Below are 57671 nucleotides of genomic sequence, written 5' to 3' on the forward strand. Positions count from 1 at the left end.
TTCCGGTGTGATGGGTTCCGAGGTTTCGGGCTTGGGTGATGACCAGGTGCGTAGTGAGTTCTCTTCGGGTCGTCTTGCAGTCATGCCTTCCGGATATTGGGATGTGAACACGTTCAAGCAGGCCAAGATCAACTTCGGGTTCGGCCGTATCCCCATGCTGCATGAAGGTGATACTCCGTTTGCGCCGGGTTCTGCCGATTCTGGCTATGCCATCAATGCAAAACTCACCGGCAAGAAGCTTGAGAACGCTGAAAAGTTCCTGACTTATCTTTCTTCCAAAGACGGCCTGCAGGCAGTGCAGGGTGGTCTCGGCCTCATTCCTTCAACCAAGAACTACACACCCAAGATCGATGAGACATTCTCCGAGCCGTACGACATGTATATTAAGTCCGGCAACGTGTATCTGAATTCGTTGGGCTGGCCTGCCTCCGGTCGTTCCGTGCTGCGTGCCGAGACCTATGCGCAGTTGCAGCAGGTCGCATCCGGCGCGCAGACCACCGATCAGGCGGCTGAGAACCTCGATGCCAAGATTGCGACGCTGAAGTAGCAATACCGCCCAGCAGTGTGGTCACGTTAGGAAAGGATAGCCATGGAATCGTTGTCTGACGTTGAGGTAAGGCACAGTAAGGAGCGTCGGCACCGCAACTTCTTGGAGAATATGACTTCGTTCGAATTTCTTCTCCCGGTCCTTGCAGTGTTCGTTGTCATCGTGCTTGTGCCGTTTGCGCAGAGCATCGTCTACAGTTTCACCGATTATTCGGGTTACGACTTCTCCTCAGCCAAGTTTGTGGGTTGGGGCAACTATAAGACGGTGTTCACCGATCAGACGCTGCTTGCCGGCCTCGGGTTCACGCTGTTCTACACCATTGTGACCACAGTGCTGATTACGGCGCTCGCTTTGCCTCTGGCAGTGGTGCTCAATCGCAAGTTCTTCGGTCGGAACTTCGCCCGGTCCATGTTCTTCTTCTTCTCGGTGCCGTCGATGGCGGTATTGGGGCTGGTCTGGCAGTATATCGTCTCTCCGTTGGATTCCGGTGCGCTCAATCGTCTGCTTTCCGTATTCGGCGCTGCCCCGGTGCCGTGGCTCTCCAACGCAAACCTTGCGCGGGCTTGCGTCATCGTCATCGCCGTATGGTCGCAGGTGGGCTGGCATGCCACGCTGTATCTGGCATATCTGCAAGGTATACCAACGGATATGTATGAGCAGGCATCGGTGGACGGCGCCAACCCACGCCAGCAGTTCATCCACATCACCATGCCGCAGATGGTTCCGGCCATCAGTATCAGTGTGTTCATGCTGCTCACCGGAGGCCTCAAGGTCTACGATCTTCCGTTCACCCTATCTGGCGGCGGTCCTGGCCATGCCACCTACACAGTCACCCAGTCGATTATTGCCACAGGCATCGGTTCCAGCAGATATGGACTGGGTTCGGCGCTCGGTGTGATTTTCTTCCTGTGCTGCTTGGTACTGGTGCTGTTGCAACAGGTGGTCACCACCCAAATTGGAAAGAGGCTGTCATGAGCATGCAAATGAGAAAGCGTTTGGGCTCTGCCACCAGGTCGATTGTGATGATTGTGATCACGCTGATCTGTGCATTGCCGTTGTACGTCATTGTCGTCAATACGTTCAAATCCTCCGGTGAAATGATGGCTAATCCCTTCGGATTGCCGAAGAGTCTGTCGTTCGCCAACTATCAGTATGCCTGGGAGAATCTTCCGCTGCTCTCATCCTTCAAGAACACACTGATCGTCACTGTGGTCGGTGTGGGTCTGGAAGTGTTCTTCGGTTCGCTTGCGGCATATGGCATGATTCTCAAAAAGAGCAAGTTCACCGCGGCCATCGGTGTGTTTTTGATGCTTTCGTTCATCATTCCCGGTCAGACGTTGCTCATTCCCCAGTACAAGATGGAAGCCCAGCTTGGATTGGTTGACACGCTCCTGGGCCTTATTGTGCTCTACACCAGTGGCGCCACATTTAGCTATTTCCTCATCGTGCAATACATGGCGAGTCTGCCCATGGAAGTGTTCGAGGCGGCACGTCTGGATGGTGCCAGCCCCTTGAGGATTTATTGGACGATTGTGCTTCCGCTGATTCGCCCGATTCTCATCACTGTCGTCGTTTTCCAGACCATGTCCACATGGAATGATTTCATGACGCCGAATATCTATATCTCTTCGGTCGATAAGCAGACCATCGTACTCCAGGTCTTCAATGCCATGGGGCAGTTCACTACGAACTGGCCGCTGTTCATGTGTGTGACGACCATAGCTCTTATTCCTGTACTCGTCTTCTTCCTGTTCTGCCAAAAGTGGATTGTCTCCGGTTTGGTGGCTGGGTCAGTGAAAGGCTGATATGCAATCGCTTGATTTAACTGGTTTCAAAGCCGAGCAGGCAGCTCCGTTCCCGATTGTGAATGGCGATTGGGCGAGCGGCCCTGATGGCGGGACCATCGATTTCACGAATTATTACATGACCGTTTCAGGTAAGCCATACTATGGTGTGTGCGGCGAATGCCACTATTCCCGACTCGATCCCTCCAGATGGGATGAGCAGCTGGCTAAAATCGCTTCAGGCGGAGTGAACGTGGTGTCGACCTACGTGTTTTGGAACCATCATGAGGAACGCGAAGGCATATGGGATTTCACGGGGCGCCGTAATTTGCGTCGTTTCGTCCAGCTCTGCAAGCGGCATGGTCTCAAGGTCATCGTCCGCATCGGCCCGTTCGACCATGGTGAGGTGCGCAATGGCGGCATGCCCGATTGGCTGTATGGAAAGCCGTACGAGGTGCGTTCGTGCGATCAGGGTTTTCTCGATCAGGTGCGTGATCTGTACCATCACATTGCCCAGCAACTTGACGGATTGTATTTCAAGGATGGTGGGCCCATCATTGCCGTCCAACTCGACAATGAGTACATGCATTCTTCCGCGCCGTGGGCCATCACGGAGGGAACCACCGCCGAGTGGATGCCTGGCGGACATGACGGACAGAAGTATCTGGATGCCTTGCGCTCCATAGCCGAGGACGAGGGTATTTCGGCTCCCTTTTATACCGCTACAGGTTGGGGCAATTCGCCTGTGCCCGATGACGTGCTCCCGCTTTGGGGTGGCTATGCCTATCGTCCGTGGCTGTTCTACGGGGGAAGGGGCGAGCATCCAGTCACGGACGAATACATCTATAGGAACTATCACGCCGACGACTGCCCGCGCGGTGAGGAATTCTCCCCTTCGTATGCACCGCACGTCAAGCCCTATGCTTGTTGCGAGTTGGGCGGTGGCATGTTCAATTCGTATAATTACCGCTTCTCGCTGCCGCTCAAGTCGGTGGATGCCATGGCGAATGTGAAGATGGGTTCGGGCTGCAACGTGCTTGGATACTATATGTACCAAGGTGGATCGAATCCAATCGGCGACGGTGTGTATCTCAACGAGGGTGAGACACCGAAAATCTCCTATGATTTTCAGGCGGCTCTTGGCGAGTTCGGGCAGATGCGCGAATCCTATAGGCGTTTGAAGGTGCTGCATTATTTCTCTGCTGCCTTTGGCGATGACTTCACGCCGTTCGGGGTGGCCCTGCCTCCGCATCAGGCGGCCATCGATCCCTCTGATGTCTCGACACTGCGTTGGAGCGTGAGGACCGACGGTGTCCGAGGGTTCGTGTTCATCAATAATTTCCAGGACCATATGGCCTTGCGCGACCAGCATGGTCAATCCATCGAGATCAAGCTTTCGGACGGTTCCGGCGTTCGGTTTGATGGCCTGGGCCTTGCTGCAGGGGAGAACTGCATTCTTCCGTTCAATATGGACATGGACGGGGTGCTGCTCAAAGCGGCCACTGTCCAGCCGGTCACGGTGTTGCAACGGCCTGGTGCCTCTTACCGCACGTTTGTGTTCATGCGTCCTGAAGGCATGGATGATTGTTGGATGGAATTTGCGGATGGCTCGGTGCGCCATATATCTGCTGAGTCGAGTTTTGAGCATTTCAATCGGACTTCGAAGCTCGGCAAGGTGGAGATCGTCATAATGAGCAGGGCGTTGGCCGATTCTATGACGCAGGTGAATGGGGAAGCGTTGGTGTTCGCCCATTCCAATCCAACGCAGACGGACGTTGGGGTGCGCATGGATGACATTTCACTGTCCGGCGACGCTCCTGCGGCCTATGTCAATTGCGGGATGGTGGCAGTGGAGTCCACGGGCAACGAAATAGGCCTCACGACGTATCCTGAGGGTTTTGTCGATCGGCAGAGCGTTGTGTATCCGCAGGCGCATCTTGATGCTGTTGTGACGAAGATGTCGAGCACTCGATATTGCATCGATCTGCCTGACGATTGCTTCGATCATGAAGGTGTGAAGGATGTGCGTCTCAAGATTCGCTATCAGGGGGATGTGGGCTGGCTTTGGGTCGGCTCCACACTGATTGACGACAACTTCGTCAATGGCGATACTTGGGAGGTCGGGCTCAAGGAATACGTCGCATTGCTGCATGACAACCGAAACAGGCTCGTGCTGACCATAAGCCCGATACGTAAGGGGGCGAGCGTGCAGGTCGACTCCGCAATGGCGGCTCGTATGGAAAGTTCGGAGAGCGAAATGGCTGCGTTGTATAGTGTCGATGTCCAACCTGTGTATGAGGCTGATTTCAAAATCGCGCAGTAGGCCTGATGCACGGTTGATTGTTGTTCTCGTTGCACACAATTGCGCGTGCAACGAGAATGGGGCACAGTATGGGTGTCCTTCGTCAAAGGAGGAATGACGATGTCAATGAGGAATGTGCCGCGGACGATTATTGCAGCATGCGCTGCCATGGTGTTGATGGCTTGTGGCGGAGGCGTGGCGGCTGCCGATGATGAGGGTCCAGAGCACTCCGGCGTTGCGGTCGAGAGGATTGATGGACTCGATGATGATTTCATCTCGGGAATGGATGTCTCGTCCATGCTGTCGTTGGAGGAGAGTGGCGTCACCTTCAAAGACCGTGATGGCAATGTTCGCGATCTGTTCGATCTTCTGAAGAGCTCCGGGGTGAACTACATTCGGCTGCGGGTCTGGAACGATCCATTCAATGCCTCAGGGCAGGGATATGGCGGCGGGAACGTGGATATCGCTCGAGCCGCCATCATGGGCAAAAGGGCCACTGATGCCGGTATGAAGGTCATGATTGACTTTCAATATTCGGATTTTTGGACCGACCCTGGCAAACAACAGGCTCCGAAGGCATGGAAAGGGCTGAATGGCGATGCAGACAAGACGGCGGATGCTGTGTATCAGTACACCAAGGACAGCCTTGGCCTTCTCAAACAGGATGGTGTTGATGTCGGCATGGTGCAGGTTGGCAATGAAATCAATGGAAACGTTGCGGGTGTCAGCGGATGGCCTGGCGTTTCGAAAGTGCTGAATGCAGGAAGCCGCGCTGTTCGTGAGAGCGAGATGGGTGCGAAAGTCGTTTTGCATTTTGCCAATCCCGAACGAGAGGGTCTGTATGCATGGTTTGCTCAGCAGCTCGACAAATACCATGTTGATTATGATGTTTTTGCAAGTTCCTACTATCCCTATTGGCATGGCAGCACGGCTAATCTGACTGCGGTGTTGAAGCAGGTTGCCGCGATGTACAAGAAGGATGTCATGGTCGCCGAAACGTCTTGGCTGTACACTTTTGATGAAGGTGACGGTCACCCTAATTCCGTGTCCTCGCAGACTGCCGGTGCTGATCTTGCCAAGTACCCCATCAGCCCGCAGGGGCAGGCCGATGCTGTGCGCGATGTCGCTTCGGCGGTTCATAACGTGGGCGACAACGATGGCGATGGGCACGATGATGGGCTGGGACTGTTTTACTGGGAGCCGGCATGGGTTCCGGTGGGGATTGGCGGAAAATCGAATCCAGATCTCGTGCAGAAGTGGAACCAATTCGGAAGTGGTTGGGCGAGCGAGGCCTCTGGGGAATACGACCCCGATGATGCTGGAAAGTATTGGGGAGGTACGGCGGTGGACAATCAAACGTTGTTCGATTTTGATGGGCGAGCATTGCCTTCATTGCCGATTTTCTCATATCTCCATACTGGCTCAAGGCTATGAATGAAATGCATCCGTGGCTCGAGCTTGTGTGGCCTCGGAATGGTCAGAGAACGGTTTTCAATTTTAAGTAGGGAGATTTTCTGGGCAAAACGAGGTTTGTGATTTTGAGAATGGCGGAATTCCGCCATTCTCGTTTTGCTATCAAAGGATTCCAGAACAATCTCCCTATGTAAAGCAGGAGGATAATGTTTTGTCGACGTTGCTGTCTCTGATTAGTTTTGTTTGTCTCTAGAATGTACTTGCTGAACGAAGAATGGGCCTGAGATGGGGTGAAAACCGCTCTTCGACACGCCGCCTTGCATGCAGGGCTGCGTTTTCATATACTGATTATCTGTTGCCTTTAATGAGGCAACAGATAATTGAATGCCCCCGTCGTCTAGCGGTCTAGGACTACGCCCTCTCACGGCGCCAACACCGGTCCAAATCCGGTCGGGGGTACGAAGTGCTATAGTGTGTAACAGCACTACGGTGCGAGTCAATTGGGGTATGGTGTAATTGGCAACACGGGTGATTCTGGTTCATCTGTTCTTGGTTCGAGTCCAGGTACCCCAGCGAAAATGATTGAGACCGCGGATTTTCGTGGCTTTTATATTTCTGATCCGATGTCGGAGATTGCATATGCTCGTGTTCGCTATCATCTTGTGCTTTGGTTCCGTCAGTGTTGCATTCGCATTGTAATGTTGAAGAGAAACTAGTGGTGTGTCCAAGCGCCAGGAGGTATCTTATAGTGAAGGTTCGGAACTTGGCAAAGCGCTCGATGGTGCTCGCGACGGTTGGCGCGGGTGCGGCCTTGTGGGCAATGATGCCCCGTAATGTGGAACATCGAAGAATTGCTCGCGCCTGTGATGTGCCGGATGTGTTTTACGCGCATCGCGGTCTGCACGATGCCGGCTCAGGGCTGACGAAGGGATATGAACGGACCAGTGGCGAGTATGTGGCTTTAGTCCGCTCCATGGCAGCAAAAGCGGGCTACGGATCCGCTGACAGCCCACGGCCGATTGCTCCGGAGAACTCGATGGCCGCCTTCGCCGCCGCTTGCGAGGCTGGCTATGGCATTGAGCTTGACATCCAGCTCACCAAAGACGGGCAAGTGGTTGTGGTTCATGATGCTGGTCTCAAGCGCGTGGCCGGCGACCCGCGTCTTGTTGAAGACCTCACATATGAAGAGTTGACTCATATTCCGCTGTTCCCAGCACCGGCGAAGCCTGGTGATTCGAAGGTCAAGGTCAATGCCGACGCTGCCGGTCAGGGCGGCGACTTCCAGCATGTGCCGTTGTTTTCAGACGTGCTGAATCTGGTGGCAGGCCGTGTGCCCATCATTGTGGAATATAAGATAAACCACAAGGATTGGTGGACGTATGAGGAGGAGCTCATGTCCAAGGGTGATGAGTTGCTCAGAGCCTATAGTGGCCCTTACGTCATTGAGTCGTTCAATCCGCTGGTGCTTTGTTGGTACAGGCAGCACAGACCTGAGGTCTGCCGCGGCCAGCTGGCTGCTGGTAGCGATTTCAAGACCCAGTTGAAGAAGCATAAGCTGATACCGTGGATGAGCGGCGAACTGCTCCTCAACTTCATCGGCCGCCCGGATTTCATTGCCTACGATTGGCATACCGGTTCCAAACTGCCTGTCGCCATTGTCCGAAAGTCCGGTGCGATTCCTGTGGCTTGGACCGTTCGCAGCGCTGACGAACTGACGAAGGCTGAGCCTATGTTCACGCGTCATATCTTTGAATCGTTCCTGCCGCCGGCTCAGTGGTGACTGAGAGCTGTTCCACCGGTGGCGGCGAGCGGCGTCCCGTGTATACGATTCTGCACAGCCAGTTGGCGATGTTTCTGGAGTCTCCACCTCAATACGGGGCAACAGCACGCTCATCGCATGCGTTGAAACTAAATCAGTGGTTTCGTTGTGCTGCCGCGTGGTATCAGTGTGGTTTTAAAGAGTATGGACGGGTCGTCGATTTCGGTTCCGTTCATGAGGGCGATGAGACGTTGAGCTGCCATGCGTGCCATGCTGACAGGGTCTTGGCGGATTGTGGTGAGGTTTGCCAGCTCGGCACGGTCGTCGTCGTCGAAACCGATGATTGAGATATCTTCAGGCACGTGCACTCCTAATGATTCAAGGCTTTTCATGAGTGCAATGGCCGCCTCGTCCGTTTCGACGCACAGTGCGGTCGGATGGGTGGGTGAGGATACGATTCGTCCTGCAACTTCTGCTGTGGCGGTTTCAAACGTCATTGTCCGCGTCGTCGGATTTCTATCAGCCTCGAATAGAACGATGTCTTTATTGGCGTACCCTAGCTCTTTAGTGGCGGTTTTGAAATACGATTCCCGCAGCTCTGAGTTTGAGGGAAACAGGTTCGGATGTGGGTGCTGCACATACCCGATCGTCTTGTGACCAAGACCTTTGAGGAATCTGACCGCGGTGAGCATCGAATACTCATTGTCTACGGATACGCTGGCGTCGAGAAGCTCGGAATTCATGGCATCAAGTCCGACTGTGGGTATGCCAAATGAGTCGAGGCTGATGTCAGCATAGTCGTCGAACTTGATTGATGTAATGATTAATCCGTCCATATTGCGTTTGTTGGTCGGTAAGTTTGCGAGGAAGGTATGCAGGTCGTTCTCGGTCCGCACAATGTTAGGAATTGGGTCATAACCTTGGTTGACCAGCACCTCGTACGCTCCCTCCAGGCAGTTGGCGCTGAACCAGGTGTTGAGTGGGGTGCCCAGCAGGATGGTGACTCTCATCGTCTTTCCAGTTGCGAGCGATGAGGCGTTCCTGGAAAGTGTGAAATTGAGCATCTGCGCCGTTTCGATGACTTTGAGCCTCGTTTTGGTTTTGACTTTGCCAACACCTCGTAACGCTCGTGATGCGGTGGCGTCTGATACGCCTGCGCTAAGTGCGACATCGTGAAGTGTTGTCATTCAAACTCCCTGATATTAATCGGCCTTGTTTGTGAACCCGAATATACTCATAACCAAGTCAAAGAAAGCGCTTGCGTTCCATATATAGCATTTTATCGCAAAAATAAACGTTAAAAAATGTGCGTGTTTCCTATTGATGCGATTTTTTAAAATAAAACACGCCGATTTTGTGTTTAAAAATGCAAGCGCTATCATTCAGAATAAGAAAGTAACCGATGCTTGATTAGTTCTTTGCGTATTGAAGTGTCACTGCGGCGCTAAATTACGTGGAATATTGAAGATGTAACAAGGAGGTAGTCAATGAAGAGAAAAGGGAAAGCGCTTGCTAAACGTGTTATCTGTTTTCTTTCGGCCATTGCCATGGGATTGGGTCTGGCGGCGTGCGGAGGCAGCTCTGCACAGCGGCCGGTGACGTTGCAATTCTGGAGCTTCCAAACAGGCTCTGAGGCTGAGTACCTTGATAAGGCGGTCAAGAAGTACAATGCCGAGCATAAGGATGTGTTCATCGATCACAAAGTGGTGAACCAGAGCGATTACAGCACCACTGCAATTACCATCGCATTCGCCAATGGTGATTCGCCGGATATCTTTTACGTTGAGCCCGCTACATTCACCAAGTTTGCTGGAGCAGGCATGCTTGCAGATCTGGATTCCTATTACAGTCCGGCGCTCACCAAGGACATTCTGCCGTCGATGATTGATTCGGTGACATATGGAGGTAAAAAGCTCGCCCTTCCGTTCGAAATGGACTTGCTGGGTCTGTATTACGACAAGGATGTGCTGGCCAAGTCCGGAATCGAGCCGCCCAGCACATGGTCTGAACTCAGCCAGGATGCCAAGAAGTTGACGACGGATAAGCAATATGGTTTGGTGCTTCCCGTTGAAAAATCAGGTTACACGCTGTATGATTTTTGGCCGTTTATGTGGATGCAGCATGCCAGTGTGACGGATAGATCAGGAAAAGTCACGGTGGACACCCCTCAGATGGCGAAGGCCCTTGATTTTTGGGGCTCGTTCTTCAAAGACAGAACCGCTCCAGGGTCGTTGCAGATAGGCCCATGGGACAGCAGCAGCCTTGCGACCCATACCTCCGCCATGCAGGTTTCAGGCTCGTTTGCCATCAACGATCTGGAGAGCAAATACAGCAATATCAATATCGGTGTCGTTCCCCTTCCTTCTCCCGACGGCAAGAACCACATCACGGTTTCCGGCGGGCAGAAACTTGCGGTCAGCTCGAAGTCCAAGCACATCAAGCAGGCCGCTGACTTCATCTTCAGTTTGTACGGCAACCCGAAGAACGAGGACTTTGCATCGGCTTGGGTGACAAAAGCCAAATTCGCCTACCCAGCGCGTAGGTCGATCATCCGCAGGAACTCCAAGCTGTACAACAAGGGCCTGAGGGCCACGTTTACGAAGATGTATAGCACTTCACGGCCTGAAGTCAGTCTTCCCGCCGATGTCACCGATGCGATGGGCGATGCCTTGCAGGGCGTCATGTTCGGTGGAGAGTCGGGCAAGACGGCCGCATCCAAGGCGCAGACGGCAATAGAAAAATCGGTAGGCGACAGGATTCAACAATGAGAATGCATGTAGTGCGATTCTCCATGAATTTGAGAAAGAAGGATACGTTATGAGTGCTGATTCATCTACGCAAATGACGCGGAAGCAAAATTCCGAATCCGACAAGAAACGGCATGATGCCAGAGCCGGGATTCTTTTTGTGCTTCCTGATGTCATTGGATTGACCGTATTTGTGGTCGTTCCGATTTTCTTTGCCCTGTATTATTCGTTCTTTGATTGGAATATGGTGCAGCCGCCGAAGTTCGCCGGGTTCTCCAATTATGTGAGGATGTTCGGCGATCAGAAGTGGTGGGCGTCCCTGCTGCGCACGCTGATACTCGCCTTGGAGTATGTGCCGCTGGTGTTCGTCTTTTCGTTGGTGCTTGCCGCAGTGGTCAACTATCTGCCCAAGCACCTCGGAAGCTTTGTAAAGACGGCCTTTCTGCTCCCGTTCTCGGTCACTTCCGTGGTCGCCGCCACACTGTGGATGTTTCTGTACAGCGAGAAGAACGGATACCTCAATAGCCTGTTGAACATGCTGGGCATTCCTGACCAGCAATTCATCGGTTCATCGAAGCAGGCGCTGATCTCGGTCGTGGTCGTTATGGTCTGGATCAATCTTGGCTACGTCACCATATTGTTCAACTCGGCGATTAAAAACATTCCGACCGAATGCTATGAGGCGGCCGAGCTTGACGGAGCCTCGAAGGTCCAGCAATTCTTCAAGATTACGATTCCACTGGTCAAGAGAACCAGTGTGTTTGTTTTGGTGACGACGACGATCACGGCATTCCAGATCATGGATATCATCATGGTCATGACGCAGGGCGGCCCGAACGAGTCGACACAGGTCGGAGTGCTCTATATCTTCAACCAGTCGTTCGGAATGCTCAAGATGGGCTATGGCTCGGCAATGTCCGTCATGATCTTCCTGGTGTTGCTGGTTATCTCGATTATTCAGATGAAGTTGACGGAAAACAAGGAAGAGGCCTGAAATGCATGCAAAAATAGCGAAAACCTTGGTATATGCCCTGCTGATTATAATGTCGATTGGCTTCATCTTCCCGATCATCATTCTGTTCATCAGCGGGTTCAAGACCAGCGGAGACGTATTCACCATCTCGCTGATTCCCCATCCCTTCACTTGGGATTCCTACAAGGATTCCCTCACGCCAGGTTTCCTGAGGGCGATGGGCAATTCGCTGCTGATTTCGATCGTCGTTACATTTGTGGCTATGATCTTCCACTCGATGTGTGGCTATGCGTTGGCCAGACTCGAATTTCCCGGTCGAAAACTGGTGTTCGGACTCATTGTGGCGACGTTGATGGTTCCGCTTTCCGCCATCCTCATTCCGCAGTTCATGGTCACGAAAATGCTTGGGATGACCAATTCCTATTGGGGTCTGATTATTCCGCAGATCTTCAACGCCTATGGAATATTCCTCTTCCGGCAGTTCTATATGGACTTTCCAAAGGAGCTGGAGGAGGCCGCCGAGCTCGACGGATGCGGCGTGCTGAGGAGGTTCTTCACCATCGTGCTTCCGCTTTCCAGACCCATGATCGTCCCCCTCATCATCTCGTTCTTCCTGGCATCCTGGAACAACTACCTGTGGCCGCTGGTTGTCAATAAGAACGATAAGCTCAATACGCTTCAGGTCTATCTGGCGAATATGGTTTCCGGGTACTCAGTGAATTGGAATATCCTGCTAGCCACCGCTGCGCTCTCCGTGTTGCCGGTGTTCGTGCTGTTCTTCTTCGTCCAGCGTCAGCTCAAGGAGGGGATAGCGACTGTAGGAATCAAGTAATGAAACAACGAAAGATCTCTATTCATATAGGTAATACGCGTAGTGCGTATCATGAAACAGTATGGTCGGCAATAAGGAGTTTGCAGCAATGAAGTCATACGATATCGCAAATCTGTGCAGCGTTCCCGAGCGTGTGGAAACGCGTTGGGCCACCCATGAGAATCCATTGGGCGAGAAGGGCAAAGGAGGAATTAAGCGGAACGGAAGAAAGGGCTCCGCTTGGTTCACCCTGCATGATGGGGAGGAATCCGTTCTGGCCGAGGCGTCTCGGACTTCAGGCGTGGTCCGTCGCATCTGGATCACCACGGACCCGCTGGATCCGCAGGTGCAGCGTGGAACTGTCGTGCGGATGTATTGGGATGGAGCCGATACCCCTGCGGTGACTGCGCCTTTGGGCGATTTCTTCTGCCATGGTCCCAAGCACATGGCCACGTTCGACAATGCCTTGTTCTCGAGTCCAGAAGGCCGTAGCTTCGTCACGATGATTCCCATGCCGTTCAAGACGGGAATGAAAATCACAGTGCAGAATCGTTCGGGAGAAGACATCAAGCATTTCTATTATGCGGTTGATTACACCATTGGCGATCAGGTCGAAGACGACACCTTGTATTTCCACTCCTTCTTCAATCGGCAGAATCCCACGCAGTACCGTCAGGATTTTGAGATTCTTCCTAACGTCACCGGCAAAGGGCGTTTCCTGGGTGTGAACCTTGGCATCGTGTGCGACACCGATCGCTATTTCCAAGCGTGGTGGGGCGAAGGAGAGGTCAAGGGCTACATTGACGGGGATGAGGATTATCCCACATTGTGCGGCACCGGTGTGGAGGATTATGTTTCCACCGCCTGGGGGCAGGATCAATTCCATTCCCAGTATCATGGGAGCCAGTATTACGACAGCAAGAACATGGTGGTCGGCTGCTATCGACTGCATATTCCCGATCCGGTGTACTTCCACAGGAACATCAGGATCACCATTCAGCAGATTGGCGGTTTCGACACCAATGACGAGCTGAACAAGGCCCTGTTCCATTGGCATCAGCTCCAGACTGGATTCGAGTATCCTTCGGTGAACGGCAACATGATCGACATTCCGAATATCAACCCTAAGATCGTGCAGCCTGAGTTGTTCGAGCGGCAGGACGATTGGTCGTCTTGCGCATACTTCTACACCGATGTGCCTGACGAGCAGCTTAAGCCGTTGCCGGTGGAACAATGGCTTGAGTAGCCATACATGGATTTCCGATTAATGAGGGCTTGTCGTCTGGTTGCAGAGGATTTGCAAACAGAGGCAAGCCTTTGCATGTTGCATTGACGAATATCGGTAATAGACAATGTTGTATTCGATGATTATGGGCTGGTACAGTAGAAGACATGTCCGAACAAATAACTGGCAGTGCGTCGTCGCGGCCGCGCATTCAGCCCGCCCAACCATGGGACAGGCGTCCGGTTTCCATTTCCGCCAGGCTTGGACGGTTGCAGTTCCACGATTCAGGTAAGTTCCGTGTGCTCCTCTTCGCCGACGTGCAGGATGGTCCCAAGCTCAACGCCGACACCACACGCCTGATGGAGGCCTCGCTGGATGCGGCCCGTCCGGACGTGGTGATTTTCACAGGCAATCAGATCGCCGGTTACGACGAGGCCTATGCCGCCACCTTTCGCAAGCGCACGTGGACTTCGCAGCGTTGGGCCATGAGTCCTGCCGCCGTCCGCAAACGGGCTGAGGACCACGATAAATTACGTGAGACAGTGCGTGGCTTCATCTCCCAGCTCGTCGCGCCCTTGGTCCAGCGCGGCATTCCTTGGGCCGTTACCTACGGTAACCATGACTTTCAGTGTGGTTTGAGTCCGACGGAGCAGGATGGCATCTATCGTGAGTTTCCCGGCTGTCTCAACCCAGAACCCGACACCGCAGGCACACGGGGGATGGCGGGTTTGGATACCCGCGGAAGTCAACACGGACCCGGCGATAAGGCCGGCGGCGAGACTGGTGGTTCAGGTCTTGCAAGCCAACATGGCAGTGACGGTAGCGGCAACAGTGCTCGCACCTCTCACAGTGCTTCTGCCGAAGCCAACGTCTTTGGACATCCGCGCCGCCAGCCAGGTTCCGGCTTGCCGGACGAACTGGTCTACCCCTGCGAACCGGGTACGTTCGCTCTGCCGGTAAGCGATACCGATCATTCCCGCACTGTGCTTGGTCTGGTGATGCTCAATTCCGGCGATTACGGCAAGCTCGGGGGTTATGCGGCTCCAAGCCAGCGTTCCATGGACTTCTTGAAGGCGGTGCCCCAAACGCTCGGCGCACAGTCCATGGTGTTCCAGCACATCCCGTTGCCCCAGTATTACGATTTGCTCAAAGAAGTGCCGCCCACTACTGATCATGCTGTGGAAGGCTACCGCACATTCGCGGGCCGCACATTCATCATCGATGAGTCCAAAACCCTTCCAGGCAGCTTTCTGGGGGAAGGCGTGAGTTGCCCCGACATGGACATGGGGGAGTTCGCCCAGCTCACCGGCACTCATGGTTACTTCGCCGTGCTCGCCGGCCATGACCACCGCAACCGGTTCGTAGGCAAGAGCGAAGGCCTGACCATGATGGCCACACCCACCTGTGGATTCGGCTCCTATGGCCCGGCCCCGGCCCAGCGCGCCTCGCGCCTTCTGGAGTTCGACATCCGTCATCCATACGAGCCGCGCACCCAGCTGCTCGAATTCGGTGAGTTGGTGGGCAAGCCCAAGGCCCACGGCGCCTACACGTTCGATCTCAATGGTGCCCGTGACACCGAGCGCGAGGGCACGGACCTGCTGCGCCGGCCCCGTCCTCTCGCTCAATTCCTGCGCAAGCTCCATTTGAAAAAGTAGGTTGTCGACGGGCTCGGGAATGGCTGCCGCTACCTTTTGCGTCGTTTGGTGACTGAATTGGTAGAGGAATATAGCTCGCGCTACTGATTGCGACGTTTGATGTCGCAATCAGTAGTAGCGCAGTGTCATAAACAATCGATATGGGGTTTACCGCCCGGCGCTCGCCTTGCGCAGGGCTTGGCTTAGGTAGCGGCCGCCGGCCATGACGTAGGGGGCGTACCTCTTGCCGGGGGTCAGCCCCATGCGCCCGGATGGTCCGGAGATGGAGATGGCGGCGATCACCTGGTTCGAGGCGTTGCGGATGGGTGCCGAGACGGAGCAGATACCTTGCTCGCGTTCGTTGGCCGAGTCGCTCCAGCCGCGCCGGCGCACCGCTGCCAGCGTGGACGCGGTGAATTTGGCGTGGCGCAGCCCCTCGTGCATACGCTCGGACTCCTCCCAAGCGAGCAGAATCTGCGCCGCCGAGCCGGCTCGCATGGAGAGTAGGGCACCTACGGGGATGGAGTCATGCAGGCCGCTGCTCCGTTCCACGGCGGCGATGCACACGCGCTGGTCGCCTTGGCGTCGAAAGATCTGGGCGGACTCGCCGGTGCGCTCCAGCAGCGTCTGCAAGACGGGGTTGGCTGCGGTCAGTAGGCGGTCCTCACCGGCTGCGGTGGCCAGCTCGGCGAAGCGTGAGCCAAGCACAAAGCGGCCGTGGGTGTCGCGGAGCACGAAGCGGTGTTTTTCCAGGGCGATGGCGAGTCTGTGGGCCGTGGGGCGTGCCAAACCGGTCAGTTCCACCAATTGGCCGAGTGTGGCCGGGCCGGATTCCAGGGCGTCGATGATTTTGATGGTCTTGTCGAGCACTCCTACGCCGGAGTGCACTTCAGGCTTGGCAGGGTTCAGGGATTCGGGGTGGATGTGATATGTGGCGTTCTCCAAATCCGGCGATAATGTTCGGCGACTGCCGGCTGCAGCATGAGCGGTGTGCGAAATGCGCGAAGCTGGGTTTGAAGCCGAGGAAGAGGATTCCACATTCTGATCACTAGCCGACCGAGGCTTGGACGCATGCGTGTCCACGGTAGCAAGATAAACCGCATTCGATTCAGAACCGTTCTCACTAGGCAAGTTTGGCATAAGTGACTGTGGTGTTGCAGCCGATGCTGAAAACGCTGATGAATTCATACACCAATAGTATACGAGGGAGGGTGTTCTATCTCACATCGTGGCGTTTTCTCACATACTGAAATAAAAATGTCCATTTTTGAACTAAACGCCCATACTGCTATGTATCAACTAAGGTTCGAGCTTCATGTAGTTATTGAGTCTCATGGTTGTTGAGTGTTCAAAGGCAACTTGCATACATCAAAGGAGGGCGTATGGCAAGAACGTTGGCCGAGAAAGTTTGGGATGACCATTTGGTCAGGCGTGGCAAAGACGGCGCACCCGACCTGCTGTATATCGACCTGATGCTCATGCACGAGGTGACGAGCCCACAGGCGTTCGAAGGACTGCGCTTGGCTGGCCGCAAGCCGAGGCACACGAATCTGCTCATAGCCACGGAAGACCACAACACCCCTACGGTCGACATTGACAAGTCCAATCCAGACAAGGTCTCCGAAATTCAGCTCACTACGCTGGAGAAGAACTGCAAGGACTTCGGTGTGCGTCTTCATAAGCTTGGCGACGCCGACCAGGGCATTGTGCATGCCTTCGCTCCGGAGCTCGGCTTAACACAGCCCGGCATGACCATCGTCTGCGGTGACTCGCACACCTCCACCCACGGTGCGTTCGGAGCGCTCGCCTTTGGCATCGGCACCTCCGAGGTGGAACACGTCATGGCCACGCAGACCCTTTCCTTGAAACCGTTCAAGACCATGGCCGTGAACGTCGAAGGCGAGCTGCCACAAGGAGTCACCGCCAAAGACATCATCTTGGCCATCATTGCCAAGATCGGCATCGGCGGCGGGCAGGGCCACGTCATCGAATACCGTGGTTCCGCCATCCGAGCCCTGTCCATGGACGAGCGCATGACCATCTGCAATATGTCCATCGAAGCGGGTGCCCGTGCGGGCATGATTGCCCCCGATAAGACCACGTACGAATATTTGAAGGGCCGTCCGCACGCGCCCAAAGGAGAGATGTGGGATAAGGCGATGGCCTATTGGCAGACGCTGCACACCGATGAAGGCGCGAAGTTCGACAAGGAGGTCACCATCGATGCCTCCACGCTTTCGCCGTATGTCACGTGGGGCACGAACCCCGGAGAGGGTGAGCCAATCAACTCTTACGTACCCGATTCGGCGAGCTTCAGCGACCCGGCCAAACGCGACGCGGTCGCTGCGTCGTTGGATTACATGGGTCTCAAACCCGGCACCCGCATCAAAGACATTCCGGTTGACACAGTGTTCATTGGCTCCTGCACCAACGGCCGCATTGAGGATCTTCGTGCCGCCGCCTCAGTAATGAAAGGCCGCCACAAGGCCGATTCCATCCATCGGGTGTTGGTTGTTCCGGCATCCTCCCGCGCCCGTCTGCAGGCTGAAAAGGAGGGGCTTGACAAGGTCTTCACGGACTTTGGGGCCGAATGGCGCAACGCCGGTTGCTCGATGTGTCTGGGCATGAATATGGACAAGCTGGTGCCGGGCGAGCGCTCAGTCTCCACCTCCAACCGCAACTTCCGCGGCCGGCAGGGCAAGGGCTCGCGCACGCACTTGGCTTCGCCTCTGGTGGCCGCCGCCACGGCGGTGCGAGGCACCATCTGCAGCCCCGCTGATCTGTAGTTGATACGTGGCGAAGTGATGGCATCACCGAGGTGACGAATCGCCTAGACGAGGACACATCGCCAAGGTGTGATGGCCGTCGGAAAGTGGCCGATTTGTCGGTTTTGTTCGACTTAAATTCATAAAGTGGATTAAACGGACGTAATTGGCGCAATTTTTGTCCGTTTTGTCCGACTCCAGTTACTGGTGTAGGCGAAAAAGACAAAAAGACAAGATTTGAGGTAAGTGCAATTATGGAGAAACTAACCAAGGTAACCGGTGTGGGTGTTCCGCTCCGCCGTTCGAGTGTGGACACCGACCAGATTATTCCCGCAGTGTTCCTGAAGCGGGTGAAGAAGACCGGTTTCGAGGACGCGCTGTTCTATGCATGGCGTCACGATCCCGATTTCGTACTCAACCAGCCGGCCTACGCCAATCCGCGGGTTTTGGTGGCCGGCTCCGATTTCGGTATTGGGTCATCGCGTGAGCACGCCGTGTGGGCGTTGCGCGACTATGGGTTTCGTGTGGTGATCAGTCCGAAGTTCGCCGATATCTTCTACGGCAACACCGCCAAGAACGGTGTGCTCGCCGCCATCATGCCGCAGGAGAATGTGGAAGAACTGTGGTCTGTGCTTGAGGCTGAGCCCGGTCGCGATATGACGGTCGATTTGGAGAGCCGCACCGTCACCTGCGGCGACTTGACGCTGCCCTTCGAGGTGGATGACTACACCCGTTGGCGCCTGATGAACGGCTTCGACGACATCGATCTGACGCTCCAGCATGAGGGTGACATCGCCGCCTACGAGGCCAAGCGTGCCGAACGTTTCCCGTTCAAACCCGTCACTCAGCCGGTACAGACCGAACCCGCAGAGTCCGTGGCTTCGGCGCGTCCGGTGGACGACAGTGCCTGGGCTGGTCCGATTGGTGCCTAGTCTCTTGATGGATCGACCGAATCATACGCGATTGTACCGAAAGTTCTGTGGATTCGTTATCGTACCATGGGAATTGCCATTGCCGCATTAGTTTCGGTTTCGGCATTCGTTGCTTATTTGAATCGCGAACTTTTCTGATAGGTTCCTTTTATGCCATGACCAATGAGGTGTTTGTCCATCCTAGCTTCCAGGCATTCGCACTTGATTGAATGCAATTCGCGAAATTTCACCGTGTTATCAGCTGGTCGTGGCTCCGTGCCTAAGCCGGGATTCCGGTATACTGATGGTAATTGCCGTGGCGTGGCTTCAGATTGCCGCGTCGGTAACCATAGGTTCAAAGGAGCAAGAATGGCCGATGCTGTCGTACTGATTACTACCCAGGCTGACAAGATTTCAGAAGCCGCTCAGAAAATCACAGAGATCAAAGGTGTTACCCGTGTCTACTCAGTGGCCGGAGATGTGGACTTGGTGGTGCTTGTCTCCACGCCGGACTTCAATCAGCTTGCGGATGTGATTCCAGGGAAAATCGCCAAAGTCGACGGAGTGACGGGCACGCAGACGCTGATGGCATTCCGCCAGTACTCCGCCGAGGACGATGAGGCTGCATTCGATTTGGGTGTGGCCTGATCGCTGAATTGCCAGCCATCAGTCTTGCTGCGTTTCCATTGAGTATGGTCATATCATCGCTGTATTGAACGTCCTTAAGGCCAGTGCTTGGGCATTGCCTAGGATCGTTATCAGTTGCTATTGCAAGCGGCTATAATGCTGACGCATCATGATGCTGCCCCACAAGATCTCCTATATTTGCCGCTGCCAGCGTAGAAGTGACGTTGCGGTTGTGTAAGCTGATGTAAGCATTATTGTTTTCGGCAATGGAGTCTTGGCTCACTTTTGACCGTCCGGTCGAATCTGGGGAGCCGGATGCCTGATGCAATTGTGGTGAAAGAGGTTATGGTGGCAGAGACAGACGTATTGCACGTCGAGGGCGGCAAACCGCTGAACGGCGAAATCAAGGTGCGCGGAGCCAAGAACTTTGTGAGCAAGGCCATGGTGGCTGCATTGCTGGCACCGGGTGTCTCCGTGCTTCGCAATGTGCCCGAGATCCGAGATGTGCGGGTGGTCTCCGACTTGCTGAGGCTTCACGGCGCAACTGTGGACTTCGACACGAAGGCAGGCACCCTCACCATTGACGCCAGCCATGTCCAGCTTGCTGATGTGGCCGACGTGGACACGCTTTCTGGGTCCTCTCGCATTCCCATTCTCTTCTCCGGCCCACTGCTGCATCGCCTGGGCGAGGCCTTCATTCCACAGCTTGGAGGCTGCAACATCGGCGGCAGGCCCATCGACTTCCATTTGGAGACGCTTCGTAAACTCGGTGCCATCGTGGATAAGGAGCACAAGGACGGCATCCATATCACAGCTCCCGAGGGGCTTCATGGCGCCAAAATTCATCTTCCTTACCCGTCGGTCGGTGCCACCGAGCAGACGCTGCTCGCCGCCGTTCAAGCCGAGGGAAAGACCGAGCTTTCCGGTGCCGCCACTGAGCCCGAGATTATGGACCTTGTGGCCGTCTTACAGAAGATGGGCGCCATCATCTCCGTGGATGTCGATCGCACTTTTCGCATCGAGGGCGTGAAACATCTTAAGGGCTTCAGCCACACCGCGCTCACTGATCGCATCGAGGCGGCAAGCTGGGCTTCGGCGGCACTCGCCACGCATGGCGATATCTTCGTGCGCGGGGCCACTCAGCCTGAGATGATGACCTTCCTCAATGTGTTCCGTAAAGTGGGTGGTGAGTTCGATGTCACCGACGAGGGTATCCGCTTCTGGCACCCGGGTGGGGACCTCAAACCGGTGGCCATCGAGACCGATGTACACCCAGGCTTCATGACCGACTGGCAGCAGCCGCTTGTGGTGGCTCTGACTCAGGCCAAAGGTCTTTCCATCGTGCATGAGACGGTGTATGAGAACAGGTTCGGTTTCACCAAGCCGCTGGTGCAGATGGGTGCCACCATTCAGCTCTACCGCGAGTGCCTAGGCAGCCTGCCCTGCCGTTTCCAGCAGCGCAACTACAAGCATTCCGCAGTGATTTTCGGGCCTACGCCTCTGACGGGGCGTGACATTGATGTGCCGGATCTGCGCGGCGGATTCAGCCACCTCATCGCGGCGCTCGCGGCCAAGGGGCCGAGCAATGTGCAGGGAATCAGTCTCATCGACCGCGGCTACGCAGACTTCCGCGGCAAACTTGCTGCGCTCGGTGCCGATTTCGACTGAAATCCAGGATCATTGTTCTGATTGAGCCTTGAATGTGCATCATTTTCGTTCAGAGGGGACTTTTTGACAGGAATTCGCTGATTCGGATTTAATAAACATTGGAATTCCAACGTTTTGGGATTGAGTCTTTCACAACTTATTCTCAAAAGTCCCCTCTGAACGATTTGGGTCTTTGATGCACCATGAATTTTGTTCAAAAGGCACTTCTCTGGGGAAATCTGAGAGACCAAATTTCAAATCGTTGAAATTGCGTTGATTCCAAACTTCAATTTTGAAAACTATTCAGAACGATTTCTCTGAATATCTAACTAGCTAGAACGATTTCCCTGAATACCTTGATGGCAAATTTATGTGTGTAATGACCACCGTTTTGCTGGAATGGCTGATGTGTGAGTTGGTTTTTGGCCATTGGCGCTTACAATGAGTCCCATGTCTCCTGATTTTCTTGATGGCGATGCCGATGATGTTGCCCAGAAGCTGCTCGGATGCACATTCGTGAGAGGTCTTGAGTCCGGCGATCGCATCGAAGTGCGCATCGTTGAGACCGAGGCCTATGATCAGCTTGACCCTGCCAGCCATACGTTCAGGGGCAAAACCGAGCGCAACCGCGCGATGTTCGGTCCCGCAGGCCACGCTTACATCTATTTGGTCTACGGTGTGAACCTCTGCATGAACGTCACTGCGGGCGAGGACGGCTTCGGCGCAGGCGTACTCATTCGCGCCGCCGAGCCGGTCGACGATGCCAGCGAAAGCATCATCCGAGCCCGATACGGCGATGGCCGCCCGATCCGCCAATGTCTCAATGGCCCGGGTAAGCTCACCCGAGCGCTCGACATTGACATGAGCCTCTACGGTCACGACCTGCGCAAGCCGCCACTGCAATTGGTGCAGGGCAACCTGCGCAAAGGTGAACGGGTGGAATCGACGGTGCGTGTAGGCGTGGCCCATGCCAAGGATCGGCCTCGCCGCTACATTATCGCTGGCAATCCCTACTGTTCCCGCTGAATTTCTTCAGGTTTTCAGATTCATTTTGTTCCGTGAGCACTTTCCCGCAATAACCATCCGTGGCTGTTTCTAAAATGGCGGGATTCCAGCATTCTTTAAAATTGCTGTTTGCTCTTGCACGGCATTTGCGATGCGAAAGTGCTCACGGAATGAATTATTTCTATGTATTGAGCAGGTTGCGTCATTTTTGGTGGATGAGTAAGCGCTGATGAGCTGTTTTTGACGGTGATTCTGCAGCTCAATACATTGCGAGTCTGCATTGTCGATGGCTCAGAGCATTGCCAATCATACGTATGAATGCTGCAGTCGCGCTCGGGCTTTTGAAGTCTGTTTTCGTTGCGGTGAATACCTTCCAACCCATGTCTGCAAGCCTATTGCGCTTGTGGATGTCATAGTCCCAACGCTCCATGGTGTAGTGGTAGGCACCGTCGTATTCAATGGCGATCTGTTTGGATGGATATGCCATATCGACAGTATGGATGCATCGCGCTAAAGGATCCGAAATCTCGTAGTTGACTTGAGGGCAGGGCAACCCTGCATCAAGAATGCGTAGTCGCAGTAGAGTCTCTTGTGGGGAATCAGTGCCTGGCATGCTCAGCGTAAGTGCGGAATGGAATCTTCGTGAGCCAGTGAATCTGCCGAGGTCTGCAGCATAGTCCGCAAGATTCTCGTGTGTTGTCTGTCGCAGATTCTCATTGTGGCATGTCAGCCAATCCATGGTCATCACTAGTGAGTCGAGATCTGTGAACTGTGCGATTTGGCATACGGCCTGTTCCACTGAGACGCCGGCAATCTGCTCATCAATCATGGTGTGTGTCATTTGCCCTCTCCACACATGGATTCGTAGTCCTTTGATTCGTGATTTTTCAGCGTATGAACCGACTGTTGTATGTAAATCCGACGTAGAAAGACTGGTATTTAGATGGATGCAAAGACCGCGGAGGGCAAGGAGCGTGAAATGGCTGAAAATCAATGTGTGGTGGGAGTGGCAGGCTATTCTTCTACACGCCGCATGCGTGGCGGTTGCACGTTTCTGCGCTTGGGCGAGAGTGAAGAAATTTGAGTCGGTTATGTTAGGTGCATCCATAAATGACGAGAGTAGCGGTGGTCTGCTTGCCAATCGAGTTTGAATAGGCATTGTGGTCGAATGCCTGTCTTATCGGTGTGTCGTGGCAGAAAATGTGGATAAGTCTTTGACAGGAAAGACAAATTGTGCATACATGAGCTTGAATGTTTTCTATATTGCTCGTTGAATGCTTATGAGAATGAGGAAACCTGTTCAGAGGGGACTTTTTGTGAGAAAAGACGAGAGACTGAATAAATAGATGGCGGTATTCCAACGAAGTTGATTTTGGTCTCCGCAAAAAGCTCAGAAAAAGTCCCCTCTGAATGAAAACGTTCTTCAGGGGGCTCTGTAGATGGCGGTTACTGGTCGAAGGCTGAGTTGAGGTGTTGGCCGGGCTCTTAGACCGCAGCCGATGGGTTGGTCTAGATGGGTGTTTGAGACTTATGCGAGGGACTGGGTCTTTGGTGACGACCTAATGGAGTGTTTCTCGGTGAATGGCCCTTAGGCTCAGTCGACCCTGACCCGCGGTTTCATCTGGATTTTGGCTTCGGTCAGGGGCGCTGCTAGAGCCATCTCTAGGCCTTGGCAGCGACGGCCTTGCTTGCCTTGTTCATCTGGGTGTCGAGTTGGCGAGCGGTGGGGGCCAGAGCCATTGCCATCACGAAGAGGCACACGGCGGTAAGAGCCATGATGATGGAGACGTGTACATGGTCGAAGAGCAGGCCATAGGCCATCTGTCCCAACGGTGCGGCACACATGGCGAATGTGCTGGAGAACCCGCCGATCTTGCCCATCATCTCGTTGGGGATGATCACCATTATGGTTGGCCCCATCATCACGTTGGTGAAGTCGATGGCGAGCGTGATGAGGCACCACGAGGCCACGAATGCTACGAGTCTGGCCCAATTGCCCACAGGCAGGGCGAATGCCACAACGATGGGAAGGAAGAACGCGGCTGCGGCCCCGATGGTTAGCGGCATGTGCCCTACGGTGAGCTTTGCCGCCAGCGCTAGGGTGAGGAAGGAATCGAGGAGCGAGACTATGCTCAGAATGCCGTCGCTGTAGCCGTACACGTCGGCTCCGAAGTGCAGCAGGTTGCGGATGATGAACGGCGTGCCCACCGCGGAGACACCGTCGAGGAAGAAGTTGAGACCAGCGGTGAAGAGCATGATCTTGAGCAGATTTTTGTTTCGCAAGATGAAGCCGAAGGCGTCCTTGAGGTCGTTGATAGGGGTGCCGAGGGCTTCGCCGCGTGCCTTGCGGATATCGGCCAGGCGAATGAAGCATTCGAACCCTGCGGTAACGAAGAAGCAGATGGCGGTGATGGCCATCATGCTGCGGATGCCGAGGACGGCGTAGAGCGCGCCGCCTGCGAAGGTGGGGATGATCTGCATGATGGCGCTCAGTTGGCTGGAAGTGGCTTGGGCCTGGCGCAGTACCATCTCATCGCTGCGGCCGAGCATCTGCGGGATAGCGGAGCTGGTGGTGGGCGACTCCAGCGCATCGAGGACTGACAGCACAATGAGCAGTAAGGCGATGGCGGGGATGGTGTGGGTCTCCATCACGTCGAAACCCAGAATGGCGATGGCGACGGTAACCGCTGACACGGCATCGAGCGCCACCATCATCACCTTACGGTTTACGCGGTCGGCGATCATGCCGCCGAACGGGCTCAGAATGATGGTCGGCAGCACTGAAACTGAGAGCAGCGAAGAGAAGACGGTGGCGGAACCGGTTTTGTCGAGCACCCACATCGACAGGGCGAAGCGCAGCATGGTGTTGCCGAACAGTGAGAATGCCTGGCCTGCCATGAGCAGGATGAAGTTAGGGCGTAGTAGGGGAGAGCGATGTTTGGCTGACATGGATGTTGTGGTTGGTGTGGTTGGCGGACGATGTTTGTCTGGTGTAGGCTGTGTGGAAGATGAGTGATGTGCGGCTGATGCACGCGGTGCAGGTGGTGCGGCTGATTGGGGTTGGCGTGGAGCTGCCGCAGTGAATCCATCCGACTGTTGCGAGTCTGCTTCTACAGTTGCTGGAACGTCGGCTTCTGCGGTTGCGTTGGGCTCAGCGTCGTTCAGTGTTGAGTTTGACATGATTAGTTTCCTCCTGTTTTATTAATACCGACCGACGGTATGTAAATTAAAAAATAATGTAGCCTCATAAACGGCGTACCTAGGAACTTATGCCATGAGTATCAGGCGTTTAGCGCCATGCTGGCATTGTTTCCAAGCGTTGGCATTGCTTGATGCAATGAGTGAGCAGCGATCGGCGTAAGGGCTGGCGCAATAAGTGATGTAGTGATTGGCGTAATGCCTAGCACAATGGGATTTGAGCCAATACAGGGCTGTGGATCTCATTGCCCTGCCCGGTATGAAGCGCAAGCCTCTGCGCGGTTTCGCAGTGCCGTCGATTGGCGTGCGGTTCGCCGCTACGGGTCTGACAAATTCTCTGGCCGCTATCGACTTTCGGCAGGGGAGCACGGCAATATAAAAGCGGCAGCGCCAGTACGGCCTCCTGTAATCCGACGCAGGGGGAGGGCTGTGGTTCTCCCGCGCCACTCATTGCCCTTGCCCGGTTTCCACATTCTTCTCGTCTTTCGCATCCATGCCGCCGTTGCGTTTCTTGCTTTTCTCGTGAAGGTCATTGAGCAGTGCGTCAACGTTGCCCTTGCCTGCGTTGGCGGCATTCCCATCCTCACCCAGCGTGCAGTAGAAATCGGCCACATCGTTCACCAATTTCACGGTGAATACCGGGACGCCAATGGACTCAAGCATGACGGCCAGACATTCCATCCTGTGCTTGGTCTGGGAACGGGTGCCGCTGAACACTGGTGGCAGGAACCAGAGATTCAGCATCAGGCCCAGCAGTTGCGCTGCTTCCTCGGGGTAGTCGGTGGTGATGGAGCCATCGGCAATGCCCTCCTGAATCAGCGGCAGATAGATTTCCTGGGGTACGGTGGTGGCCCAGTTCTTCACATTGACGAGAAAGTTCTCAGGGTCGCCCAGCACCGGTGCAAAGGCTTGGATCTGCTGCTGATGATGCGTATCACTGATTTCGGCCCGCAGGCTCTCCTGGATCTTTTGCAGGCCATTGAGATCGGTGCGTTTCATGACTGCTTCGAAGCGCTGTTCGGACGCGGCGTTGTCGCGTTCGTTGAGCGCCAGGAGAATGTCGAGCTTCGAATCGAAGTGGTGGTATATGGCGCCTTTGGAGAGGTTGCCGAGGGCATCGACGATGTCTTGCACCGAGGTGTTGGCGTAGCCTTTCGAGGCGAAAAGCACTTCGGCGGTGTCGAGGATGCGCGTCCGCGTCTCCTCGGGGTGAGCGTTACGTGCCATTTGTCGGCCTCCTTGCACTGGACCTATTGGTATATCGGGTGCTTGAGGAATCAAGTGTTTTCATTATACATACCGTCAGTCGGTATGTATATAGGCGTGTTGTCATTGCCCTTTTTCCTGTCTCTGCCACTGCAACGGTAAATCCTGGCTCGTCATGGTAACGTCGGCAACGTCGGCAACAGTGAGCAGTACTACGTGCTGCCAATGCCACATCGCCAAATCTCTTCCACCAATTCAAGCAATTTCACCTCAATTGGAGACTACAAAGAGCGATCTATATTCCTGTTGATTGTTGAGAGAGACTTTTCCCGAACAATGGGGGAAGTACAGAAATAAAAAGGTCATTTCCCAGCGATTCGGAAATTCGTCTCATCGAAAATTGCTCAAAATCCTCTTTGAATGAAAGGATTCCGCGTTTTGCACGATTTCAGTGCAAAACGCGGAATCCTTGGTGCCTATTGTGGCTTATGCCTTTGCCGTCGTTTGATTCTTCGTCTTGCATGATTTGGCCCCAGCGTTCGCTGGAATCTCAGCAGCAGGAATGCCACTGGCCACGTAAGGGATGAGGTCGGAGATGCCGTTGACCACATGCGATGGGCGGAAGGGGTACTTGTCTACGGATTTGCGCGTGGAGATGCCGGTCATCACCAGGAATGTCTCGGTTCCGGCTTCCAGGCCTGCCTTGATGTCGGTGTCCATACGGTCGCCGATCATCGCTGTGGTGGCGCTGTGTGCGCCCAGGTGCTGCATGGCTGTGCGGAAGAAGATGGGGTTCGGCTTGCCGATGAAGTACGGCTCAAAGCCGCTTGCCGACTGGATCATTGCCGCCACCGCGCCCGCTGCCAGCAGATCGCCATCGTTGGAGGGGCCGGTGTAGTCCGGGTTGGTGCAGATGAATCGTGCGCCGTGTTGAATGAGACGCAATGCGGTGGTGAGGTTCTCGAACGAGTAGTTGCGCGTCTCGCCGATGATGACGTAGTCGGGGTTGCGGTCGGTAAGTATGTAACCGACTTCGTGCAATGCGGTGGTCAGGCCTGCTTCGCCGACTACGTAGGCGCGGCCATGCGGAATCTGTTGGGCCACGAAGTTCGCGGTGGCCATGGCGCTGGTCCAGATGTTCTCTTCTGGGATGTCAATGCCGGAGTTGTGCAACCGCCAGCTCAGGTCGCGCGGGGAGTAGATTGGGTTGTTGGTGAGCACTAGGAACGGTGTCTTTGCTTTCTTCAATGCGTTGATGAAGTCTATCGCGCCTGGTAGTGCCTCGTTTTCGTGCACCAGCACACCGTCCATGTCGGTGAGCCACGCCTTGATGTGTTGTTCTGTTTCTTCGTTCATGCTCTAAGCCTACATCATCTTTGGACCATCGCCGGTACGAATATAAATAAACTCGGAATCGTTAATACTCCAGTATTGTGGGGCGTCAAGCGGAGGATGCGAGATTCGAACTCGCGAGGCTGTTACACCAACACGCTTTCCAAGCGTGCGCCATAGGCCACTAGGCGAATCCTCCTGCAGTGCTTATGATACCTTTTATCAGTATCTACAAGCAACCTATCTAAACTATCATGACCCGGCGAATTCTGCAACCGCATATCTTCCTGTATGTGTCGCAAACGAAGCTTGGAAGCCGGTTGGGTGGATTCGTCAATTAGGGTTATATGACGGTGAGGGGGTTTTACGCTACAGTAGAAACAAATGTGCTGAGTCGCCGCAAGGGCACTCGAATACAAAAGGGAAGTGAATGTAATGGGTGCAGGTAACACAGAGGAATACATGGTGAGAATTGCCGATGAAGATATGCCAGATTTGCTGATAGTAGGGGCTGGGTTATTTGGGCTTACGGTGGCGCAGCAGGCCGCAGAAAACGGTTATACGGTGCGCATCGTCGACGTGCGCGACCATATCGGCGGCAACGCTTACTCCTATATGGATAAAGAGACAGGGGCCGAAATTCACAAGTATGGTGCGCATCTTTTTCATACCTCCAACAAGCGCGTGTGGGACTATGTGAATCGCTTCACGAGCTTCACCAACTATCAGCATCGCGTCTACACCACCCATGACGGCGAGGTGTACCCGTTGCCCATCAACTTGGGCACCATCAACCAGTTCTTCCATGCGCACTACACGCCTGACGAGGCACGAGCCCTGGTCGAGGAACAGGCCGGCGAGCTGGCCGGCACCGATCCGCAGAATCTCAACGACAAGGGCATTCAGCTCATCGGCCGTCCCCTGTATGAGGCGTTCATCAAGAATTACACCGCCAAGCAGTGGCAGACCGACCCGGAGGACCTGCCCGCCTCGATCATCAAGCGCCTGCCGGTGCGCTTCAACTACGACAACCACTACTTCAAGGACACTTGGGAAGGGCTGCCAACTGACGGCTACACCGCTTGGATGGAGCGCATGATCGCCGATCCGAAGATCAAGGTGAGCCTTGGGGTGGACTTCTTCGACGAGTCCCAGCCGTGGAACAAGAAGGCGCTCGTGGGCCGTGTGCCGGTGGTTTACACCGGCCCGGTGGACCGTTACTTCGACTACGCGCTGGGCGACCTCAAGTGGCGCACTGTGGAGTTCAAGGAACGCCGCTACGACGAGGGCGACCACTTCGGCACAGCGGTGATGAACTATGCGGACCCCGATGTGCCGTATACGCGAGCCATCGAGTTCAAGAACTTCAACCCGGAGCGTGCCAAGAGCCAGAACCCCAATAAGACCGTGGTCTGGGAGGAATACAGCCGTTTTGCCAGTCGTGAAGACGAGCCATACTACCCGGTGAACACCCAGGCCGATCGCAGGCTGTACCAACAATATGCCGACAAGGCAAAGGCTGAGCCAGAGGTCATTTTCGGCGGTCGTTTGGGCACGTATGCCTACTACGACATGCATCAGGTCATCAACAGCGCCTTGGTTGCCTACGAAAAGCAGGTCTCACCGCTGCTTAGGTGATTGATTCGGGCAAAAATCGTTGTGAAGGCATTCCGTGAGCACTTTTCTTGCGTATTTGTGTTGAGATGGTTTTAGGGACCGCGGTATTTCGTGGTTCCTGTTTTTATGACCTGAAGCTGCATTAAAAAGTGCTCACGGAGTGAATGAACGGGTGGTTGCTGGTTGATATTGTGGAATTAATGAGTGACTATTGGCTGTTTATTGGATTAGAGATTTGCAAGATGAGATGAAGCGAAATGGTTTTGTGTATTTGCCAGCTTATCTTCACAATCTCTTCACAATCCATGCATAACTTTCACTGTTCTTTGCGTCAGATTCACATATGTGTCCGTACACTGAAGATAGTTGAGGAAGAAATGGCGGGCGCTGTGATGTGCGGCCATTTGTGTGGACATATGGAAGGATTCTCATGCAGCCCAGTGCGATTGATGCATCCAATGCGGCCGAAATACGCAGTCGAGCCAACGGTGCAACGCTGAGCGTGGTTGGGCACTCCACTGATGTGGGTTATGGAGAGACATGGGCCAAGGCAATCCTGATGGGCGAGCACTCTGTGGTCTATGGCTATCCGGCGGTCGCCTTGCCGTTGCGCCATTTGAAGATGCGTGCCTGGGCCAGGCCAGTGGCACGCGCCGGTCACGGTTCGGGCCTCTCCGATTGCGGGGTTGGTCAGGAGCATCAGCTGGGGGGCACATTGCATGCGCTCGACTATTCAGGTCCGCTGAGCGAGGCCGGCTCCCGCTTCGGTGGCGTTGAGCAGGCGGTTCGTGTGGCGCGTCAGTTCGCAGGCCGCACTGATTTGGATTTTGACATCACCACGGATTGCAGCTTTCCGGCAAGTCGAGGCATGGGTTCCTCCGCTGCTTCGGCTGGAGCCATCATCCGAGCCATTTTGGATGCCTGTGGTGTGAAGGCAAGTCGCAGACAGCTGCTGGAGCTGACGCAGAAGGCGGAAATCATCACGCATGGCAAGCCGTCGGGGCTCGATACTGTGACAACATGCTCGACATCGGCTGTCACCTATGAGTCCGGTTCTTTCAATGAATTTGATGTCGGCATGGACGCCTATCTGGTGATTGCCGATTCAGGCATTGTAGGCAGCACGCGTGAGGCCGTTGAGTTGGTGGGCCGGCAGAGCGAGCAGAACGGCGACCGTGTAAAACGAATCATGGATGAGCTCGGTGGCTTGGCACGCCGTTCGCAGCATGACCTTACCGAGGGTGGCGTTGTGCAGCTTGGCAAGAGAATGAATCGCGCCCACGCGCTGCTTGCACAACTGAAGGTGAGCCATCCTGTGGTCGACAGATTGGTCGGTGTGGCTTGCGGAGCCGGCGCTGACGGGGCGAAGATGACCGGAGGCGGCTTAGGCGGGTGTCTGGTGGCACTTACGGGGAACAAGGCCACGGCGTCACATGTGCGGGATGCATTGCTTCGTGAAGGTGCGGCTGATGCGTGGATTCATTCACTGCGTGGTGACGGTGAGGCCAAGGCGCGTTCTGTGGTGAGGCCGGCGGAATCGGCGCAATCGTCGAAGGTTTCCGCGCAGGCTGTTTTTGCACGCTGAGGGCAGTGGTAGGCTCTGTAACGTGAACGGTATGACAAGCGGCGACTCTTTGGGCTCCAGGCGTCTTGGGAAAGGCGATGAGGGCCGACGCTCCCCGGTTTCACCCATGTGCGCCACTGCCAGTGCGGATGCGAATATAGCGCTGATTAAGTATTGGGGCAAGGCGGATGAACATCTCATCATTCCCAGGGCCTCAAGTCTTTCGCTCACATTGGACGGGTTTTCCACGCGTACTACCGTTGAGTTCATTGAGGATGATGGCGACTCAGCGGGGAGCGGTGTGGATGCACGACCTTCTGGCATTACATCGAATGGAATCGGCGGCGATGGCAATGTAATTATCGCTGGCGACACCCTGACCATCGACGGCAAGGCACAGGACGGCAAGGCTCTGACTAGGGTAGGTGAGTTTCTTGATGTTGTGCGCAAGATGGCCGGTATGCCCTCGAATGCCGCTGCCCACGTGGTTTCCGCCAACACTGTGCCGTACGGTGCCGGTCTTGCCAGCTCAGCCTCGGCGTTCGCAGCCCTTGCAGCTGCAGCGACGCACGCCGCAGGCCTCAGCCTCTCTCCTCGTGGCCTTTCTCGTCTGGCTCGCCGTGGTTCCGGTTCCGCCTGTCGTTCGATCTTTGGCGGTTTGTCGCTCTGGCACGCGGGAGACAGCGACGAGAGCTCGTACGCGGAGCCAGTGGACTCCTCACGCCTGAACCTTGCGATTGTGGTCGTGGAGGTTTCTCAGGGTGTCAAGCCGGTTTCCAGCCGTGAGGCAATGCGTCGCACGGTGGCCACCTCGCCATTGTACGAAGCGTGGATTGACTCGTGCCGTTCCGACCTGGACGAGGCTTTGGAGGCTGTGAAGACGGGTGATATTGAGCGTCTCGGCCGTGTGACCGAGGCGAATTCGCTTGGAATGCATGCCACGATTATGACTGCCCGCCCGCCGGTGATTTATTGGCTGTCGCAGTCCGTGGCGGCCCTGCACGCGGTGGAGGGCATTCGCAGGACTGGTCTTGGGGCGTGGTCGACCATGGATGCGGGGCCGAACGTCAAAGTGCTTGTCGACGCGCGCGATGCGCAGTCGGTGGCCGATGAATTGCGCAACCGCGTGCCCGGTTGCGCCGTTTCGGTGCATCTGCCCGGCCATGGCGTGCGTTTGGAGAACGGTTTGCTGTGAGCCATCGTCGTGCCGGTTTTAAAAGCTGCTATAAGAGAATATGGATGCCATGTCTTTGGTTGGAAAGCGAAATCTGGTTCGGCTATGATGATGTATGGATTTGGGCATTGGGCTTGGTGTAAGGAAGTATTGGAATTTGATGGGCGTTGACAGGAATATTGTGGAGGGCGACGTGGACCGTGCTGCAGCGGGCGGGCAGCCTGCCGCTGGCCAAACCAGAGGTTTGCCGAGCGAAACCGAGGCAAGAGCTTCGGGGAAACTGTATATAGCGGGGGAGTATGCAGTTGTGGAGCAGGGGCACCCTGCGATCCTGGTCGGCGTGAACCGTTGGCTCACTGTGCATGTGGGTGAAGTGGCTGGCGGTGTTGCGCGGTTGCCGGGAACCGGGGGCGAGCCAACCTCACTCGACGATGGTGCACAAACGGTGGGGCGCATCCATTCCGAAGGCCATCCCGAGGCATCGGTGACATGGCGAAGGCGCGGCGACAGAGTCGTGCCGGATGTGGAACAGCCCGGTGCGGCCTTCGTGCTCGCGGCCATCCACGCCGTGGAGGAGCTTGCTGCAGTCAAAGGACAGGTTCTGCGCACGTATGATGTGAACATCAACAGCGAATTGGACGATGCCTCCGGGCGCAAGTATGGTTTGGGATCGTCTGCCGCGGTCACTGTTGCCACGGTGCGGGCGCTTAGCGAGTTCTATGGGCTTTCACTGGCACCCCTGCAACTGTATAAGCTCGCATTTGCCGCTGCCAGTCGTGCGCAGAAGGTGGGGTCCGGCGGGGACATCGCAGCGAGTGTGTTCGGCGGTTGCATCCGTTTCACTGCTGTCGACAGGCAATGGGTCACCGAGCGTCTGCAAAATGTGCGGCTTGCGGATCTTATTGACATGCCGTGGCCGGGGTTGACCATAAGCAGGATCCGCGCTTTTGGCGACGATCAAGACCTGCAGGACGCTCACGGCCTGGAAGGATCACAACGCTCGCAGAGCCAAGCCCGCACCGCTGCCAAGGGCGGGCAGCGTGCATTGCGCCTGTTGGTGGGTTGGACCGGTAACCCCGCTTCGACCTCCGCTCTTGTCAGCCAGGTGCAGCAACACAGTGCCGCCGAGCATGAGCGGCGTTACCATGATTTTCTCCATGCCAGTGACGAGTGTGTGGATGCGCTCGCCGAGGCGTTGACGCATGCCGACATGAAGTCGGTGATGGCTGGAATCGACAGGGCACGTGATTTGCTGAACGGTCTTTCACAGTTCACTGGCACAATCATTGAGACCCCAAAACTGGTCAAGCTCATCGACATTGCCCATGCCCAAGGTGCCGCAGCAAAAAGTTCGGGGGCCGGGGGCGGTGACTGTGGTATAGCCATTGTGTCGGCTGGAACCGGCCCACGGTCGGGGGCCGGGGGCAACGACGATCAAGTTTCACAGATTTTCAGGCTATGGCGAGAAAACGGCATTCTGCCGCTTGACTTGGATGTCACTGCTCCTCAGATGGAGCTGAGTACGTGGCTTCCAGAGCGTTTGGGCTCTGAGAAAACGCAAGGATATCAGGCTGCTGTAAAAACCGATGATTATGCACAAGGCTCCGGGGCCAATCGCAAGGATGACCATATTCGTTTCGCCCTTGCCCAACATGCGTCCGAAGAGGGCAATGCCTTTGACGATGTTCGCTTCGTGCACCACAGCTTGGCGAGTGTTTCCCCCTCAACGCTCGATGTTTCCACCGAAGTCTGCGGCGTCAAATGGGAGCAGCCCTTCTATATCAATGCCATGACCGGTGGGTCTCAAAGGGCGGGGTCCATCAACGCATCCCTGGCGCACGTGGCTTCGGTCACTGGCTTGGCCATGGCCACGGGTTCGCAGAGCGCCGCGCTTCGTGAACCCGTGCTCGAGCCCACCTTCACCACGATTCGTGAGCACAATCCAAACGGATTCGTGTTCGCCAACATCGGTCCGGAGGTTCAGGTCGACCGGGCTTTGGCCGCAATCGACATGCTGCATGCCGATGCGTTGCAGATCCATCTCAATGCCGTGCAGGAAACCGTGATGCCCGAGGGTAGTCGGGATTTCAGTGCGTGGCCCGGCAACATACGCCGTATCGTTGAAACCTCGCCTGTGCCCGTGGTGGTCAAGGAAGTCGGCTTTGGCATGAGCCCGCAGACCGTACGGAAGCTGGCTGAACTGGGTGTGCAAACAGTTGATGTCAGTGGGCGGGGCGGCACGGATTTCGCGGCGATTGAAAATGAACGTCGTCGGCTCCATGAGTACGGTTACATGGCCGGCTGGGGTCAATCCACGGTGTTGTGTCTGCTGCAGATCGCCGATGATCGCGAGGGTGTATCTACGGGCAAGGCCGATGCCAACGCTGTTCCCGTAGCGGAATCGGCACCCACCTCTATGCAGGCACCGTCTGTGCTTGGGCCGACTTGCGCAGATGGCTTGGTTCCTCCTGTAGTGCTCGCCTCCGGCGGCGTGCGCAATCCTCTTGACGTGGTCAAGGCACTCGCGTTGGGCGCGCAGGCCGTGGGTGTCTCGGGGCATTTCCTCCATACGTTGAGTCAGAGCGGAGAGCAGGCGCTTATTGATGAAATCGAGTCATGGAAGGCTCAGATACGTTCGTTGATGTCGTTGCTTGGTGCCCGCGCCATCTCGGATTTGCGGCACACCGATATCTTGGTCTGTGGGCCCACGGCTGAGCATGCTCGGCAACTTGGGGTCAACCTGCCTGCGTTGGCCAGAAGGTTTTCATATGGCGCGGCAACTGGAAGCAATGCGATTGAAGGGTGAGTTGCGGTTGCTGTAAGTTGTCGCCGTCATGCCGTCAGCTGCACGATCAGATGCAGATGTATACGATGGCGATCCAGTTCATCAAGCTTGTGCCGACTTCGACCAGCCCTATATACACGGGCTTGAGGCGATGAGAGATTTTCGGCAGTGTGGCGGCTCTGGCGAGGAGCACACATGCCACGGCTCCCCAGAGCGGGTGTGCGGCAAACCCAAGCGATACCAATCCCAGATGATAGATGACTGAGAGAGCGTAATACTGGTTCTTTCCGTATTCGCGGATCATGGTTTTGACGAACAGCACTGATGCGTATTCGCTTGCTGCAAAGGCTAGCGTTGCTTCAATCACCGTGGTCGGCAGCGATTGAGGGTAGGATTTGCTGCCCAAGCCAGACGAGATGAGGCACATAAGGGATGCGCATGCCACGGAAACCGCATTGCCCCAGAGTGTGCGCTCCTTGCGTGTGTAGGCGGCTGTAAATGAGAGTGCTGCTAGGGCTAGCAGTGGAACGGCCCAGTTCAGTAGCGTCGGTGAGGCAACGATCAGCGGAATGCCCACTAGCGCTGTCAAGGCCAGATATGTCAGTGTGGGCACGGCGAATTCGTGTAGGCGTGCGGCAAACTGTGCGGCGCGCGGCGAGGTGGATTGGTCAGGGTTTTGGCTGGCGTTTCTTACGGCGATTTTGCCGCTGGAGGTTGGCTCTACGCTCGATTTGCCGATTCCGCGGGCGTAGGCGTTGCGATGGGCCAGCACCGCGAGATACCGCGCTGTGCTGAATTGGAAACAATAGCATAGCGCCCACGCCGCAAGCAGCCAGAAGCCCTTCCAGGTCGGTCCGCCGATGACGAAGCCGCCCAGTGCCGGGCCGAGCGCCATGAACCAAGCTCCGGGCTGGTCGGGGATCCAACGTTTCATCTTGCCGGTGGATTGATGGTTTTGCTGCATGACCTTATTGTGCCTCAAAAACAATGCGAGAGAGAGGGTGTTTCTTGAAGGTTGTTCAAGGGGAATCAAGCGGTTGTGGGTCTTGATGGGTGGTGACTGCTGGTCCAATAGGCAGACTGCCGGAGGCGTCGAAGGGAATCCCGAAACAACATGGCTGAATCCCAACGAAATCAGAATTCAACCTTTATCACTATTCGTTCAGTGGGTATCTTTCCTCGAATCCTCATTGAACTGGAAATCAGAAATGGCGAGTTTCTAACGATTGCGAAACCCGCCATTCCTGAGACTCGTTGAATACTTGTTAAAAGTACCCACTGAACGAGCACTCAGCCAACATCAGTCGATAAGGCCGTAGAGACGGTCGCCTGCATCGCCCAGGCCGGGAACAATGTAACCATGCTCGTTGAGTTTTTCGTCTACACTGCACACCACGACCTTGAAGTCGATGCTTGGGTCAAGGGATTCCTCGACCTTCTTCAATCCTTCTGGAGCTGCGATGATGTTGATGGAGGTGATGTCTTTGGCGCCGCGCTCTGCCAGGTAGTGTGTGGCGGCGATGGTGGTGCCGCCTGTGGCGAGCATCGGGTCCAAGAGGAAGCATTGGCGACCGGTGAGGTCTTCGGGGAGCCTGTTGGCATAGGTGATGATGTCGAGCGTGTCCTCGTCGCGGCGCATCCCCAGGAACCCGACTTCGGCGGTGGGCAGCAGTTTGGTCATGCCGTCGAGCATGCCCAGTCCTGCGCGCAGGATCGGAACCACCATGGGGCGCGGGCTTGCCAGGTGCTTGCCGGTCATGGTGCAGATCGGGGTCTCGATCTGCCGGTCCTCAACGTCGAGGTTGCGCGTGGCTTCGTAGGCTTCGAGTGTGACGAGCTCTGAGACCAGCTCGCGGAAGATGTTGGAGGGGGTGTTCTTGTCTCGCAGTACGGTGAGCTTGTGCTCCACCAGCGGGTGATCTAATACATGAAGTTGCATGGTTCTGATTCTAACTCAAAGCGTGGCCGGCCTGTGGTTTCGCTCCCAACGGGCAGTGCGGTGGGAGCGCAGACATGTCTTAGCGGCATGAGTCATTTGTTTTGGTCGCGTTTGGCATGCATAATGGCGTGTACGGGTTTGTGGGGTAAGCGTACGCCTGCGCAGAAGGATTTTACCTCTCAGCAGTCATCCGATAATGCTGGCCATGGCACCGCTGGCAACTATGGTGATGTTTCTGGAGATTCCGCTTCGCAATTTTCTTACGGCGTTAGGGCCGTTGAGGCTGACAGTGCACCCATCCGTCCGATTACGTGCCTTCACACTGCAATCGTTGGTTGGAAGATGACGCTGTTGTTCGTCCTTGTCCTTGGTGGATTCGGTTGGGGTGCCTAGTGATTGAACTTTTCGCGGCATCGGGTGTGGCAGCAGGGTTACGGGGACGTGACATCGTTGCATTCCGACATCTATGGCTTATGCCATGGCACTGCTCTGTCTAGTGGTTTTCGCGGGACTGCTGCCTTTGGTGATATACGCGTTCTGCCGTCCTGGTTCTCGGTTTTACGATGCCCGTAAGATCTGCAAGCGTTATGGTTTGCGTCGGTTGTGTGCGCATTGCGACACCTGGGCCACGTTTGATGATGGGACGATGAGGATGAGGGCAGTGTCGGTGAAGTCGACGATGACGGGGATGCTGCCGACGGCGGAGTTGGGTCGGATGCAGCGCAGCTGAAGCAACTTGGGAAATCAAACGGATCCAGAACAGCGACGCAATGGCGCTGTTTCCATCAGGCAGTGTTGATGTATGACCTGAGAATCATCCACGTGCGCAAGTCTCGGCTCCCGGTTTCCATCACCTTCATATGTCAGCCGGGCAAGTATCGCCGGCGCAAATCTCGCACATACAATCGCTACTTTTCCATTTTTGCATATTGGGCTGGAAAATATGACTATAACGGCAGCGACTGCCCGTTCAGCAATCACTGGGATATTTCGGGGTTTGACTGTTTCGAGGCTGACCCTCATCTCGATGTTTCCGGCGCAATGCTGTGCACGCTGAATTTCGCCCGGGACGGTATTCGCCTGCATTTCGAACCAGTCAGCGAGCCCGTGGATGCCCATGCCAGCAGGGTGGAGCAGGAGCGTCAGGCCGCGCAGCTCAACACGGCCGTGGCTGAAGCGAACAAGTCGGTGGAAGGGTACGGGAAAGCCATAGGTCTCACCCGTTTTATGTATTCCGTGGCATAAGTCGATTACAGCATGTGCCCACGGAATGTTCGTTCTTCGCAGTTGGATGATGGTTCATGGTCGTCAACGTGGTATGTTCCCAAGTAAAAGAAATGGAGTCATGTACAAAAACTTGAGTTATGTACACTCAAGTTTTGGGAATAACTTCTGATTGTTCGATGTTGACGGATGTAGATACGTAATTACCGCGTCTAATGCCTCGGTCAAGTTTTGTTGGGTGGCTAGGCAGGGGCCGATGCGGGCGAACATGGAGGAAACATGGAACAGAACTTTACAAACATGGCTCAAGAGGCCATTGGCGACGCCATTCAAAGTGCCGCGGCCGCGGGCAATCCGCAGGTTGACACGCTGCATCTGCTGGATGCGCTGCTTCGTCAGGAAAACGGCGTGGTGCCGGGGCTTATCGAAGCCGCAGGCGGTGACAGGCAGTCGATTGGCGCCGAAGTGCGCAACGCTTTGGTCAAGCTGCCGAGCGCCAGCGGATCGTCCACTTCGCAGCCGGATGCCAGCCGTCAGCTCAGTCAAGCTCTGAGCGAAGCCGAAAAAGAGATGAAGAAGATGGACGACGAGTTCGTCTCCACGGAGCATCTTTTGATCGGCATTGTGGATGCCGCGCCGAATGAGGCAGCCAGCATCCTTACCTCGCACAACGTCACTGCCAAGGCGCTTCGTGATGCTGTGCCCAAGGTGCGTGGCGGTGCCAAGGTGACGAGCGCAGACGCGGAGGGTAACTATAAGGCGCTGGAGAAGTATTCCACCGACCTCACCGCCCAAGCCCGCGAAGGCAAGCTCGACCCGGTGATTGGACGCGATCAGGAGATACGCCGCGTCATGCAGATTCTTTCGCGCCGCACCAAGAACAACCCGGTGCTGATCGGCGAGCCGGGCGTGGGCAAGACCGCGGTGGTGGAGGGATTGGCCCAGCGCATCGTCGCAGGCGATGTGCCGACCACGCTGCAGAACAAGCGCCTCATCAGCCTCGATTTGGGCTCGATGGTGGCCGGTTCGAAGTACCGTGGCGAGTTTGAGGAACGACTGAAGTCCGTCTTGAACGAAATCAAGAGCGCGAATGGTGAGATCATCACCTTCATTGACGAGATTCACACCATTGTGGGTGCCGGCGCCGCCGAAGGCTCCATGGACGCGGGCAACATGCTCAAACCCATGTTGGCCCGTGGTGAACTGCGCCTCATCGGCGCCACCACGCTGGACGAATACCGCGAGAACATCGAAAAGGACCCCGCGCTGGAACGTCGTTTCCAGCAGGTGTTCGTGGGCGAGCCGAGCGTTGAAGACACCATCGCCATCCTTCGTGGGTTGAAGCAGCGTTATGAGGCCCACCACAAGGTGACCATTGGCGACGACGCGCTCGTTGCAGCCGCCACGCTTTCGAACCGCTACATCACAGGTCGCCAACTACCCGATAAGGCCATTGATCTGGTCGATGAGGCGGCGGCGCACCTACGCATGGAATTGGATTCACAGCCCGAGGAAATCGATGAATTACAGCGCCGTGAGACACGTCTTGAGATGGAGGAGATGCAGCTGAAGAAGGCCGAGGACCCGGCCAGCAAGATTCAGCTCAAGAAACTGCAGGGTGAGTTGGCAAACACCCGCGAGAAACTTGGAGGTTTGAAGACCCGTTGGGATGCGGAGAAAGCCGGCCATAACAAGGTTGGAGATTTGCGTGCCCAGATGGATGCCAAGCGGGTGGAGGCCGATAAGTTCACTCGTGATGGCAATTTGGAGCAGGCCAGTCGCATTCTCTACGGTGAGATTCCAGCCATCCAGAAGCAACTCGACCAGGCCGAGCAGGCAGCGGACGAGGAAAATGCCGAAGGGCAGGAAACGGAGCCGATGGTGCCCGACCATGTGGATGCCGATTCGGTGGCGGGCATCGTCTCCGAGTGGACGGGCATTCCCGTCGGCCGTTTGATGCAGGGCGAGAACGAGAAGCTGCTGCACATGGAGGATTTCCTCTCCAAGCGCGTGGTCGGTCAGAAAGAGGCCATTCAGGCCGTTTCCGATGCGGTGCGCCGGAGTCGTGCAGGCATCTCCGACCCCGACCGACCCACCGGCTCGTTCATGTTCCTCGGACCCACGGGTGTGGGTAAGACCGAGCTCGCCAAGGCGCTCGCCGACTTCCTCTTTGACGATGAGAAGGCCATGGTGCGCATCGACATGAGTGAGTATATGGAGAAGGCTTCCGTCTCTCGGCTCATCGGCGCAGCTCCTGGCTACGTCGGTTATGAGGAAGGTGGCCAGCTCACCGAGGCCGTGCGCCGGCGTCCTTACTCCGTCGTGCTGTTCGACGAGGTGGAGAAGGCGAACCCCGAGGTCTTCGACCTGCTGCTGCAGGTGCTCGATGACGGCCGCCTGACCGATGGCCAGGGCCGCACAGTGGACTTCAAGAACACCATCCTCATCATGACTTCGAACCTGGGTTCCCAGTTCCTGGTGCAGGACGACCTTGACGAAGAACAGAAGCACCAAGCCGTGATGGATGCTGCGCATGCTCACTTCAAGCCCGAGTTCCTCAACCGGCTCGACGAGATCATCATCTTCCACCCGCTCACCCGTGAGGAGCTTGGGGAGATTGTCGATATTCAGGTGAAGCAGGTTGCTTCTCGCCTGACTGACCGCCGCATCTCGCTTTCGGTCACTAAGGCAGCCAAGACATGGCTGGCGGATGCCGGCTACGACCCGGCGTACGGTGCCCGGCCTCTGCGCAGGCTTGTGCAGACTGAAGTCGGTGATCAGATGGCGCGCATGTTGCTGTCCGGCCAAGTGCATGATGGCGACACGGTGCTGGTGGACCAGACCGGCGGAGAGCACCTGGAACTCAGCGTCATGCCGCCTGATCCGTTGGCGGAAGATGCCGAGGACGATGAAGGCGACGTAAATGGTGCAGAGAACGGCGGCGCTTCAGTGGATTCCGCTGGCTCTGGTGCCTCTGGAAGCAGTGCAGGCAGCACCCAGCAGTGATGCCGATTATGCATGAATGTGGCCTGAATTCTTCTGAATTTAGGCCGCATTTCGTTCTGTGAGCACTTTTTCGAGAGAATTTCAAAAGCCCAAAGTTAAAAATGCCGGAATTCCGACAATTTGGAAAGTTTCTGACTCTGGTGCCTCTAGAAAGTGCTCACGGAACGAATTGGTCTGGTTCTGGGAAAGAAATAATTGTTATCGAAAAGAAAATCTGACATCGTATTGGTCATATTGTCAGTATTTGCCCATTTTATGATGTTGTTCGTTTGTTGTGGTTGGCTGTGATTTTGTTGTGTCTCATTCTGATAGTGAGTGAGGCTCTCTTGCCAACTTCCAGATGGCATATGCGGAGAGGAGGATTGCTGCGATGAGCAATAGCCCAATGGTGATGATGACGGCGTTGGCCAGGCGTGGCTGAGGCCCGATGACCAGTAGCACTGCGAAGCACCAGATTGCGGCGCAGAAACTGGCTATGACGGAGATTCTGATGAATCCTGTGATTCTTTTCAACTTGTCGGCCTCGTTGCTGCCTAGTTTCGGTTCGGCATGAGGGACGAAAAAGCGGAAGCGGATGGCGCCTGCCTGCAATAGGTCCACCAACAATGACAAGCAGATGATGATGCCTGTCACTTCGAAGTAGGAATGTGAGTCGTCTGGAAGCTGATTGCCGGCAATGCAGAATGCCAGGCTGTAGATGTACGATGCCAGGGCGCTCAATGTAATGAGTAAGGCTCTGCCCGGAATGTGGTTTTTGAGCATCTCCCGCCCCTCGTTGAGTACGGAGGAACCGCAATAGAACATCGCCGGTGTGATGAGAACCGCCTGTAGCCACGGGCTTTCGACCCACGGGGGCAGAATTCCTGGCGCAAAGCGGACGGTAAGGGCCGCTAGGAGCACCGGTACGGTAAGCACGATGGCGACGATGAGTCGCCTGGATGTGTGCCTGATGTATTCATTCAGTTTTTCAGTGCCGGTGAGCGCTTTGATGTTGACGTTACCGAGCAACGTGGCTTGAACTGAGGAAGCGGCATCTGAATCGGAGGATTCGTCGGCGGCGTCTATGGAACGGAAAAATGCAATGACCAGCCAAGTCAGCAAGGCTGCGATGACGGCTGCAAGGCCGCCTTGGAATACATTTGCTAGCACTGGTTCCTCCCTTTTCCTCCATCATCGCAGAAAGCGCCGAGAAATCCATCATACGATAGATTGAGATTTCCGGCGTGTGCATTCCGATCATACCATATAATCGAACATATGTTCGATAATCCTGTAATCGATATTCTTTGGGTCGTTCTGGCGGCGGTGCTGGGGCTGGTGGCCGGTTTTGCGCTGGGCAGGCTCAAAAGCGCTCAATCCGGTAGGCGGGGCGAAGCTGGCGGTGCCGGCGGCTCCACCATGGGCGCAGGGGCGTTGTCGGCTGAGGAAGCCGATGTTTTGAGGGCTCGGGCGGATAATCTCAATGCGCAGGTGTCGGCGCTGACCGCCACCAATGCCCAGGCGCGTGCCCAAGTTGAGGGGCTGAACCAGCAGTTGGCTTTTGTGAAGTCGCAGCTTGCGCAGGCCCAGCAGGCCGAGCAGATGCGTTTGCAGCGTGAACGGGAGCGTGCCGCCCAGGAGGCCGAGCGCAAGCGTGAGGAGCAGGCCAAAGCCATGAGCGAGCAAAGCAAGGTGATTGCGGCGTTGGCTCCGGTGCAGAAGAATCTGGATGCGCTGCAGACCAAGGTCGCTCAGATCGAAGAGGGGCGCAAGGGCGAGATGGGCGCTCTGAGCCAGCAGCTCAAAGGGCTTGGCGACCAGCAGACCAGGCTCGACAAGGAGACCAGTTCGCTCTCTGCGGCTTTGCGTAACAACAAGGTGCGTGGAGCCTGGGGCGAGGCTCAGCTGAGAAACATCGTGGAGTCAGCGGGCTTGCTGGAGCATGTCGATTTTGATACCCAGGTGGTGGTCACCGATCCTGAGGGCAACATCCAGCGGCCGGACATGGTGATTCATCTGCCGGGAGGAAAGACCATACCGATTGATGCCAAGGTGCCGTATTCGGATTATCAGCGGGCCTGCCAGATACCGGAAACCGCTTCGCCGGAGGAGCTTGACCGGCGTAAAAGCTTGTTGCTGGCCCATGCCAAGGCGCTGCGGGAACACGTGAAGACCTTGGGAGACAAGGCGTACTGGAATGCGTTCGACACTGCTCCCGACTTCGTCATCGCCTTCATTCCCAACGATGCCCTGCTTGAAGCGGCGCTCGAAGTGGACCCGACGCTAATGGACGACGCGTTCGCGCAGAAGGTGGCGCTCACATCTCCGGTCACGTTGTGGGCGGTGCTCAAATCGGTGGCGTTCGCCTGGCAGCAGCAGAGCCTCACCGACGATGCCAAGACGCTCTTCAAGCTTTCGCGGGAACTCTATGAGCGCTTTGCCACGCTTGGGGCCAACGCCAACAAACTTGGCAAGTCCATCGTCAGTACGGTGAACGCATACAATAAATTCGCCTCATCGCTGGAGTCGCGCGTGCTCGTGACGGCCCGTAAGATGCAGAAGATCGATGGCAGCAAGGTGATTGAGCCGGTGGATATGGTGGACCCAGACAAGGCGAACCTACGTGAGCTCACTGCTCCGGAGCTGCAACTTGACGAAGATGGTACTCACGATGACAGTACTAATAATGGCAGTGCTCAGAGCTCCGCTGAGGCTTGATGAATCCATTGCGGCCAAAAGTCCTATGGAACCTAAGAATCTTGGCCCAGCTGTTCTCGGCTGGACCGTTCCTGACTGAATCGTCATCGTGGCACGCCGGATTGGGATTTGGGTCAAAGAAATTCGGAAGATTGGGGGAGTTCGGCGGGTGCAATGGCTTGTTGTGGTGTGTGCTGTTACGTATGGCGAGCAGTGCCGGTACAGTTGCAGCTGTAGATGAATGGGAATCGAAGGAAGGGCTTACATGACGCAAGGATTTCGCAAGGCCGGCGCAGTGCCGACCACTGCCAAGGAGACGTTGCGGCCATTGCTCGTCTCTCAGATTGCCGGCAAGCCGTTCAATGAGCTGTTCGGCGTGACCTTGGGCCACGAAAGCGCCAACCTGATTGGACTTGCGTTGCTCACCGAACTGAAGGATCAGGGGTTCGCTCCGGGGTCATTCGACGCTGTGGGTGCACTGACGGCGGCTGCCGTCCCATTGGTTGTTTCAATGATTGATTCCGCTGCCCAAATGGGCTTTGCACTCGACGGATTCGTTATGGATTTTGTGTATCCCTCCATCAAGGGGCCTTCCATTGAAGGTAAGAGGGTTGTTCTCGTCGATTCCTGGCTTTCCGAGAAGTCATATGTGCAGACATCCTCGCTGGTCACTCTGCGCAACGGTAATGAGTTGAGCCTTGATTTTGGCATTGTGACTCGGGCAGGCGCCCAAGTGGTTGCCATTGCCTCCTTGATTGGTGGAATTGGTGGGGGTGCGGATTATGCCTCGTCAGCCAATACCGCCAACAAGGGCAACGTAGGTAAAAGCAGTGATGCTGATGGCCAAGGTTTAGAACGTATTGAGGTCATCGATCTTGTTGAGGGTGATCACCAGAGCATTCCATTCGTCAGCGTATTCAGTGAGGAAGAGCTGCGGCAGGGTGAAGAAAGTGGTAGATCAGAGGCCGCTGCTGATAATGCTATTGGTCGGGCAAATGTGGCCGATGAAGCTTGCCGAGGCAATGATGGAACCGGCAACAACGGTGGAGTGAGTGCAGATGCGTGAGCCCAATCCAGTCACTGCAGCGGCCAAGGTTTCCGGGGAACCGGAGTTTCGTGAAATCGGTTTAGGACCATGGGCCCAGGAACACCCCGATGAACCTCGTCCCGATCAGCCGTCGAGTCCGAATTTCGATGCACGTTACGATTCCGCACTCCTCGATCAAGGCGACCGACGCAATGTGCTCGACCGGTTCCGGTATTGGTCGGTGGATTCCATCAAGGCTGAGCTCGACAGGCAGGGGCGTCACGGTTTTGAGGTGGCGGTTGAGAACTGGACCCATGATTTCAACATCGGCTCTATGGTGCGCACGGCCAATGCGTTTGGAGCAAAGTCGGTCCACATCGTCGGCCCGCACAAGTGGAATCGCAAAGGCTCGTTGATGACCGAGCTCTATCAGCATGTTGATGCTCATCCCTCGATTCAAGAGCTTGTGGATTTCTGGCATGAGGAGATTGCGGAAGAGATTGCAACTGCGCAGCAGGCGCAGAGTGAAATTCAGGACGGACATATGCCTGCCGGTGTCGGAGATGCTGCCGATTGCGACATCGATGAACTTCTTGATCATTACAGAGCCGCCGAGGACGATGCCCGCGCCTCGTGCATCATTGCACTTGACATTGTTCCAGGCGCTGTCCCCATTGAAACGTACTCGTTCCCGAATCGTTGCCTATTGCTCTTCGGCGCTGAAGGCCCGGGGCTCTCGAAGAAGGCGCTCGAACTGGCGGATGATGTGGTCTACATTCAGCAGTTCGGCTCGGTGCGCTCCATCAACGCCGGAGCCGCCGCTGCCGTGGCGATGCACTGCTGCCTGGCCCAGCATCTGTAGTTTGTGCCGGTTGATTGCAGTCTGGTTTGTTTGAGGTTTTGTTATTTCATCAGTATCGTCATCGGTTGTCAGTGTGAGACTGTCTGAAACTAACGAAACATGGTCGATTTCTGTTGGTTTCCGCCGCATTGTGATGTCGTTGTAACTGAAATCCAAGGAATCGGTGTTGTTTTTGCAGGTTGCACTTATTCGTCACAATTGCCTCATACAATAGGGGCTATGCCTACATTCACTAGAGAAACAGTCGAGCACTTGGGCGAGCTTGCCCAAATCGCGCTCACCGACGAGGAGGCGACTCGCATGCAGGGCGAGTTGAACGTCATCGCCGATTCTATCAACAAGGTGCAGGAGGTCGCGTCCGAAGACGTGGAGCCCACTGCCAACCCGATTCCGCTTGAGGCCTACTTGCGCCCCGATGTGGCCGAGACCCCGCTTTCGCGCGAGGATGCACTTGCGGGTGCCCCCGCCACGGAGGACGGCATGTTCGTGGCGCCTCGCATCCTTGGAGGTGAAGAGTCATGAGCAATACGCAAGATACCAACGATTTGCTGCATCTTACAGCTGCGCAGATGGCTGGGAAGATTCGCAATAAAGAGGTCTCCAGCCGTGAGCTGGTCGATGCCGAGCTGAACGTCATCGACTCCGCCGAGCCCAGCCTGCACGCCTTCCTCAAGGTCTCAGCAGACGAGGCGCGTGCCCAGGCCGATGCATTCGACAAGAAGAACGCCGCTGGAGATACGGACGGTCTGCCGGAACTCGCTGGCGTGCCGATCGCCATCAAGGACATGATCGTCACCAAGGGCATCGAGACCACCGCCGCCTCGAAGATTCTCGAAGGCTGGGTGCCGCCCTACGATGCCACCGTCATTACCAAGCTCAAGGCCGCTGGCATGCCGGTTCTCGGCAAGACCAACCTCGACGAGTTCGCCCAAGGCTCCTCCACGGAGCACTCGGCGTTCGGCCCGACCCATAACCCGTGGGACACTGACCGTGTGCCTGGTGGCTCTGGCGGCGGCTCAGCTTCTGCCGTTGCCGCTTTCGAATCCCCAATCGCCCTCGGCACCGACACTGGTGGCTCCATTCGCCAGCCTGGTGCTTTGACTGGAACTGTTGGCGTCAAGCCCACGTACGGCGGTGTCTCCCGTTTTGGTGCCATCGCCATGGCCAGCTCACTCGACCAGATTGGCCCGGTGTCCCGCTCCGTGCTCGATGCAGCGCTGCTGCAGGAGGTCATCGGTGGTCATGACGTGCGCGACTCCACGTCCATTCCGATGGATGTGCCGCCGCTGGCGAAGGCCGCTCGGGAAGGGCAGAGGCGCGATTTGCACGGTATGCGCATCGGCCTCATCAAGCAGCTCGGCGGCGACGGATATCAGCCTGGAGTTGAGCAGCGCTTCAATGAGGGCGTCAAGCTCTTGCAAGAGATGGGTGCCGACGTGGTCGAGGTCGATTGCCCGCACTTCGACTATGCCCTTGCTGCCTACTACATCATCATGCCTTCCGAGGTCAGCTCGAACCTAGCCCGTTACGACGGCATGCGCTACGGCCTGCGCGTCATGCCTCCGGCAGGCGTGCCGCAGACCGCTGCGAACATGATGGCCTACACCCGTGAGGCTGGCTTCGGCGACGAGGTCAAGCGCCGCATCATCCTGGGTATCTATGCCCTCTCCGCCGGTTACTACGACGCTTGGTACGGCAAGGCCCAGCAAGTGCGCACGCTTATCATCGACGACTTCAACAAGGCCTTCGAGAAGGCCGACGTGTTGGTCTCGCCCACGTCTCCATCCACCGCCTTCAAGTTCGGTGAGAAGATGGATGATCCGCTTTCGATGTATATGAACGACATCGCAACCATTCCGGCGAACATGGCCGGCACCCCCGCAATGAGCATTCCTGCGGGCTTGAGTGACGATGGCCTGCCGGTCGGCTTCCAGTTCATCGCCCCGCAGAAGCGTGACGATGTGATGTACAAGCCTGCGGCGGCGCTCGAAGCGGCGCTTGAGGAGCAGTGGGGCGGCCCGATCTGGCAGTCCTTGAAGACCCCGTGGCTCGGCAAGGCCCAGAAGTAGGAACGGCGAAGGAGATATAGATCATGGCTGAAAAATTGATGAAATATTCCGATGCCGTCAAGGAGTTCGACCCGGTATTCGGTTTGGAGACCCACGTCGAGCTCTGCACAAACACGAAACTGTTCTGCCCGGCGCATATCGAGTTCGGCGGCGAGCCCAACACGCAGCTCACCCCGGTGAGCCTCGGCCTGCCTGGCAGCCTGCCGGTGGTCAATCAGACCGCCGTCGACTTCGCCATCAAGCTGGGGCTTGCGCTGCACTGCCACATCAACGAGTGGAGCCAGTTCGCGCGCAAGAACTACTTCTATCCGGACATGCCGCGCGATTACCAGATCTCGCAGTTCGACAAGCCCACCAACGGCGAGGGCTACCTCGACGTGGAGCTTGACGACGGCACCGTCTTCCGCGTGCCGATCGAGCGTGCGCACATCGAGGACGACGCCGGCAAGAACACCCACGTCGGCGGTGCCGATGGCCGCATCGAGGGTGCCGACCATTCGCTGGTCGATTACAACCGCGCAGGCGTGCCGCTCATCGAAATCGTCACCAAGCCCGTCGAGGGTGCCGGTGAGCGCGTGCCGGAGATCGCCGGCGCCTATGTGCGCGCCATCCGCGACATCGTGCGTGCCTTGGGTATCTCCCATGGTCGCATGGAGCAAGGCAACATGCGTGCCGATGTGAACATCTCGCTGCGCAGGCCGGGCGAGACCAAGCTTGGCACCCGCTCCGAGACCAAGAACGTCAACTCGTTCCACGGCATTGAGCGCACCTTGCAGTATGAGATTCGCCGTCAGGCCGCCATTCTGGACGCCGGTGGGGAGATTCTGCAGGAGACCCGCCACTGGGATGAGTCCACGCAGACCACCGCAGGCGGCCGCGTGAAGTCCGATGCGAACGACTACCGCTACTTCCCCGACCCGGACCTGGTCATGCTGCACATCACGCAGGACCACATCGACGAGATCGCCAAGACCATGCCCGAGATGCCCGCCGAGCGCCGTAAGCGCTTGCAGAAGGAGTGGGGCCTTTCGGATCTGGAGATGCGCGACCTCATCAATGCCGACGCGCTCGACCTGGTGGAGGAGACCGTCAAGGCTGGTGCCGGTGCCGCCGGAGCCCGCAAGTGGTGGCTCGGAGAGATCTCCCGCGAGGCCAACGCTCGCAGCGTCTCGCTGGAAGAGCTGCCGATCACCCCGGCCGATGTGGCCGAAGTGGAGAAGCTTGTGGCGGATGGTAAGCTGAACGACAAACTCGCGAAGCAGACGGTATCTGGCGTGCTGAAGGGCGAGGGCACACCTGACCAAGTGGTGAAGAAGCACAATTACCAGGTGGTTTCTGACGATGGCGCTCTCGATAAGGCTGTTGACGAGGCTCTAGCAGCCAATCCAGACATTGCGGAAAAGCTCAAGAGCGGCAACATGAAGCCGATGGGAGCCATCATTGGTGCCGTCATGCGCGCCACTCACGGCCAGGCCGACGCCAAAGCCGTCTCCTCCCTCGTCATCAAGAAGATGAAGGGATGAGCGGGCCGATATCAGGCACGTTCATTGACGGGTTTGGGCCAGTTGCACATTGCAGCTGGCCCAAACCGAGTTTTTGGGATGTAAACCGTAACTTTCGGTCAGGTCAAGTCAGTCAGCGGAGACACGGCATGGGCGCCATGGGCTAGAGCGCCAAGGTGAATAGGGTCTGAGGCGCGTAATTTTCTTTCAACCAATAGTCAGTCTGATGCAGTATCCTTGAAACCGTTTCAAGCACGTACAAGGGGCGATAGCGAATGTCCAGCAGCGAGGAAAAATCGACGGAGCAGCAGGTCTCTCGGCAGCTGCCTGAGCGCATGAATATTCCTAAAATCAGTGGTGAGATGGTTCATCTGCGCCCCGCTACACTTAATGACCTGTTGAGGCTTGACGAGTTGCAGGCCTACTACAATGCATCCGGCATCACCGGCAAGGATGAGCGAGCGGAACGTGCCATTGTTCACACATGGTTGAAGCGTTCTGTCGCATGGGCTAACGGCGTTGCGCCGAGTGAATCCGGTGTGGGCGACCCGGAGCTGCGCCGCACCATCGCCTGGGCTGTGCTTACCGATGCCGACCATGATGCTGACGGTGAGGTGGACGCAGGCCAGACGGACAACGTCATCGGCATGGTCTTTCTCATCGATATCGACGGATGGTCGCGTTCGGCCCGCATCCAGATGCTGCTTGGCAAGGAATATCGCGGTCGTGGTTATTCGCGTGACACGATGCCGCGTGTGATGACATATGCATTCGCGTCCGAGCCCGCGGGTTTGGGGATGCACCGCATCTGGGTCGCTGTGCCGGAGAAGAACACGCGCTCGCTTTCCGTCTACCAGTCCCTTGGTTTCATGCCTTCCGGAACTTCCAGAGACTCGCTTTGGGATGCCGAAATCGGTAAATATCAAGACCTCATTGTCATGGACACCCTTGCTGACGAGTACGATCCGATTGCTTCGCTCGATGCGTTCGGCATGCATGTCATTGCCAGCAATCCTGGCGTACAGGAGGCTCTGACGGCGCATGAGCATTCCGTCGAGATTGCTCAGCGAAAGCCCTCCGCGGCCCCCGAGGAGTCCTCCCGATGGCCCTATGCCGCCAACCATGAGAAGAAGTCAAAAAAGGCATGGTGGCGCAATCTTAGCCGGGGTTCGAGCAAGGGTGACGATGATGCGGGCGACAATGACGGCAATGTAGATGCCTCCTTGCGTCGGAACGAAGGAGGCCGTCGTTGAGTGCCGAAGACCTCGATAACTATGAAACCGATGCCGAATTGGCTCTGTACCGCGAGTACCGCGATGTCATCAAATTATTCACATATGTAGTGGAGACCGAGCGTCGCTTTTATTTGGCGAACAAAGTGGATTTCAACGTACGTTCCGCCGGCCAAGATGTCTATTTTGATGTTCAGCTGACCGATGCATGGGTTTGGGATGTCTATCGCTCGTCGAGATTCGTCAAGAACGTGCGTATTGTTACATTCAAAGATGTCAACGTTGAAGAAGTTCAGAAGTCGGATATCGATATTCCCGAATCGTTGGATGACATGAAATGATGCTATAGGCTTACCGTATAGTATATTTAATCTGATTTGCAGATTAAACACTGGGAACGTTAAGAATATCCGACAACTATTAATGATGAATCGGTATTGGTTATCGGTGGAGATATGCACTGCGCAGTTCGCGGGTGTTGTGTTTGAGGAGGTAGTGATGGTCGACGCAAAGGCTGAACGTGCCGAGGTTGCCAAAGCCGAGGAAGCGCCTACAAAAGGTGGGGTGAATGAGCCGCACGAGGGTTCTGACAAGCTGTCGGGTGGTAAGCCAGCCAGGAAATCAGTGGTGATTATCGGTGGCGGCCCCGCCGGACTTACTGCGGCTTGGGAGTTGGCGAAGGATGGCGGCTGCGGCCCCGACGGCAAGTTTGATGTCACCGTCTTGGAGGCATCGAAGCAGTTCGGCGGCATATCGCGCACCGTCAAGCACAACGGCAACCGCATGGATATCGGTGGTCACCGTTTCTTCTCCAAAGACGACCGCATCATGGACTGGTGGAAGAACATCATGCCATTGCAGGGTGCGCCATCCTACGATGACAAGAAGCTCGGTCGTCACCATGACCTCGAGCCCGGTGGCCCGGACCCTGAGCAGACGGACAAGGTGATGCTCAAGCGCCACCGTGTCTCCCGCATCTATTGGAACAAACACTTCCTGGACTACCCGATCAGTCTCTCGCCTGCGTTGTTCAAGGCGCTGGGTTTCAAGCTCACCATGAAGGCAGGTTTCAGTTATTTGAAGTCCATGGTGCACAAACTGCCTGAGACCAATCTGGAGAACTTCTACATCAACCGCTTCGGCAGGCAGCTCTACTCCATGTTCTTCGAGGGATACACCGAGAAGCTGTGGGGGCGTCACCCGCGCGAGATCAGCGCCGACTGGGGTGCGCAGCGTGTGCGCGGCCTGAGCGTCATCAGCGTGCTCAAGAACGCCATCCAAAAGATGATGCCCAAGAAGCGTGATTCCAGCCAGGTGGAGACCAGCCTCATCGAGGAATTCTGGTACCCCAAGCTCGGCCCGGGCCAGCTCTGGGAGATTGTGGAGCGGCAGTGCGTCGACGGCGGCGTGAAGGTGCTCACGGATGCCAACGTGGTGGAGATCCGCCAGGAAGACAGCAAGATTGCCTCTGTGGTCTACGCCGATGCGGAAGGCAGGCGCACCGAGCTCAAGGCGGACGAGTTCATCAGCTCGATGCCGCTTAAGGACCTGGTCAATGCCATCGATGCTCCGTCCAAGAACGCCAATGCGTCCGCCGATGCCGATGGTGCTGTTGCGCCGGCGACTGACCGTACGCCAGTGCCTGCCGAAATGGTGCGTGTGGCCAATGGGCTTCCCTACCGCGACTTCGTCACCGTGGGTCTGTTGGTTGACAGGCTGCGCCTCAAGAACACGACCAACATCCCCACTCTCGGCAATCCGCCAATCGTACCGGACTGCTGGATCTATGTGCAGGATCCGGGCTACAAGGTCGGTCGCTTCCAGATCTTCAACAACTGGAGCCCCTATATGGTCAAGGATGTGGACACCAAGGTGTGGGTCGGTCTCGAGTACTTCTGCAAGGAAGGCGACGACTTCTGGAACATGAGTGAGGAAGAGGCCGTCCAGCTCGCCATCAAGGAGCTCACGCGCATGCGCGTCATCAACGGAAAGTCCGACGTGCTCGACTCTCACCGTGAACGCGTCAGGAAGGCGTACCCCGCCTATTTCGACACCTACACCCAGATGCCTGAACTCATCGACTATCTCGACACATTCGGCAACCTGTATTGTGTGGGTCGTAACGGTCAGCATCGCTACAACAATCAGGATCATTCCATGGCCACCGCCATTGAAGCCGTAGGCAACATCAAGTCTGGTCGCAAAGACAAGAAGAACGTCTGGTCCGTGAACACCGAGAAGTCCTATCACGAGGAGAAAAGCGCGTAGCAACAAGGTTTCCAGCCGTACAAAATCGGCGGCTATGAGCGGCGGGCACTTCATTGTGCCTGCCGTTTTGTGTTGCAATGTTTGGTAGACGAAGTATGTTACGGTCGCTGTGGAGTCAGCGGTCTAATGAAGTCGTGCCGCCACGCCGGTAGAGCCTCAGTCCCCGACGTACTGTATAGTGTAAGAAAGTTCGAAGCCTTGTTTTAAAGGCGAACACTCAATCGCGGTATAGGTACCGCATCTTTTTCATAAAGCTCTCAGGCATTATTGCAAAGAGAGTCAGGGAAAGGCATACCAGTGGCAATAAGCCAAGATATTACAAATATGAAGCTGTCTGAATTGAAGCAGCTAGCCAAACAGATGGGTCTTCGCGGCACGTCGACGATGCGCAAGCCGGATCTAATCGCCACTCTGCAGGCTGCGCGTTCGGGAGGTCAGGCACCAGAGGGTGTCAGCGTACGTGAAGTACAGGTTGAACGTGAGGTGAAGCCGAAGGCGACTGCCGCTAAGGTCGATTTGGATGCCTCTGCGTCTCCTTCTTCTGCGGACAATGCGCCATCCCAGTCGTCTCCCGAGACTGCCCGGCCTCAACGAGTAGGGGGCAATGCAACGGAGAAACCATCCGTGTCGGAGGCCACTACAACCGATGATGCCAAAGGCACCAGTGATGGCCAAGCCCACCGTGTGAATCGCAAAGCGCCTGCGCGGACATCGGACGGCAATCGTGACCCTGAAGGCGGGGATTCTTCGGATCAGGGGGAATTGACGTTGAATGATGCTGCATTCTCACCTCGCCGCAGCCGTGCGAACTCCGCTGAAAAACATGGTGCAGGGGTTGGCAGTGGCAATGTTCGCGAGGAGGACGGCGATCAATCAGAACAGGGCTCAAAGCAAGGTCGCTCTGCAAGACTTCGTCGCAAGCCCGTAGAGATGAATCTGCTTGAGGACCTCGGTTTGGATGCCCCACGTCACCGCAATCGTGATTTCAATGGTCAGCATGGCCGTGGCACTCACTCATCTGAACGGCTTTATCGTCGTCGTGCAGTGGAACAAGCCGATGGTTCGGCCCGTGCAGACAGCCATGGTAATGATGGCGTTCGTGATCTGGATGATATTCTGGCAACATTGCCCGTGACTGAACGCTCAAACAACGATACCGAGGAGGAGAATCATGATTTCGTGCGTCGCGGACGTACGCATGAAGAGCGTTATGGACGAAGTGACTCTTCCGATCGTAGCCGTACCCGCCAGCGGAGGACGCGTGAGCGTGAAGAAGAAGCTGATGCTGAATATGAAGGTGGTGAGGTAAGGGATCGCGGTGGTCGTGATGCTCGTGAGGAGCGTGATGGCACCTCTCGTATCCGTCGAGGTGCAAGAAGTCAAGAGAACAATCTGGTGCCTGTGGCAGGCATTGTTGATGTGCTTGATTCCTATGCCTTCGTCCGTACCTCCGGATATCTGCCTGGAACAAACGACATCTACGTCTCCATGGGGCAGATTCGCAAGTATGGTCTGCGCAAGGGCGATGCGGTGAAAGGCTTCATTCGTCCGGTACGCGAAGGCGAAAGACGCAATCAGCGGCAGAAGTTCGTTCCGCTGCAGTCCATCGAAACCATTAACGGCATCGCTGTGGATGAGGTGGGTGATAGGCCGAATTTCTCCAAGCTCACCCCACTGTATCCTCAGGAAAGGCTGAAGCAGGAGACGGGTCAGAGTAACCTCATTGGGCGCCTGGTCGACCTTGTGGCGCCAATCGGCAAAGGTCAGCGTGGTTTGATTGTTTCCCCTCCAAAAGCAGGGAAGACCATTACGTTGCAGAACATCGCCAATTCCATCACCACGAACAATCCTGAAGTCCATCTGATGGTGGTGCTCGTGGACGAGCGGCCCGAAGAAGTGACCGACATGGAGCGCACGGTGCAGGGCGAGGTCATTTCCTCAACGTTTGACCGTCCGGCATCCGACCACACCATGGTGGCCGAGCTTGCCATCGAGCGTGCCAAGCGGCTCGTTGAGCTCGGACAGGATGTGGTGGTGCTTCTCGACTCCATGACCCGTCTTGCCCGTGCCTACAACATCTCGGCACCCGCTTCGGGCCGGATCCTCTCCGGTGGTGTGGACGCTCAGGCACTCTACCCACCCAAGAAGTTCTTTGGTGCGGCTCGAAACATCGAAAACGGTGGGTCGCTGACCATCATCGCCTCCGCGCTGGTGGAGACGGGCTCGAAGATGGATGAGGTCATTTTCGAGGAGTTCAAGGGCACCGGCAACATGGAACTGCGCCTTTCCCGCGACTTGGCGGACAAGCGCCTCTTCCCGGCGATCGATATGAACGCCTCCGGCACCCGCCGCGAGGAGCTCATCACGCCTCCTGACGAACTGGCCATCATCTACCGCCTGCGTCGCTTGCTGGGTGGCATGGAGCCTGAACAGGCTTACCAAACGATTGTGCCGAGGCTCAAGAAGACCGCCACGAACCGCGACTTCCTCAAGAGTCTCATCCAGCAGCAGAACTAAGGCCACCATGAATGAGCAGGACGATGAGAGCAGTGCTGGCTGGCAGGATACGACCATAGACAGCGCCAGCGCAGGTGGAGATCCTAAGATTTTACGTAACGTCCATCGCATCAAGGAGTTGCGTCAGTCCATCGACAACATCGACACAGCCATCACCTCCTTGCTGGCGGAACGGTTCAAGGCCACAGCCGAAGTCGGAGAGCTCAAGGCGCGTTCCGGATTCTCACCTGAGGATCCTGAACGCGAGGCCAGACAGTCTGCTCGCCAGCAGCAAGTGGCTGTGGATGCAGGCCTCGATCCCGAGATTGCCGAGACCTATCGTCAGTTCGTCGTCGAAGAGGTGAAAAAGCGCCATCAGCGGATTCTCGATGCGAGAGGAGATGCCGGTGTGTTAGACGTATATGCTTGAGGCAAATGCACTGGAGTAGCATGGTGGCGTGATGAGGCGATAGCTTAGGGGGGTTGAGATGACTCGAAAAGGCTCAGAAAGCAGGGGTGCTAAGGCTCCCTCCATGTTCGACGTGGCAAAGCTTGCCGGTGTGAGCCATCAGACCGTTTCTCGCGTGATCAACCACTCTCCCAGCGTCTCGGACTCCACGCGCGCACGGGTTCAACAGGTCGTCGACCAGCTCGGGTACAGACCGAGCAATTCTGCCAGAACATTGGCTTCCAAACATTCACATACCATCGGTCTCATCGCCGGAGGCCAGCATTTCTTTGGCCCGATCTCCACCCTGGCGTCGTTGGAGGAACTTGCCAGGCGCCATGGTCTGTTCGTCACGGTTTCGCTGGTTCACGAGGCATTGTGCACCCAGGAGGAATTCGAGGAGCTGTGCCGAACGTTCGAAGAGCAGAGCGTCGATGTGTTCATCATGCTTGCGCCCACTGATGTGATGTTTTCCGCCGCATGCAGGGTGCGTCTTGCCGAGCCCCGGGTCCTGGTCACATCCACCCATGGCCAGGTGAGCATGGGGCAGGCTGGTCGAATGATGAACGATGAAGATCGTCGGCATACCGCCATTGTGGGTCTCGATCAGTGGCGGGCCGTGGAACAGATAGCGTCATCGGTGTCCAAACTGGGGCATCGCTCGGTGTGGTATTTTGCCGGGCCTTTGCAATGGCGCGATGCAGTGACGAGACTTGTTGCTTGGCGCAAGGAGGCGGCTTTGCATTCCATCGACACCAAAGTTGTGCAATGCCATACCTGGGATTCTAGCGAGGCGTATTCCCATATGAACCGCGAATTGGAGCGTCTGGGGCAGATAGGACAGAATCGTCCGACAGCCGTGATTACAGCCAACGACGCCCAAGCCGTAGGCGTGTATAGAGCGCTCAGGGAGCACGGGCTACGCATTCCGCAGGATATGAGCGTGGTGGGGTTCGATGATATGTCTGGAATGGACAACATGATGCCTCCGTTGACCACAGTGCATCCGGATTTTGATCAGCTCGGCGCCGATGCAATGCATGAGGCGTTGCGTCTATTGGGTTTGGGGCCTCAGACCTCATTCTTGAACGCTCAGCATGGTGCCGGTTTGGTGCCCTGTGAAGTAGTGCAGCGCCGCTCATTGGGGCCTGCGCCAAGGGCATAGCGGGGAGCTGCGTGTTGGACATGATTGGGGAGTGATTCTGGCCATTCGTTGAGATGCTAGCTGGTGCGGCCCATCGCAAATTGAAATCTGCGCTTTACGCTCGTGACACTGAGATCGATGCCCTTGATGGCATTCATCAGAGTCTCTATTTGACCAGCAATGAAGCTCAATTGTGTCCGTATAGTCCGATCGAACGGGGTATTGTCGGGCTAAACGGACGTTTTCCGTCCCAAAAGTGTCCGTTTGGCCCGACTGATGAATGGAATTCGACGGAGGAGAGACCATTGTTGACTTTGTCCATAATCATGATTCTGCATTATGTGCGTGGGTGGGCAAGTCCGTCGATTCGACGCTAGGTAGGGGTTGATATTCCGGTGGGCACATTGATGAATCGATGAAGATTGTACTTGGCTATGTTGCCTTGCAACTTGAGATTGTTGTTTGTTGGTTTGGGCGAATAATCCCAGACAAGGTGACCCAGACTGTCATTTTCTGCATGATTTTCGTTGGTTTAGGTCGGTTCGGCGAGGCCAAGTGGCTGGAATCAACGCAGCGAATCAACGGGGGCAGTGTTTCCTATCCATTGCTTAGGATACAATGTAGTAGTAATTGTTAGCGCTAACAAATTTGTTGAAGTTATAGTCGCCGCAAAGAAGCTAGGAGGTCCGTCCATGGATGATACAGCTGCAACAAGAATCAGGGAGGGGCATACCGCGCTCGGCATTGAGTTC

The 57671-nt window shown here is 56.0% G+C and carries 45 protein-coding genes, 3 tRNA genes and 3 pseudogenes (2 of these 51 only partly in view); 40 read left to right on the forward strand and 11 right to left on the reverse strand.

What is annotated here, in order from left to right:
* The 8 genes from ACSYSS_RS01055 to ACSYSS_RS01090 all read left to right on the forward strand — a co-directional run.
* Positions 1-547: the 3' portion of an ABC transporter substrate-binding protein gene (locus ACSYSS_RS01055; RefSeq protein WP_491703686.1), read on the forward strand. Its footprint begins 707 nt before the window's first position; the window shows 547 of its 1254 coding nt (coding positions 708-1254); the start codon falls outside the window, past its left edge; its stop codon occupies positions 545-547.
* Positions 548-589: 42 nt separating this feature from the next.
* A complete protein-coding gene (locus ACSYSS_RS01060) occupies positions 590-1522 on the forward strand; it encodes a carbohydrate ABC transporter permease (RefSeq protein ID WP_491703687.1) in 933 nt (310 codons plus the stop codon).
* Positions 1519-2352, forward strand: a complete 834-nt coding sequence (locus ACSYSS_RS01065; protein WP_491703688.1) for a carbohydrate ABC transporter permease — start codon at positions 1519-1521, stop codon at positions 2350-2352. Before ACSYSS_RS01060 ends, ACSYSS_RS01065 begins: the two co-directional genes overlap by 4 nt.
* Position 2353: 1 nt before the next feature.
* Positions 2354-4654: a beta-galactosidase gene (locus tag ACSYSS_RS01070; protein WP_491703689.1), complete on the forward strand. Its 2301-nt coding sequence runs from the start codon at positions 2354-2356 to the stop codon at positions 4652-4654.
* Between the two features lie 99 nt (positions 4655-4753).
* Positions 4754-6067 (forward strand): arabinogalactan endo-1,4-beta-galactosidase, encoded by a 1314-nt coding sequence (locus ACSYSS_RS01075; RefSeq protein ID WP_491703690.1) that lies wholly within the window; start codon positions 4754-4756, stop codon positions 6065-6067.
* A gap of 365 nt (positions 6068-6432) precedes the next feature.
* Positions 6433-6505: transfer RNA gene (locus ACSYSS_RS01080), tRNA-Glu, on the forward strand.
* A gap of 42 nt (positions 6506-6547) precedes the next feature.
* Positions 6548-6619 (forward strand) — tRNA-Gln (locus ACSYSS_RS01085).
* Positions 6620-6824: 205 nt separating this feature from the next.
* On the forward strand, positions 6825-7826 hold the full coding sequence (locus tag ACSYSS_RS01090; RefSeq protein ID WP_491704311.1) for a glycerophosphodiester phosphodiesterase family protein: 1002 nt from the start codon (positions 6825-6827) through the stop codon (positions 7824-7826).
* 128 nt (positions 7827-7954) lie between these two features.
* On the opposite strand, the gene ACSYSS_RS01095 is transcribed toward ACSYSS_RS01090, so the two are convergent.
* The gene (locus ACSYSS_RS01095) at positions 7955-8992 is read right to left on the reverse strand and encodes a LacI family DNA-binding transcriptional regulator (protein ID WP_491703691.1); all 1038 of its coding nucleotides are present in this window, start codon (positions 8990-8992) and stop codon (positions 7955-7957) included.
* A gap of 300 nt (positions 8993-9292) precedes the next feature.
* Here ACSYSS_RS01095 and ACSYSS_RS01100 point away from each other — a divergent pair, with 300 nt between their 5' ends.
* The 5 genes from ACSYSS_RS01100 (at position 9293) to ACSYSS_RS01120 (ending at position 15216) form a co-directional block, all read left to right on the forward strand.
* Positions 9293-10573, forward strand: a complete 1281-nt coding sequence (locus ACSYSS_RS01100; protein ID WP_491703692.1) for an ABC transporter substrate-binding protein — start codon at positions 9293-9295, stop codon at positions 10571-10573.
* 49 nt (positions 10574-10622) lie between these two features.
* Complete coding sequence (locus ACSYSS_RS01105) at positions 10623-11546, forward strand: carbohydrate ABC transporter permease (protein ID WP_491703693.1); 924 nt, start codon at positions 10623-10625, stop codon at positions 11544-11546.
* A 1-nt stretch (position 11547) separates the two neighbouring features.
* Positions 11548-12357, forward strand: coding sequence for a carbohydrate ABC transporter permease (locus tag ACSYSS_RS01110; RefSeq protein WP_491703694.1), 810 nt, complete (start codon positions 11548-11550; stop codon positions 12355-12357).
* Positions 12358-12445: 88 nt separating this feature from the next.
* Positions 12446-13582 (forward strand): glycoside hydrolase family 172 protein, encoded by a 1137-nt coding sequence (locus ACSYSS_RS01115; RefSeq protein ID WP_491703695.1) that lies wholly within the window; start codon positions 12446-12448, stop codon positions 13580-13582.
* 146 nt (positions 13583-13728) lie between these two features.
* Positions 13729-15216, forward strand: coding sequence for a metallophosphoesterase family protein (locus tag ACSYSS_RS01120; protein ID WP_491703696.1), 1488 nt, complete (start codon positions 13729-13731; stop codon positions 15214-15216).
* Between the two features lie 147 nt (positions 15217-15363).
* Here ACSYSS_RS01120 and ACSYSS_RS01125 read toward each other — a convergent pair whose 3' ends face one another.
* Entirely contained in the window at positions 15364-16140 is a 777-nt protein-coding gene (locus ACSYSS_RS01125; RefSeq protein WP_491704312.1) for an IclR family transcriptional regulator, read from the reverse strand.
* Positions 16141-16577: 437 nt separating this feature from the next.
* Here ACSYSS_RS01125 and leuC point away from each other — a divergent pair, with 437 nt between their 5' ends.
* The 5 genes from leuC to ACSYSS_RS01150 all read left to right on the forward strand — a co-directional run bounded on the left by leuC (position 16578) and on the right by ACSYSS_RS01150 (position 22171).
* The gene (gene leuC / locus ACSYSS_RS01130; protein ID WP_491703697.1) at positions 16578-17981 is read left to right on the forward strand and encodes a 3-isopropylmalate dehydratase large subunit; all 1404 of its coding nucleotides are present in this window, start codon (positions 16578-16580) and stop codon (positions 17979-17981) included.
* Between the two features lie 233 nt (positions 17982-18214).
* Entirely contained in the window at positions 18215-18892 is a 678-nt protein-coding gene (gene leuD / locus ACSYSS_RS01135; RefSeq protein ID WP_491703698.1) for a 3-isopropylmalate dehydratase small subunit, read from the forward strand.
* Positions 18893-19240: 348 nt separating this feature from the next.
* Entirely contained in the window at positions 19241-19519 is a 279-nt protein-coding gene (locus tag ACSYSS_RS01140; RefSeq protein ID WP_491703699.1) for an Lrp/AsnC ligand binding domain-containing protein, read from the forward strand.
* A gap of 324 nt (positions 19520-19843) precedes the next feature.
* Entirely contained in the window at positions 19844-21166 is a 1323-nt protein-coding gene (gene murA, locus ACSYSS_RS01145; RefSeq protein WP_491704313.1) for a UDP-N-acetylglucosamine 1-carboxyvinyltransferase, read from the forward strand.
* Between the two features lie 429 nt (positions 21167-21595).
* Positions 21596-22171, forward strand: a complete 576-nt coding sequence (locus tag ACSYSS_RS01150; RefSeq protein ID WP_491703700.1) for a DNA-3-methyladenine glycosylase — start codon at positions 21596-21598, stop codon at positions 22169-22171.
* A 238-nt stretch (positions 22172-22409) separates the two neighbouring features.
* On the opposite strand, the gene ACSYSS_RS01155 is transcribed toward ACSYSS_RS01150, so the two are convergent.
* Together ACSYSS_RS01155 and ACSYSS_RS01160 are read right to left on the reverse strand one after the other, a co-directional pair.
* Positions 22410-22991 carry an endonuclease domain-containing protein gene (locus tag ACSYSS_RS01155; RefSeq protein ID WP_491703701.1) on the reverse strand — a complete coding sequence of 194 codons (582 nt, stop codon included), beginning with the start codon at positions 22989-22991 and terminating at the stop codon, positions 22410-22412.
* Between the two features lie 821 nt (positions 22992-23812).
* Entirely contained in the window at positions 23813-25330 is a 1518-nt protein-coding gene (locus ACSYSS_RS01160) for an MFS transporter (protein WP_491703702.1), read from the reverse strand.
* Positions 25331-25565: 235 nt separating this feature from the next.
* On the opposite strand from ACSYSS_RS01160, the gene ACSYSS_RS01165 reads away from it, so the two are divergent.
* Positions 25566-25727: a hypothetical protein gene (locus ACSYSS_RS01165; RefSeq protein ID WP_491703703.1), complete on the forward strand. Its 162-nt coding sequence runs from the start codon at positions 25566-25568 to the stop codon at positions 25725-25727.
* 68 nt (positions 25728-25795) lie between these two features.
* Here the strand turns inward: ACSYSS_RS01165 and ACSYSS_RS01170 are convergent, their stop codons facing one another.
* From ACSYSS_RS01170 to ACSYSS_RS01180, 3 genes are all read right to left on the reverse strand, one after another.
* Entirely contained in the window at positions 25796-26575 is a 780-nt protein-coding gene (locus tag ACSYSS_RS01170; RefSeq protein ID WP_491703704.1) for a TetR/AcrR family transcriptional regulator, read from the reverse strand.
* 465 nt (positions 26576-27040) lie between these two features.
* On the reverse strand, positions 27041-27910 hold the full coding sequence (locus ACSYSS_RS01175) for an HAD-IIA family hydrolase (RefSeq protein ID WP_491703705.1): 870 nt from the start codon (positions 27908-27910) through the stop codon (positions 27041-27043).
* Between the two features lie 90 nt (positions 27911-28000).
* A tRNA-Ser gene (locus tag ACSYSS_RS01180) sits at positions 28001-28085 on the reverse strand.
* 263 nt (positions 28086-28348) lie between these two features.
* Between ACSYSS_RS01180 and glf the strand changes: the two genes are divergently transcribed.
* The 4 genes from glf to fni all read left to right on the forward strand — a co-directional run bounded on the left by glf (position 28349) and on the right by fni (position 35047).
* Complete coding sequence (glf, locus tag ACSYSS_RS01185) at positions 28349-29524, forward strand: UDP-galactopyranose mutase (RefSeq protein WP_491703706.1); 1176 nt, start codon at positions 28349-28351, stop codon at positions 29522-29524.
* Between the two features lie 409 nt (positions 29525-29933).
* Positions 29934-31088 carry a mevalonate kinase gene (gene mvk, locus ACSYSS_RS01190; protein WP_491703707.1) on the forward strand — a complete coding sequence of 385 codons (1155 nt, stop codon included), beginning with the start codon at positions 29934-29936 and terminating at the stop codon, positions 31086-31088.
* A 31-nt stretch (positions 31089-31119) separates the two neighbouring features.
* The gene (gene mvaD, locus ACSYSS_RS01195) at positions 31120-32262 is read left to right on the forward strand and encodes a diphosphomevalonate decarboxylase (protein ID WP_491703708.1); all 1143 of its coding nucleotides are present in this window, start codon (positions 31120-31122) and stop codon (positions 32260-32262) included.
* 139 nt (positions 32263-32401) lie between these two features.
* The gene (gene fni, locus ACSYSS_RS01200) at positions 32402-35047 is read left to right on the forward strand and encodes a type 2 isopentenyl-diphosphate Delta-isomerase (protein ID WP_491703709.1); all 2646 of its coding nucleotides are present in this window, start codon (positions 32402-32404) and stop codon (positions 35045-35047) included.
* 46 nt (positions 35048-35093) lie between these two features.
* Here the strand turns inward: fni and ACSYSS_RS01205 are convergent, their stop codons facing one another.
* Positions 35094-35990, reverse strand: coding sequence for a YwiC-like family protein (locus ACSYSS_RS01205; protein WP_491703710.1), 897 nt, complete (start codon positions 35988-35990; stop codon positions 35094-35096).
* Between the two features lie 336 nt (positions 35991-36326).
* On the reverse strand, positions 36327-36965 hold the full coding sequence (upp, locus tag ACSYSS_RS01210; protein WP_491703711.1) for a uracil phosphoribosyltransferase: 639 nt from the start codon (positions 36963-36965) through the stop codon (positions 36327-36329).
* Positions 36966-37088: 123 nt separating this feature from the next.
* Between upp and ACSYSS_RS01215 the strand changes: the two genes are divergently transcribed.
* Complete coding sequence (locus tag ACSYSS_RS01215) at positions 37089-37358, forward strand: hypothetical protein (RefSeq protein ID WP_491703712.1); 270 nt, start codon at positions 37089-37091, stop codon at positions 37356-37358.
* A 192-nt stretch (positions 37359-37550) separates the two neighbouring features.
* On the opposite strand, the gene ACSYSS_RS01220 is transcribed toward ACSYSS_RS01215, so the two are convergent.
* Complete coding sequence (locus ACSYSS_RS01220) at positions 37551-37700, reverse strand: hypothetical protein (protein WP_491703713.1); 150 nt, start codon at positions 37698-37700, stop codon at positions 37551-37553.
* Positions 37701-37763: 63 nt separating this feature from the next.
* Here ACSYSS_RS01220 and ACSYSS_RS01225 point away from each other — a divergent pair, with 63 nt between their 5' ends.
* Both ACSYSS_RS01225 and clpB read left to right on the forward strand, forming a co-directional pair.
* Complete coding sequence (locus tag ACSYSS_RS01225; RefSeq protein WP_491703714.1) at positions 37764-38210, forward strand: hypothetical protein; 447 nt, start codon at positions 37764-37766, stop codon at positions 38208-38210.
* A gap of 258 nt (positions 38211-38468) precedes the next feature.
* Positions 38469-41195, forward strand: a complete 2727-nt coding sequence (clpB, locus tag ACSYSS_RS01230) for an ATP-dependent chaperone ClpB (RefSeq protein WP_491703715.1) — start codon at positions 38469-38471, stop codon at positions 41193-41195.
* 300 nt (positions 41196-41495) lie between these two features.
* Here the strand turns inward: clpB and ACSYSS_RS01235 are convergent, their stop codons facing one another.
* Positions 41496-42344 carry a hypothetical protein gene (locus tag ACSYSS_RS01235; RefSeq protein WP_491703716.1) on the reverse strand — a complete coding sequence of 283 codons (849 nt, stop codon included), beginning with the start codon at positions 42342-42344 and terminating at the stop codon, positions 41496-41498.
* A 108-nt stretch (positions 42345-42452) separates the two neighbouring features.
* On the opposite strand from ACSYSS_RS01235, the gene ACSYSS_RS01240 reads away from it, so the two are divergent.
* The 14 genes and pseudogenes from ACSYSS_RS01240 to ACSYSS_RS01305 all read left to right on the forward strand — a co-directional run.
* On the forward strand, positions 42453-43892 hold the full coding sequence (locus tag ACSYSS_RS01240; RefSeq protein WP_491703717.1) for a DNA recombination protein RmuC: 1440 nt from the start codon (positions 42453-42455) through the stop codon (positions 43890-43892).
* 244 nt (positions 43893-44136) lie between these two features.
* Positions 44137-44808: pseudogene (locus ACSYSS_RS01245) on the forward strand (hypothetical protein); the annotation flags it as partial.
* A gap of 121 nt (positions 44809-44929) precedes the next feature.
* A pseudogene (locus ACSYSS_RS01250) lies at positions 44930-45412 on the forward strand (RNA methyltransferase); the annotation flags it as partial.
* 120 nt (positions 45413-45532) lie between these two features.
* Positions 45533-45760, forward strand: a pseudogene (locus ACSYSS_RS01255) (TrmH family RNA methyltransferase); the annotation flags it as partial.
* Between the two features lie 219 nt (positions 45761-45979).
* Positions 45980-46282 (forward strand): Asp-tRNA(Asn)/Glu-tRNA(Gln) amidotransferase subunit GatC, encoded by a 303-nt coding sequence (gene gatC / locus ACSYSS_RS01260; protein ID WP_491703718.1) that lies wholly within the window; start codon positions 45980-45982, stop codon positions 46280-46282.
* Positions 46279-47829 (forward strand): Asp-tRNA(Asn)/Glu-tRNA(Gln) amidotransferase subunit GatA, encoded by a 1551-nt coding sequence (gene gatA / locus ACSYSS_RS01265; RefSeq protein WP_491703719.1) that lies wholly within the window; start codon positions 46279-46281, stop codon positions 47827-47829. The genes gatC and gatA overlap by 4 nt, the downstream gene beginning before the upstream one ends.
* A gap of 23 nt (positions 47830-47852) precedes the next feature.
* Positions 47853-49352 (forward strand): Asp-tRNA(Asn)/Glu-tRNA(Gln) amidotransferase subunit GatB, encoded by a 1500-nt coding sequence (gene gatB / locus ACSYSS_RS01270; RefSeq protein ID WP_491703720.1) that lies wholly within the window; start codon positions 47853-47855, stop codon positions 49350-49352.
* 254 nt (positions 49353-49606) lie between these two features.
* Complete coding sequence (locus ACSYSS_RS01275) at positions 49607-50584, forward strand: GNAT family N-acetyltransferase (protein ID WP_491703721.1); 978 nt, start codon at positions 49607-49609, stop codon at positions 50582-50584.
* Positions 50581-50904 carry a DUF2469 domain-containing protein gene (locus tag ACSYSS_RS01280; protein ID WP_491703722.1) on the forward strand — a complete coding sequence of 108 codons (324 nt, stop codon included), beginning with the start codon at positions 50581-50583 and terminating at the stop codon, positions 50902-50904. Before ACSYSS_RS01275 ends, ACSYSS_RS01280 begins: the two co-directional genes overlap by 4 nt.
* Positions 50905-51157: 253 nt before the next feature.
* Positions 51158-52831, forward strand: a complete 1674-nt coding sequence (locus ACSYSS_RS01285) for an NAD(P)/FAD-dependent oxidoreductase (RefSeq protein WP_491704314.1) — start codon at positions 51158-51160, stop codon at positions 52829-52831.
* 324 nt (positions 52832-53155) lie between these two features.
* Complete coding sequence (gene rho, locus ACSYSS_RS01290) at positions 53156-55348, forward strand: transcription termination factor Rho (protein ID WP_491703723.1); 2193 nt, start codon at positions 53156-53158, stop codon at positions 55346-55348.
* Positions 55349-55355: 7 nt separating this feature from the next.
* Positions 55356-55757 carry a chorismate mutase gene (locus tag ACSYSS_RS01295; RefSeq protein ID WP_491703724.1) on the forward strand — a complete coding sequence of 134 codons (402 nt, stop codon included), beginning with the start codon at positions 55356-55358 and terminating at the stop codon, positions 55755-55757.
* Positions 55758-55860: 103 nt separating this feature from the next.
* The gene (locus ACSYSS_RS01300; protein WP_491704315.1) at positions 55861-56940 is read left to right on the forward strand and encodes a LacI family DNA-binding transcriptional regulator; all 1080 of its coding nucleotides are present in this window, start codon (positions 55861-55863) and stop codon (positions 56938-56940) included.
* A 671-nt stretch (positions 56941-57611) separates the two neighbouring features.
* On the forward strand, positions 57612-57671 hold the 5' portion of the coding sequence (locus ACSYSS_RS01305) for a xylulokinase (RefSeq protein WP_491703725.1). It continues 1551 nt past the right edge of the window; the window shows 60 of its 1611 coding nt (coding positions 1-60); the start codon lies at positions 57612-57614; its stop codon lies off the right edge, out of view.

The sequence above is a fragment of the Bifidobacterium sp. ESL1118 genome (assembly GCF_058505595.1).

What these genes read in the sequence shown, in the direction of transcription:
- leuD (WP_491703698.1), top strand. Translation starts at nt 18,215, where the DNA reads ATGGAGAAACTAACCAAGGTAACCGGTGTGGGTGTTCCGCTCCGCCGT.
- leuC (WP_491703697.1), top strand. Translation starts at nt 16,578, where the DNA reads ATGGCAAGAACGTTGGCCGAGAAAGTTTGGGATGACCATTTGGTCAGG.
- ACSYSS_RS01175 (WP_491703705.1), bottom strand. Translation starts at nt 27,910, where the DNA reads ATGAACGAAGAAACAGAACAACACATCAAGGCGTGGCTCACCGACATG.
- ACSYSS_RS01140 (WP_491703699.1), top strand. Translation starts at nt 19,241, where the DNA reads ATGGCCGATGCTGTCGTACTGATTACTACCCAGGCTGACAAGATTTCA.
- clpB (WP_491703715.1), top strand. Translation starts at nt 38,469, where the DNA reads ATGGAACAGAACTTTACAAACATGGCTCAAGAGGCCATTGGCGACGCC.
- ACSYSS_RS01070 (WP_491703689.1), top strand. Translation starts at nt 2,354, where the DNA reads ATGCAATCGCTTGATTTAACTGGTTTCAAAGCCGAGCAGGCAGCTCCG.
- ACSYSS_RS01120 (WP_491703696.1), top strand. Translation starts at nt 13,729, where the DNA reads ATGTCCGAACAAATAACTGGCAGTGCGTCGTCGCGGCCGCGCATTCAG.
- glf (WP_491703706.1), top strand. Translation starts at nt 28,349, where the DNA reads ATGGTGAGAATTGCCGATGAAGATATGCCAGATTTGCTGATAGTAGGG.
- ACSYSS_RS01095 (WP_491703691.1), bottom strand. Translation starts at nt 8,992, where the DNA reads ATGACAACACTTCACGATGTCGCACTTAGCGCAGGCGTATCAGACGCC.
- ACSYSS_RS01065 (WP_491703688.1), top strand. Translation starts at nt 1,519, where the DNA reads ATGAGCATGCAAATGAGAAAGCGTTTGGGCTCTGCCACCAGGTCGATT.
- murA (WP_491704313.1), top strand. Translation starts at nt 19,844, where the DNA reads ATGGTGGCAGAGACAGACGTATTGCACGTCGAGGGCGGCAAACCGCTG.
- ACSYSS_RS01225 (WP_491703714.1), top strand. Translation starts at nt 37,764, where the DNA reads ATGTATGACCTGAGAATCATCCACGTGCGCAAGTCTCGGCTCCCGGTT.
- fni (WP_491703709.1), top strand. Translation starts at nt 32,402, where the DNA reads ATGGGCGTTGACAGGAATATTGTGGAGGGCGACGTGGACCGTGCTGCA.
- ACSYSS_RS01105 (WP_491703693.1), top strand. Translation starts at nt 10,623, where the DNA reads ATGAGTGCTGATTCATCTACGCAAATGACGCGGAAGCAAAATTCCGAA.
- gatC (WP_491703718.1), top strand. Translation starts at nt 45,980, where the DNA reads ATGCCTACATTCACTAGAGAAACAGTCGAGCACTTGGGCGAGCTTGCC.
- ACSYSS_RS01215 (WP_491703712.1), top strand. Translation starts at nt 37,089, where the DNA reads ATGGCGTGTACGGGTTTGTGGGGTAAGCGTACGCCTGCGCAGAAGGAT.
- ACSYSS_RS01295 (WP_491703724.1), top strand. Translation starts at nt 55,356, where the DNA reads ATGAATGAGCAGGACGATGAGAGCAGTGCTGGCTGGCAGGATACGACC.
- ACSYSS_RS01170 (WP_491703704.1), bottom strand. Translation starts at nt 26,575, where the DNA reads ATGGCACGTAACGCTCACCCCGAGGAGACGCGGACGCGCATCCTCGAC.
- ACSYSS_RS01110 (WP_491703694.1), top strand. Translation starts at nt 11,548, where the DNA reads ATGCATGCAAAAATAGCGAAAACCTTGGTATATGCCCTGCTGATTATA.
- ACSYSS_RS01150 (WP_491703700.1), top strand. Translation starts at nt 21,596, where the DNA reads ATGTCTCCTGATTTTCTTGATGGCGATGCCGATGATGTTGCCCAGAAG.
- mvaD (WP_491703708.1), top strand. Translation starts at nt 31,120, where the DNA reads ATGACAAGCGGCGACTCTTTGGGCTCCAGGCGTCTTGGGAAAGGCGAT.
- ACSYSS_RS01205 (WP_491703710.1), bottom strand. Translation starts at nt 35,990, where the DNA reads ATGCAGCAAAACCATCAATCCACCGGCAAGATGAAACGTTGGATCCCC.
- rho (WP_491703723.1), top strand. Translation starts at nt 53,156, where the DNA reads ATGAAGCTGTCTGAATTGAAGCAGCTAGCCAAACAGATGGGTCTTCGC.
- ACSYSS_RS01240 (WP_491703717.1), top strand. Translation starts at nt 42,453, where the DNA reads ATGTTCGATAATCCTGTAATCGATATTCTTTGGGTCGTTCTGGCGGCG.
- mvk (WP_491703707.1), top strand. Translation starts at nt 29,934, where the DNA reads ATGCAGCCCAGTGCGATTGATGCATCCAATGCGGCCGAAATACGCAGT.
- ACSYSS_RS01300 (WP_491704315.1), top strand. Translation starts at nt 55,861, where the DNA reads ATGTTCGACGTGGCAAAGCTTGCCGGTGTGAGCCATCAGACCGTTTCT.
- ACSYSS_RS01060 (WP_491703687.1), top strand. Translation starts at nt 590, where the DNA reads ATGGAATCGTTGTCTGACGTTGAGGTAAGGCACAGTAAGGAGCGTCGG.
- ACSYSS_RS01100 (WP_491703692.1), top strand. Translation starts at nt 9,293, where the DNA reads ATGAAGAGAAAAGGGAAAGCGCTTGCTAAACGTGTTATCTGTTTTCTT.
- ACSYSS_RS01160 (WP_491703702.1), bottom strand. Translation starts at nt 25,330, where the DNA reads ATGTCAAACTCAACACTGAACGACGCTGAGCCCAACGCAACCGCAGAA.
- gatA (WP_491703719.1), top strand. Translation starts at nt 46,279, where the DNA reads ATGAGCAATACGCAAGATACCAACGATTTGCTGCATCTTACAGCTGCG.
- ACSYSS_RS01090 (WP_491704311.1), top strand. Translation starts at nt 6,825, where the DNA reads ATGGTGCTCGCGACGGTTGGCGCGGGTGCGGCCTTGTGGGCAATGATG.
- upp (WP_491703711.1), bottom strand. Translation starts at nt 36,965, where the DNA reads ATGCAACTTCATGTATTAGATCACCCGCTGGTGGAGCACAAGCTCACC.
- gatB (WP_491703720.1), top strand. Translation starts at nt 47,853, where the DNA reads ATGGCTGAAAAATTGATGAAATATTCCGATGCCGTCAAGGAGTTCGAC.
- ACSYSS_RS01275 (WP_491703721.1), top strand. Translation starts at nt 49,607, where the DNA reads ATGTCCAGCAGCGAGGAAAAATCGACGGAGCAGCAGGTCTCTCGGCAG.
- ACSYSS_RS01115 (WP_491703695.1), top strand. Translation starts at nt 12,446, where the DNA reads ATGAAGTCATACGATATCGCAAATCTGTGCAGCGTTCCCGAGCGTGTG.
- ACSYSS_RS01075 (WP_491703690.1), top strand. Translation starts at nt 4,754, where the DNA reads ATGTCAATGAGGAATGTGCCGCGGACGATTATTGCAGCATGCGCTGCC.
- ACSYSS_RS01155 (WP_491703701.1), bottom strand. Translation starts at nt 22,991, where the DNA reads ATGACACACACCATGATTGATGAGCAGATTGCCGGCGTCTCAGTGGAA.